This window comes from Micromonospora sp. NPDC049301, assembly GCF_040678715.1.
Taxonomy (GTDB): domain Bacteria; phylum Actinomycetota; class Actinomycetes; order Mycobacteriales; family Micromonosporaceae; genus Micromonospora.
On sequence record NZ_JBFAQO010000007.1, the window covers coordinates 26,592 to 84,262 of the forward strand.

Annotated in this window: 30 protein-coding genes and 1 pseudogene (1 of these 31 only partly in view); 8 read left to right on the plus strand and 23 right to left on the minus strand. The window is 75.0% G+C overall.

Annotated features, from left to right (window positions below):
• Position 1: 1 nt before the first annotated feature.
• The 12 genes from AB0K07_RS21645 to AB0K07_RS21700 form a co-directional block, all read right to left on the minus strand.
• Positions 2-2,776, minus strand: coding sequence for an amino acid adenylation domain-containing protein (locus tag AB0K07_RS21645; protein ID WP_363757217.1), 2,775 nt, complete (start codon positions 2,774-2,776; stop codon positions 2-4).
• 40 nt (positions 2,777-2,816) lie between these two features.
• Positions 2,817-3,005 carry an MbtH family protein gene (locus tag AB0K07_RS21650; protein WP_363757218.1) on the minus strand — a complete coding sequence of 63 codons (189 nt, stop codon included), beginning with the start codon at positions 3,003-3,005 and terminating at the stop codon, positions 2,817-2,819.
• Positions 3,005-3,958 (minus strand): TauD/TfdA family dioxygenase, encoded by a 954-nt coding sequence (locus tag AB0K07_RS21655; protein ID WP_363757219.1) that lies wholly within the window; start codon positions 3,956-3,958, stop codon positions 3,005-3,007. The genes AB0K07_RS21650 and AB0K07_RS21655 overlap by 1 nt, the downstream gene beginning before the upstream one ends.
• Before the next feature lie 23 nt (positions 3,959-3,981).
• Positions 3,982-9,498: an SDR family NAD(P)-dependent oxidoreductase gene (locus AB0K07_RS21660; RefSeq protein ID WP_363757220.1), complete on the minus strand. Its 5,517-nt coding sequence runs from the start codon at positions 9,496-9,498 to the stop codon at positions 3,982-3,984.
• Between the two features lie 14 nt (positions 9,499-9,512).
• Complete coding sequence (locus AB0K07_RS21665; protein WP_363757221.1) at positions 9,513-13,064, minus strand: amino acid adenylation domain-containing protein; 3,552 nt, start codon at positions 13,062-13,064, stop codon at positions 9,513-9,515.
• Positions 13,061-15,370 carry a lantibiotic dehydratase gene (locus tag AB0K07_RS21670; RefSeq protein WP_363757222.1) on the minus strand — a complete coding sequence of 770 codons (2,310 nt, stop codon included), beginning with the start codon at positions 15,368-15,370 and terminating at the stop codon, positions 13,061-13,063. Before AB0K07_RS21670 ends, AB0K07_RS21665 begins: the two co-directional genes overlap by 4 nt.
• Positions 15,367-18,450, minus strand: coding sequence for a thioesterase domain-containing protein (locus AB0K07_RS21675; protein ID WP_363757223.1), 3,084 nt, complete (start codon positions 18,448-18,450; stop codon positions 15,367-15,369). Before AB0K07_RS21675 ends, AB0K07_RS21670 begins: the two co-directional genes overlap by 4 nt.
• The gene (locus AB0K07_RS21680) at positions 18,447-21,956 is read right to left on the minus strand and encodes an AMP-binding protein (protein WP_363757224.1); all 3,510 of its coding nucleotides are present in this window, start codon (positions 21,954-21,956) and stop codon (positions 18,447-18,449) included. The genes AB0K07_RS21675 and AB0K07_RS21680 overlap by 4 nt, the downstream gene beginning before the upstream one ends.
• Positions 21,957-22,273: 317 nt before the next feature.
• Positions 22,274-22,681, minus strand: coding sequence for a DUF2267 domain-containing protein (locus tag AB0K07_RS21685; protein ID WP_363757225.1), 408 nt, complete (start codon positions 22,679-22,681; stop codon positions 22,274-22,276).
• A gap of 31 nt (positions 22,682-22,712) precedes the next feature.
• Positions 22,713-24,083, minus strand: a complete 1,371-nt coding sequence (locus AB0K07_RS21690; protein ID WP_363757226.1) for a hypothetical protein — start codon at positions 24,081-24,083, stop codon at positions 22,713-22,715.
• A complete protein-coding gene (locus tag AB0K07_RS21695) occupies positions 24,080-24,901 on the minus strand; it encodes a sugar phosphate isomerase/epimerase family protein (protein ID WP_363757227.1) in 822 nt (273 codons plus the stop codon). The genes AB0K07_RS21690 and AB0K07_RS21695 overlap by 4 nt, the downstream gene beginning before the upstream one ends.
• Positions 24,898-25,938, minus strand: coding sequence for a zinc-binding alcohol dehydrogenase (locus AB0K07_RS21700; protein ID WP_363757229.1), 1,041 nt, complete (start codon positions 25,936-25,938; stop codon positions 24,898-24,900). Before AB0K07_RS21700 ends, AB0K07_RS21695 begins: the two co-directional genes overlap by 4 nt.
• Positions 25,939-26,053: 115 nt before the next feature.
• Here AB0K07_RS21700 and AB0K07_RS21705 point away from each other — a divergent pair, with 115 nt between their 5' ends.
• From AB0K07_RS21705 to AB0K07_RS21720, 4 genes are all read left to right on the plus strand, one after another.
• Positions 26,054-27,448 carry an extracellular solute-binding protein gene (locus tag AB0K07_RS21705; protein WP_363757230.1) on the plus strand — a complete coding sequence of 465 codons (1,395 nt, stop codon included), beginning with the start codon at positions 26,054-26,056 and terminating at the stop codon, positions 27,446-27,448.
• The gene (locus AB0K07_RS21710) at positions 27,445-28,398 is read left to right on the plus strand and encodes a sugar ABC transporter permease (protein ID WP_363757231.1); all 954 of its coding nucleotides are present in this window, start codon (positions 27,445-27,447) and stop codon (positions 28,396-28,398) included. The genes AB0K07_RS21705 and AB0K07_RS21710 overlap by 4 nt, the downstream gene beginning before the upstream one ends.
• Entirely contained in the window at positions 28,398-29,264 is an 867-nt protein-coding gene (locus tag AB0K07_RS21715; protein WP_363757232.1) for a carbohydrate ABC transporter permease, read from the plus strand. The genes AB0K07_RS21710 and AB0K07_RS21715 overlap by 1 nt, the downstream gene beginning before the upstream one ends.
• Before the next feature lie 111 nt (positions 29,265-29,375).
• Positions 29,376-29,981 (plus strand): class I SAM-dependent methyltransferase, encoded by a 606-nt coding sequence (locus tag AB0K07_RS21720; protein ID WP_363757233.1) that lies wholly within the window; start codon positions 29,376-29,378, stop codon positions 29,979-29,981.
• Positions 29,982-29,999: 18 nt separating this feature from the next.
• Here the strand turns inward: AB0K07_RS21720 and eccB are convergent, their stop codons facing one another.
• Positions 30,000-31,385, minus strand: a complete 1,386-nt coding sequence (gene eccB / locus AB0K07_RS21725) for a type VII secretion protein EccB (RefSeq protein ID WP_363757234.1) — start codon at positions 31,383-31,385, stop codon at positions 30,000-30,002.
• Positions 31,386-31,513: 128 nt separating this feature from the next.
• Between eccB and AB0K07_RS21730 the strand changes: the two genes are divergently transcribed.
• Positions 31,514-32,233, plus strand: coding sequence for a spermidine synthase (locus tag AB0K07_RS21730; protein WP_363757235.1), 720 nt, complete (start codon positions 31,514-31,516; stop codon positions 32,231-32,233).
• A 10-nt stretch (positions 32,234-32,243) separates the two neighbouring features.
• Here AB0K07_RS21730 and AB0K07_RS21735 read toward each other — a convergent pair whose 3' ends face one another.
• The 7 genes and pseudogenes from AB0K07_RS21735 to AB0K07_RS21765 form a co-directional block, all read right to left on the minus strand.
• Entirely contained in the window at positions 32,244-34,046 is a 1,803-nt protein-coding gene (locus tag AB0K07_RS21735) for an acyl-CoA dehydrogenase (protein ID WP_363757236.1), read from the minus strand.
• A gap of 105 nt (positions 34,047-34,151) precedes the next feature.
• Entirely contained in the window at positions 34,152-45,917 is an 11,766-nt protein-coding gene (locus AB0K07_RS21740) for an amino acid adenylation domain-containing protein (protein ID WP_363757237.1), read from the minus strand.
• On the minus strand, positions 45,910-46,254 hold the full coding sequence (locus tag AB0K07_RS21745; RefSeq protein WP_363757238.1) for a phosphopantetheine-binding protein: 345 nt from the start codon (positions 46,252-46,254) through the stop codon (positions 45,910-45,912). The genes AB0K07_RS21740 and AB0K07_RS21745 overlap by 8 nt, the downstream gene beginning before the upstream one ends.
• A complete protein-coding gene (locus AB0K07_RS21750) occupies positions 46,251-47,090 on the minus strand; it encodes a hypothetical protein (RefSeq protein ID WP_363757239.1) in 840 nt (279 codons plus the stop codon). Before AB0K07_RS21750 ends, AB0K07_RS21745 begins: the two co-directional genes overlap by 4 nt.
• The gene (locus AB0K07_RS21755; protein ID WP_363757240.1) at positions 47,026-50,133 is read right to left on the minus strand and encodes an AMP-binding protein; all 3,108 of its coding nucleotides are present in this window, start codon (positions 50,131-50,133) and stop codon (positions 47,026-47,028) included. Before AB0K07_RS21755 ends, AB0K07_RS21750 begins: the two co-directional genes overlap by 65 nt.
• Entirely contained in the window at positions 50,130-51,899 is a 1,770-nt protein-coding gene (locus AB0K07_RS21760) for a non-ribosomal peptide synthetase (RefSeq protein WP_363757241.1), read from the minus strand. Before AB0K07_RS21760 ends, AB0K07_RS21755 begins: the two co-directional genes overlap by 4 nt.
• A gap of 215 nt (positions 51,900-52,114) precedes the next feature.
• A pseudogene (locus tag AB0K07_RS21765) lies at positions 52,115-52,213 on the minus strand (DUF4383 domain-containing protein); the annotation flags it as partial.
• A 68-nt stretch (positions 52,214-52,281) separates the two neighbouring features.
• Here AB0K07_RS21765 and AB0K07_RS21770 point away from each other — a divergent pair.
• Positions 52,282-52,704 carry an MmcQ/YjbR family DNA-binding protein gene (locus AB0K07_RS21770; protein WP_363757242.1) on the plus strand — a complete coding sequence of 141 codons (423 nt, stop codon included), beginning with the start codon at positions 52,282-52,284 and terminating at the stop codon, positions 52,702-52,704.
• A gap of 219 nt (positions 52,705-52,923) precedes the next feature.
• Positions 52,924-53,619, plus strand: a complete 696-nt coding sequence (locus tag AB0K07_RS21775) for an alpha/beta hydrolase (RefSeq protein WP_363757243.1) — start codon at positions 52,924-52,926, stop codon at positions 53,617-53,619.
• An 82-nt stretch (positions 53,620-53,701) separates the two neighbouring features.
• Here AB0K07_RS21775 and AB0K07_RS21780 read toward each other — a convergent pair whose 3' ends face one another.
• From AB0K07_RS21780 to AB0K07_RS21790, 3 genes are read right to left on the minus strand one after another with little or no spacing between them, the layout of a single operon-like run.
• A complete protein-coding gene (locus tag AB0K07_RS21780; protein WP_363757244.1) occupies positions 53,702-54,958 on the minus strand; it encodes an MFS transporter in 1,257 nt (418 codons plus the stop codon).
• Positions 54,955-55,551 (minus strand): helix-turn-helix domain-containing protein, encoded by a 597-nt coding sequence (locus AB0K07_RS21785; RefSeq protein WP_363757245.1) that lies wholly within the window; start codon positions 55,549-55,551, stop codon positions 54,955-54,957. Before AB0K07_RS21785 ends, AB0K07_RS21780 begins: the two co-directional genes overlap by 4 nt.
• Positions 55,552-55,603: 52 nt before the next feature.
• Positions 55,604-57,181, minus strand: a complete 1,578-nt coding sequence (locus AB0K07_RS21790; RefSeq protein WP_363757246.1) for an LLM class flavin-dependent oxidoreductase — start codon at positions 57,179-57,181, stop codon at positions 55,604-55,606.
• A gap of 116 nt (positions 57,182-57,297) precedes the next feature.
• On the opposite strand from AB0K07_RS21790, the gene AB0K07_RS21795 reads away from it, so the two are divergent.
• Positions 57,298-57,671, plus strand: partial view of a MarR family winged helix-turn-helix transcriptional regulator gene (locus AB0K07_RS21795; RefSeq protein WP_363757247.1) — the 5' portion only. It continues 223 nt past the right edge of the window; 374 of the gene's 597 nt are visible here — the first part of the coding sequence; its start codon is at positions 57,298-57,300; the stop codon falls past the right edge of the window.

The window sequence follows — 57,671 nt, forward strand, 5'->3', positions numbered from 1 at the left end:
TTTAAATCCCCCGCCCCCCACCCACAACTACACTGCTCACCCCACACACTTCCCCAACCCCACCCCCTACCTCTCTCACCCACCCCCCATCGCCGCCCCGGCCGACCAGACCAGCATCGTCGGCCGGGCCGACCAGGTAGCCGACCAGCGTCGGCTCGCCGGTGTCGGTGCGGACCACGACCGCCGCCTCGTCCACGTCCGGGCGGGCGCGCAGCACCGACTCGATCTCGCCCAGCTCGATCCGCATGCCCCGGACCTTGACCTGGTTGTCCCGGCGCCCCAGGTACTCCAGCGTCCCGTCGGCCCGCCAGCGGGCCAGGTCACCGGTGCGGTACATGCGCTCCCCCGCCGGGCCGTACGGGCAGGGCAGGAAGCGCTCGGCGGTGAGCGCCGGCCGGCGCAGGTAGCCCCGGGCGAGTTGCGACCCGGCGACGTACAGCTCGCCTACCACGCCCGGCGGCACCGGGGTCAGCGCGGCGTCGAGCAGGTGGACCCGGGTGGTCCAGGTGGGCTGGCCGATCGGTACCGGCCCGGCGGGCACCGGCTGCCCGGGGGCGATCCGGGCCGCGACGCAGCCGACGGTCGCCTCGGTCGGGCCGTACTCGTTGATCACCGCCACCTCGGGGTGCGCCGCCCGCCAGCCGGCCAACTGCTCGCCGGTGAGCGCCTCGCCGCCGATCACCAGGTCGGTGGTGGGCGACAACGCGTCATCGAGCAGCGGCAGGTGACTGGGGGTGACCTTGAGGAAGGTCGGCGGGCCGCCGGCACGGGCCGCCGGCGTGTCGATGCCGGCCAACCGGACCGTGCCGCCGGCGGTGAGCGGGCCGAACAGCCCGGTCACCGTCAGGTCGAACGAGACCGGCGAGTGCAGCAACGCGGTGCCGGCCAGGCCCGGATAGGTGTCGCGGGCCCAGGCCAGGTAGGCGGTGACCGCGCGGTGCTCGACCAGCACGCCCTTCGGCCGGCCGGTGGAGCCGGAGGTGTACAGCACGTACGCGGGGTGCTCCGGTCGCAGCGGCGCCCGCCGGTCGTCGTCGGTGAGATCGGCGTCGCGCAGGTCCGCGGCGGTCGTCGGGCCGAGCACCAGCGCGCCGGTCGGGGCCAGCGCGGCCGTCTGCGGAGTGGCCAGCACCAGCGCCGGCTCGGCGTCGGTCAGCAGATAGTCGATCCGGTTCGCGGGATAGTCGGTGTCCACCGGCAGGTACGCCGCACCGGTCTTGAGGACCGCGAGGATGGCCACCACCAGATCCACCGAGCGGGGCAGCAGCAGCGCGACCCGGGTCTCCGGACCGGCGCCCCGGTCGACCAGCAGCCGGGCCAGCCGGTTGGCCCGGACGGCCAGCTCGGCGTAGCTCAGCTCCACCCCGTCGCTGACCAGCGCGACCGCCGCCGGGGTGACGGCGGCCTGCCGTTCCATTTCGGCGACGAGGGTGGTCGGTGCCACCTCGCCGCCGGTGCCGGTCCAGGTGAGCAGCACGGCGCGTTCGGCGTCGTCGAGCAGGGGCAGCGCGGACAGCCGCGTCGCCGGGTCGGCGACGGCGGCGGCGAGCAGCCGCAGGTAGCGGGCGACGATCTGCTCGGCGGTGGCCCGGTCGAACAGGTCGGTGCGGTAGACCAGCCGGCTGGTGCCGCCGGTGATGTCGAAGGCCAGGTCGTCCTTGGTGGTGCCCAGCGGCACCGGGTCCAGGCCGGAGTCCGGGATGAAGTTCAGCGCGGTCTGGAACACCGGCTGCACCGACGGGTCCCGGTGCGGGGCGACCGCCTCGACGATCCGTTGGAACGGCGTCTGCCCGTGCTCCATCGCGTCCAGCAGGCCGGTACGGACCCGGCCGAGCAGTTCGGCCCCGCTCGGGTCGCCGGTCAGGTCGCACCGCAGCGCGACCGGGTTGACGAACATGCCGATCAGCGGGGTCAGCTCGGCGGTGTCCCGGCCGGCGGTGGAGACACCGACCACCACCTCGGGGTCGCCGGAGAGCCGGGACAGCAGCGCGGCGAAGGTCGCCAGCAGCACCATGTACGGGGTGGCCGAGGTGCCGGCGGCGAGCTGCCCGACCCGGTCCAGCAGCCCGTCGGGAAGCGCGAAGCGCACCTCGTCGCCGGCGAAGCCGAGCTGGGTGGGGCGCGGCCGGTCCAGCGGCAGGCCGGTCACCGCCGGCGCGCCGGCCAGGTGGTCGCGCCAGAAGGCGAGCTGCCGGGCCAACTCGTCACCGGTGAGCTGGTCGCGCTGCCAGACGGCGAAGTCGGCGTACTGGATGGGCAGCTCGGGAACGTCGGCGGGCGCGCCGGTCAGCGCGGCCCGGGCGAACGCGGCCATCTCGGCGTCGAAGAGCACCGCGGAGTGGCTGTCGAAGACCGCGTGGTGCACCACGAACTGCAACCGCAGCCGGCCGTCGCCGAAGCGGACCAGCCGGGCCCGCCACAGCGGCGGGGCGTCCAGCGGGATCGGGGTCCGGGCCAGCTCGGTGAGCGTCTCCGCGTAGCGGCGCTCCTGCTCCTCGGCCGGCAGACCGGTCAGGTCCAGCTCCGGCAGCTCCAGCGGCTCGGCGGCCCGGACCACCTGCACCAGCGCGCCGTCGACCATCCGCAGGTGCGTACGCAGCGACTCGTGCCGCGCGACCACCTGGGCGAGCACCTCGACGGCCTGCGCGGCCGTGACGCCGGCCGGGAACCGCCAAGGCGCGGAGACGTTGTAGACCGGCGAGCCCGGGTCGAGCTGGTTGGCCGTCCACACCCGCTCCTGGGCGAAGGACGCCGGGAAGGTCCACTCGCTGGTCATCGTTTCCGCCTTCCGTTCGCTACCGCCGGGCTCCGCGCTCTCATCGGGTCGCCTCGCGTACCGAGCGCGGGCGCATGTCGGTCCACACGGTGTCGATGTGCGCCAGGCACTCCTCGCGGGTGCCGGCGAACCCGGCGTCGTGCCACCCCGCCGGGAGGTCGCGCTCGGCCGACCAGATGGAGTACTGCTCCTCGTCGTTGCGCACGACCAGGAATCGGGATTCGGCCATCACTGCTCTCCAACGGTCTCGGGGGTGTGCGGTTCGGCCATCGCGACGGCGATCTTGCGGGGACCGGTGAACGGTTCCCGCCCGTGCGCGGCGGTCATGTTGTCCACCACCAGCACGTCGTCGCGCTGGTAGTCGAAGCGGACGCTGGCGGCCCGGTAGGCGGCGCGCAGGTGGTCCATGACGTCGGCGGGGATCTCGCCGCCGTCGCCGTAGTAGGTGTTCGACGGCAACCCGTCGGCGCCGAACATGGCCAGCAGCCCTTCCTGAAGGTCCTTGGCCAGGCTGCTCACGTGGAAGAAGGTGGCGTGGTTGAACCAGCGGGGGGTGTCCGAGCCGGGGCGGTGGTGCACCGCGTCGCGGACCGCCCGGGTACGGAGGCCGTCGCGGCCCACCCACTCCAGGCTGATCCGGTTGGCCGCCGCGTACGCCTCGACCTCGGCCCGGTCGTCGGTGCCGAAGACGTGCCGCCAGCTCGCGCCGAAGTCCTCGTGGAAGTTGCGCATCAGCATCCAGCGGCGGGCGACGAACTCCTCGCGTACCGCCGGGTCGATCTCCCGGTAGACCTGGCGGATGTCGGCCAGCGGGGTGGCGCCGAGCGTCTGCGGCGCGGTGATGCAGTAGAAGAACAGCGTCAACGGCCAGCGCGCCTGGTACGAGTTCTCGTTGTGCAGGAAGATCTCCTCGTCCGGCGGGTAGTCGGTCGAGGTGTACACCCGGCCCTTGATGGCGTGCCGCGGTGAGGACCGCTCGGTGTAGGTCAGCGGCTCACCGGACAGCGCCCGAACCACCCGGTCGAAGCCGTCCACCCCGCCCACGTCGAAGCCGCGGAACAGCAGGCCACCCTGCTCGGCCAGGGTGGCCCGCAGCTCGGCCCGGCGCTCGGTGATCAGCTCGGTCAGCGCCCGGCCGTCGGATTCGACGACCACGGGCAGCGTGGCGATCGTGTCGCTCATGGCTCTCTACTCCTGATTTCTCGTCACGCGCGGGGCAGTCGCGGGATGGTGGGAATCCGTGCCGGGCTGGCCGGCTCGTCGGTGGTGGCGGCCCGCAGCTCCTCGATCCGGGCGGCCAGCCCGGCCACGGTGGGGGTCTCGAAGAGGCTGCGCATCGGCAGCTTCACCCCGGTCGCCCTGCGCATGGCGGCGATGAGTTGCACCGCGACCAGGGAGTTGCCGCCCAGGGCGAAGAAGTCGTCGTCGACGCCGACCTGGGCCACCCCGAGCGCGTCCTGCCACACCCGGGCGATGGTGATCTCCAGATCGGTGCCCGGTGCGGCGCTGCCGTCCCCGACGACGGGCGGTGCCGCGTCGGCGACCACGTCGTCGCCGGTGAGGTTGTCGGTGGTGACCCGCCCGGCGCGGTGCCGGATGTCGTCCACCGTCCGGGTGGCGATGACCACCTGGGCGCCGAGGCCGGCGGTGAGGCTGCGGCGGAACGCCTCCGCACCGTCCACCGGCCGGATGTCCTCGGTCGAGGTCGGCGCGACCGCACCGGAGTCCGCGTCGGACGGTCCGGTCAGGCCGCCGGTGACGGCCCCCTGGTCGACCCGGCGCAGCACGAAGTCGCTGATCGCGACCAGCTCCCGGCCCTCCGGGTCGCGCAGCGACAGATCGGCCGTGACGACCTCGTCGGTGCCGCCGGTCCGGTGCCGCAGCTCGCTGGTGAACCGGGCCGGCAGTGGCTCCCGCACCACGATCCGGCCGTACGACAGCGGCAGGTACGTGCCGCTGCCCTGGCCCCGGCCGAACGCGGTCGCCACGTCCAGCAGCGCGGGGTGCAGGCCCCACGCGGGCAGGTCGCCGACGGCGGTGGCGGGCGCCTCGACCACCGCGAGTTCGGAGCCGTCGGCCAGGTGGTGCTCGGCCAGCGCGGCCCAGCGCGGCCCGAAGGTGAGCATGCTGGTCCGGCCCCGCCCGAACGAGGCGTCGTCGTCGACCCGGCGGCCGTCCGCGACGGCCGGAGTGGCCGGCGGGGTCGGCTCGTCGGTCCAGCCGGCCGTGCCGCGCACGTGGGTGCGCAGCCGGCCGCCGGCCAGGCTCCGGACCGCGAAGTCGGTGCCGCCGTCGTCGGCCGGCGTCAACTCCACCCGGTACTGGGCGACGGTGCCGTCGGGCACCGCGAACGGCTCCAGGAACACCACGTCGCGCAGCTCCACGGCCGCGCCGGCGTCGGGAGCGGGCAGCGCGGCGGTGACCGCGGCCCGCACCGACTCCAGGTGGGCGGTGCCCGGTACGACCGGCACGCCGCCGATCCGGTGCTCGTCGAGCAGCCAGTGGGTGCTGGCGGAGACCAGGCCGTGCAGCACGATCTCCGTCGGGCCGGTGACCTTCGTGGTGAGCACCGGGTGGTCGACCGCGCTGGTCACGGTGTCGCGGCCGGCCGCCCGGAACCCGGCCGGCGCGGCGGTCTCCACGGCCATGCCCACCTCGGCCCAGCCACCCCAGTTCTGCGACAGCACCGGGGCACGCCAGCCCGCACCGGAGCGGGCGTGCGCGTCCAGGAACGCGTTGGCGGCGCAGTAGTCCACCTGCCCGAAACCGCCGACCACCGCGGTGATGGACGAACAGAGCACCACGAAGTCCAGCGGCAGGTCACCGAAGACCTGGGCGAGGGCGAGGGTGCCGGCGAGCTTCGGGGCGAGCACCCGTTCCGCCTCGGCCCGCTCCTTGACCTCGGCCATCCCACCGCCGGGCAGGCCGGCCGCGTGCACGATGCCGTCGATGCCGCCGTACGCGGCCGTGGCGGCGTCGCGGACCCGGCGCAGATCGGCCGGGTCGGTCACGTCGGCGGCGAGCACCAGCACCTCCGCGCCGGCGGCCTCCATGCGCCGGATCGCCGCGATGGCCCGACCGGCCCGGTCGTCGCCGTGCACGGCGAGGTGGTCGTCCCACCGCTCCCGCTCCGGCAGCCCGGAACGGGCCAGCAGCACCAGCTTCGCGCGGGCCCGGGTGGCGAAGTCCTCGGCCAGGGTGATGCCGATGCCGCCGAGCCCACCGGTGATCACGTACCGGCCGCCGTCGCGCAGCGCGCCCGGCTCCCCCTCGGCGTCGATCGTCACCTGCTCGACGTCGGCCACCCAGCGGCGGCCGCCGCGCAGGGCCACCTCGGGCTCCCGGGGCCGGCGCAGCTCGGCGACCAGCGCGCCGGTGTCGTCGTCGGCCGGGTCCGCGTCGACGAGCCGGACGGCCAGCCCGGGCAGCTCGGCGGGGAGCACCCGGGCCAGACCGGCGAGCGTGGCGTGCTCCGGGCGGCGCAGGTCGTCGCCGCGCACGTCGCCCGTGCCGGCGGTGACCAGGTCCAGGGCGAGGTTGTGCTCCTCGCCGGTCAGGCCGGCGCCGGCGAGCGCCTGCACCAGGTGCAGGGCGCTGAAGAAGCCCCGCTCCTGAGCGGCCCAGGCAGCCGCGATGTCGGTGCCGGCGGGCGCCCCGTCCAGGGTGAACGCGTGCACCAGCCGACCCGGGAACGCACCGTCGGCGGTGAGCGCGGCGACCAGCGCGTCGTGGTCGGCGCGTACGCCGGGGCGCAGCCGGTAGCCACCGTCGGCGGCGGCGAAGGCGTCGCCGGGGCGTACCGGCACCGGGTCGGCACCGGCGGCCCGCAGGCCGGCGACCAGCGCGTCACCGCGCGGACCCGCGGTGAGGACCAGGCAGCGGCCCAGCGACCCGGCCGGCGGCAACGGCGCGGCCTGCCGCCAGACCGGCACCGCGAACCACTCGGCCAGCGGTCGCGGCCCGGTCTCCACCGGCGCGACCGCCGCGGGCTGCTCCGGGTCCGGCTCGATCCAGTAGCGGCGGCGCTCGAACGGGTACGTGGGCAGCGGCACCCGGCGGGCCGCCGGGTCGGCGTCGACGCGCACCGGCAGCCCGGCGCACCAGAGCGCGCCAGCGGTGGCGAGCAGGGCCGCCAGGTCACCGGTGCTCTCCCCGGCGCCGGGCAGGCTGCCCAGCGGGGTGAGCGCGCGCTGCGCCGGCGCGGCCTTCGCGACCTGCATCCGGGCCAGGTTGGCCAACTGCCGGCCGGGGCCACACTCGACCAGCTGCCAGGTGCCGGCCGCCAGCAGGGTGGCCACGCAGTCGCCGAAGCGGACCGGCTGGCGCAGGTGCGCCGCCCAGTACGCCGGGTCGGTGGCCTGCTCGGCGGTGATCCAGGTGCCGGTGACGTTGGACAGGAACGGCACCGTCGGCGGGCGCAGCGACACCGTGCCCATCAACGCGGTGAACTCGGCGAGGATCGGCTCCATCATCGGCGAGTGGAACGCGTGCGACGTGCGCAGCATCTTGGACTTGCCCTTCAGCGTCGCGGCGAACGCCTCGACGGCGGCGGACTCGCCGGCCACCACGCAGGTGCCCGGCCCGTTGACCGTGGCCACGGAGAGTCCGTCGGGCAGCAGGTCGGCGACGACCGACTCGTCCAGCGCGACGGCGAGCATCGACCCGGCCGGCAGCGACTGCATCAGCCGGCCCCGGGCGGCGACCACCCGCAGCGCGTCCGGCAGGCTCAGCACCCCGGCCACGGTGGCCGCGACGTACTCGCCGATGGAGTGACCGATCATCGCGGCGGGCCGCACCCCGGCGGTCTCCCAGAGCGAGGCCAGGGCGTACTCGACGGTGAACAGCGCCGGCTGGGTGTAGCGGGTCTCGGTGAGCTTCTCCCCCGCCGCCGGGTCGCGGCCGAGGATCAGGTCACGCAGGTCCAGGCCCAGGTCGGCGCGGAGCAGGTCGGCGCACTCGTCGACGACCGCCGCGAAGCGCGGCTGCTCGGCGTAGAGCTGCGCGCCCATCCCGGCGTACTGGGAGCCCTGACCGGAGAACAGGAAGCTTACTGTCGGGGCTGGACTGGTGGTCAATGGTTGCGGTTCGCGGGGGCCTTGCGGTCCTTGCGGTGCGCGCGGTCCGCGCCTCGGGGCGCGCAGGGCGGTCACGGCGCTGGGGAGGTCGGTGGCGACCACGGCGCGGCGGTACGGGTGCGGGCGGCGGCCGACGAGCAGGGTGTTTGCGACGTCGGCGAGGTACGCCGGGCCGGCGTCGGCGGCGCCGTCCAGGTGCGCGGCGAGGCGCTGCACCGCCGTGTCCAGGGCGCTCGCGGTGGCCGCGCTGACCTGGAGCAGGTGCGCCGGACGCACCCGGCGGTCCGTGCGGTACGCCGCCGGCGCCTCCTCCAGGACCACGTGCGCGTTGGTGCCGCCGATGCCGAACGAGCTGACCCCGGCCCGGCGGGGCCCGCCGTCGGTGTCCCACTTGGTGAGGGTGTTGGCCACGTAGAACGGGGTGTCGGCGAACTCGACGGCCGGGTTCGGCGTCTCGAAGTTGATCGTCGGTGGGATCAGCCCGTGCTCCATGGCGAGCACCGTCTTGATCACGCTGACGATGCCGGAGGGCTGGCTGAGGTGGCCGATGTTCGACTTCACCGAGCCGATGCCGCACCAGCCCCGCTCGTCGGTGTCGCGGGCGTAGACGGCGGAGAGGGCGGCCACCTCGATCGGGTCGCCCATCGCGGTGCCGGTGCCGTGCGCCTCGACGTAGGTGATGGTGCGCGGGTCGATGTCGGCCATCGCCACGGCCTGCGCGATGGCCGTCGCCTGCCCGTCGACGCTGGGCGCGGTGAAGCCGACCTTGCCGGCGCCGTCGTTGTTGATCGCGTTGCCGAGCACGACCGCGCGGATGGCGTCGCCGTCGGCGATCGCGTCGGAGAGCCGCTTGAGCAGGGTCACCCCGACGCCGCTGCCCCACACCGTGCCGTTGGCGGCGGCGTCGAACGGGCGGCACCGGCCGTCGGGCGAGGTGAAGCCCTCCATGCCGAGGTAGCCGACGTGCGGCAGCTCGATGTTCACACCACCGGCGAGGGCCATGTCGCACTCGCCGTTGCGCAGCGCCTCGCAGGCCAGGTGGAACGCGACCAGCGACGTGGAACAGGCGGTGTGCACGGTCAGGCTCGGCCCGCGCAGGTCCAGCCGGTACGACACGTTGGTGGCCACGTAGTTGGGCGAGTTGCCGGTGGCGATGGAGACCGCGCCGTGCGGGTTGCCGCCGACCCGCCGGTTGCGCAGCACGTTGCGGTGCAGGTACGTGTTGCCGCCGGTGCCGGCGTACACGCCGATCGCGCCGTCGTAGCGGTCCGGGTCGTAGCCGGCGTCCTCCAGCGCGCTGTGGCAGGACTCCAGGAACAGGCGGTGCTGCGGGTCGGTCAGCTCCGCCTCCCGGGCCGTCATCCCGAACAGCGTGGCGTCGAACTCGTCGTAGCCGTCGACCAGCGGGGCGCGGCTGACCCAGCCCGGGTCGTCGACCTCCTCGATCCGCGCGCCCCGGGCCAGCTGTTCCTCCCGGGTCAGCTCGGTGACCGACTCCACCCCGTCGACCAGGTTGCGCCAGAACTCGTGCACGTCGGCGGCGCCGGGCAGGCGCGCGGCCAGGCCGACGATCGCGATCGGTTCGATGCCCTCCTCGGGCAGGTCGGTGGCGTCGTCGGGCAGGTCGGCTGCGGTCGGGTTGCTCATCAGGCTGTCCTTCGTCACGCGGTGCCGCCGGGGCGGCGGGGAGGGATACGGCGGGTACGGCTGCGGCGGGCGGCGGCGCGCAGGGCGGCCCGCGCCAACTCCGGGCGGTCGGCGGCGCCGTCGAGGCTGGCGGCGAGCGCCCGGACGGTGGGATGGCGGAACAGGTCGAGCATCTTGATGGACCGGCCGGTGGCGGCGGTCAGCCGGGCGTGCACGGCGGCGAGCGCGAGGGAGTGCCCGCCGATGTCGAAGAAGTTGTCGGTCACCCCGACCCGGTCGCGCTCCAGCACCTCCCGCCAGATCCCGGCGATCAGCTCCTCGGTCTCGGTGAGCCCGTCCGGACCGGCGGGCACCAGGGCCGGCGGGAGGCCGGTCGGCTCGCTGCCGGCGACCGTCATCGCACCGAGCTGCGGCACCCGCACGGTGGGCCGGGGCAGCGCGGCGGCCACCTCGCGGGCCGGCGTGTCCGGTGCGCCGGCCAGCGCGCCCACCAGCTGGGCCAGGTCGGCGAGCAGGTCGTCGATGCGCCCGGCGTCGAAGAGGTCCGGGTTGTAGACCACCTCGACCCCGGCGCGGCCGTCGGACTGGACCACGTAGACGGTGATGTCGAAGGGTGAGCCCGGCTTGGGCACCGGCACCGGCTCGGCGGTCAACCCGGTCAGCGTCAGCCGGGGCGGCGCGAAGTTGAGCACGTTGAACAGCACCTGCACCAGCGGCGCGCGGGCGGTGTCCCGGCCGACGCCGAGCGCCTCGACGATGCGCTCCAGCGGCGCCCCGGGGTGGGCGGTGGCCTCGTGCAGCTCACCGGCGCACCGGTCGACCAGCTCGGCGAAGCTCGCCCCGCCGGCGCGGACCCGCACCGGCACCGTGTCGATGAAGAAACCGATCACGTCGTCGAAGGCGGCGAGTCGCCGGTCGGCGACGATCGCGCCGAGCACGTGGTCGTCGCCGCCGGTGAGCCGCGCGATCAGCTCACCGAACGCGGCCAGCAGCACCGCGGCCACCGTCGTGCCGCGCCGCTCGGCCAGCTCACGGACCGCGCGGTCGGTGTCGGCGGACAGCCGGACGGCCGCTTCCGCCCCGGCGTAGGTCTGCACCGCCGGCCGGGGTCGGTCCCGGGGCAGGTCCAGCACCGTCGGCACGCCGTCCAGGTGCGCCGTCCACCAGGCCAGGTCGGCGGCGCCGCGCAGCCGGTCCCGTTCGGCCCGCCAGACGGCGTAATCGGCGTAGCGGGCCGGCAGCTCCGGCAGGGTTGGCGGCTCACCGGCCAGCGCACGGGCGTACCCGGCCGCCAGGTCGTCGTAGCAGACCCGCTCGGACCAACCGTCGAAGACGGCGTGGTGCCAGGTGGCGGCGAGCACGTGCTCGGCCGGGCCGAGCCGGTAGACCGTCACCTGCCAGGGCGGGCCGGTGGCCAGGTCGAAGGGGTGCGCGGCGCCGGCGGCGAGCATCCTGGCCAGCTCCGCCTCCGGCTCGGCGCTGCCGGTCAGGTCGACCACCGGCACGGCCACGTCGGTGGGCTCGGCGCAGACCGCGTACGGCACGCCACCGGTCTGCGGGATCCGCCAGCGCAGCACGTCGTGCCGCTCGGCGACGGCCCGCAGCGCCGCCCCGAGCGCGACCGTGTCCAGCGGGCCGCGCAACCGGTGCGCCACCGCGATGTTGTACGGCGCGCTGGACGGCGCGAGCTGGTCCACGAACCAGAGCCGGCGCTGCGGCGGGGAGAGGGTGGGCGGGTTGCCGGTGCTCAGCCCGTCGCCGCCGGTCGGCGCGGCGGCCACCCGCTCGGCCAGCCGGCCGAAGGTGCGCTGGGTGAACACCTCGCGGGTGTCGAGCTGCCGGCCCAGCTCGGCGCGGAGCGCCGCGACCAGGCGCATCGCGGCGATGGAGTTGCCGCCGGCGGCGAGGAAGTCGGTCGTCGGCCCGGGTGCCGCGCCGAGCAACCGGGTCCAGATCCCGGCCACCCCCGCCGCCACCGACCCGTCTGGTGTGGCGGACCCGTCCGGAGCGACGGTGTCGGAGGGGGCGGCACTGTCGGCGGGGGCGGTGGTCAGCGCGGCGGCGGCCAGCGCGCGCAGCGCCGACCGGTCCAGCTTGCCGCTGACCGGGCTGACCGGCAGCGCGGCGCAGCGCAGCACCCGGGCCGGCAGCATCGCCGTGGTCAGCCGACTGCCGGCGTACGCGCGCAGCATGGCGTCGTCGGGCGCGGCCGCCGGGGTGAGGAACGCGACCAGCTCGACGCCGGCCGGGCCGGGCACCGCCTCGACCGCGACGCCGGTCACCCCGGGCAGGTCGGCGAGCACCGCCTCCACCTCGCCCAGCTCGATGCGCTGCCCGCGGATCTTGACCTGCCGATCGGCGCGGCCGAGGTAGACGATCCGCCCGTCCGGGTCGTGCCGGACCAGGTCGCCGGTGCGGTACAGCCGCTCGCCGGGCAGGCCGGAGAACGGGTCCGGTACGAACCGCTCGGCGGTCAACCCCGGCCGGCCCAGGTAGCCGTCGGCCAGCCCGGGCCCACCGATCAGCAGCTCACCGGTCTCCCCCGGCGGCACCGGCTCCAGCGCGGCGTCCACCACGTGGGCCCGGTGGTTGGGCAGCGGCCGGCCGATCGGCATCGGGTCGGTCTCGGTGGCGCTCAACGGGCCGCTGACCGCCAGCACCGTCGTCTCGGTGGGGCCGTAGCCGTTGAGGAACCGGCGACCGGGCGCCCAGCGGGCGACCAACGCGGCCGGCACCGCCTCACCGCCGCACAGCACGGTGCGCCAGCCGGGCAGCTCGGCCGGGTCCAGCATGGACAGCACGGTGGGCGTGATGAAGCCCCAGTTGACCTCGTGCGCGGCGATGAACCGGGCCAGCCGGGCCGGGTCGGCGCGGTCCTCGGTACCGAGCAGCTGCACCGTGCCGCCGAGCAGCAGCGGCACGAACAGGTCCATGGTGGCCGCGTCGAAGCCGAGCGAGGCGATGCCGAGGCTGCGGACGCCGGCGTCGGCCCCGGTGAGCGTCACCACGCCGGTGACGAACTCGACCACGTTGCGGTGGCTGGTGAGCACCCCCTTGGGTCGGCCGGTGGAGCCCGAGGTGAACAGCACGTACGCCGGGTCGCCGGGGAGCGCCGGGCAGGGCGCGAGGGGGGCCGGGCCGGGCAGGCCGACCGCCTCGACCCCGGGCGCGTCGCCGAACTCCGCCTCGGCGGCGTCACCGACCACGAGGGACAGGCCCGCGTCGGCGGCGATCCCGCGCAGCCGCCGACGCGGGCCGCCCGGCTCCAGCGGCACGTAGCAACCGCCGGCCAGCAACACCCCCAGCACGGTGGCGACCAGCTCCGGCCGGCGGGTGCCACACACCCCCACCCGGGTCTGCCGACCGACGCCCCGGGCGCGCAGCGCGGCGGCCACCCCGGCGGCCCGGGCCACCAGCTCGGCGTAGCTGAGCCGGTCGTTCCACTGGCGTACCGCCACCGCGTCCGGGGTGCGGGCGGCCTGCGCCACCACCAGGTCGGCGATCGTCGCGTCCGGCCAGGGCAGGGGCTCGCCCCGTACGGCGCTGATGGACAGGATGTCGGTCACCCGTTCCCCCCGTGGTAGCTGCTCGGATCGGTGATCTGCAGGCGCAGCTCGCTGACGTAGGCGCGGCCCGACCCGTCGGTCACCCAGCTGTCGTTCGGTGCCGGTAGCAGCTCGCTGACCACGAGCGTCACGTCCGGCCCGCTGCGGGCGGCGGCGTCGACCATCGCGCACAGCGACTGGGCGTAAAGCGGGCCGGTCAGGTCGACGTAGCAGGGCTTGACCTCGGTGCCGACCTTCACGAACGTCCGCTCGGGCAGGCCGAGCCGGCTCCGCCACCGGCGCACCGCGAGGAACCGCTCGGCCTCCCCGGTCACCCCGGCCAGGCCGCTCTCCCCCACCGTGGTCCGCCAGGTCCGTCGGGCCACGACCAGCCGGTCGATGGTGATCCGCGGACTGTGCGGGGCCGGGTCGAGCAGTTTGAAGGCGTCGACCAGCAGCGAGCCGAGCAGGTTGGCGAACACCTCCATCAGCGGCCACCGGCTGCCGTCGGGCAGCACCGCCGTCAACCCGTCGCCGGCCGGCACCACGCGCACGTCGGTCGCCGCGACCAGCCGGTCGGCCTCCGCGCCGCGGGCGGTGTCGATGCCGAGCTGCCGGTCGGCGGGGCCGCTCAGCGCGTACGTGGTGCGGGTGGTGATCCGGGGGAAGCCCTCCGGGTAGAGCACCCGGACGCGGGCCGGCCCGAGGTCGGCGTCCAGGCCGGCGCGCAGCGCGGCCGGGTCGGGGTGGAACGGTACGAAGACCGCGCTGTCGAAGGTGGCGTTGGCCGGATGCAGCTCGCCGAGCACCAGCAGGAACTCGCCCCGGTTCAGCGCGGCCAGATCGGTGGCGCTGACCTGCACGTCCGGGCTGTGGATCCGGGCCGACGGCCAGCCGGGCGTCTCCGCCGGGAAGATCCGGCGCACCCGGTCGGCCAGCTCCGCGCTGTGCAACCGCAGCTCGGGCTGACCGGGCGGCAGTGCGGCCAGGTCGAACAGCTCCGCCCACCTGGCGGTGAAGCCCGCGGCGGCGGTGGCCAGCGGCCCGTCCGAGGCCATCAGCAGCCCCTGGGCCAGGGACCAGACGTCGGCCAGCCGCACCGGCCCGTCGGCGCGCAGTTCCTCGTACAGCTCGGCGAGGATCCGCTCGCACGCGGCGCCGATGTCGGCGGTCAGCCAGCGGGCCGCCTGGAGCACCACGGCCAGAGGCTCGGCGAGCGCGTCGAGCACGTTGGCGCCCACGGCGACGGTGAGGTCCCGCGCGGTCTCCTCGTAGGCGATCGTGCGGCCGACGTACATCTGACCGGCCTGCCGGGTGGCGGGCCGGCCGGTGACGGCGGTGAACTCCGTGTTCAGCGCGGCCAGCGCGGCGCCGAGCCGGTCCGGATCTCCCGCGCTCGCGGCCACCTCGTCGCAGGCCAGGCAGAGCCGTTCGAAGCCGGCGGTCACGTCGGCGCGCAGCGTCGGGTCGCCGATCGCGGCCAGCCGCTCGCGCAGCACCTGCTCCGCACGGGGGCTGATCGGCAGGCCGGCGTCCCAGGTCAGCAGGCCACGCTCGACCAGCCGGTCGAGCAGCAGGAAGCCGTCCGCGTCGGTACGCAGCCCGGCGTCGCCGTCGGCGCGGACACGCTCGACCACGGCACCGGCCGGGGTACGCCCGTCACAGGAGGCCAGCAACCGCGCGTCGAGCACGGACAGCTCCACCGGCGGGTGCAGCGGCCGGTGCAGCCATCGCCCCGTCACGCTCAGGTGCGGTGGCAGCGCCGGTGCCCACCAGCGGCGTACGGCCAGGTCATCGGCGAGCCGGTCGGCGTACGCGATGAGCGCCCAGGCCTCGAAGTGGACCTCGCGACGGGACACCAGCTCCGGGCCCGGCCACAGTCGGGTTGCCGGATCGGTGGGATCGAGGGTGCCCCAGCAGACCGGGCCGAAGAAGCCGATGGTCTCGGCCTTCGCGCAGTAGCGCTGCCAGTAGCGCAGCAGGCTCAGCTCGCGCTTGCGCCGCCGGACGTTGCGCACGGTGGGGTCGGTGCGCAGCAGACCGTCCAGGGCGATCAGCATCTCCGGGTTCTGCCAGGTGACCGCCTCACGCAGCAGCGGGTCGGCGGCGATCCGCCCGGCGGCCGCCGAGGAGTCGGTCAGCGCCACGGCGAACGCCTTGTCGAACATCTCGGCGGGGGCCTCGCCGGCCAACAGCGCGTCGGCGGCGTCGGCGGCGTCCGGCGCGGCGAAGGCGTCCAGCCCGGCGGCCGGGAAGCCGGCCGTGCGCAGCACCACGTGGCGCCACACCGACCAGCCCGTGTCACCCAGCGGCAGCAGATGGTTCATCGGGCCGGCTCCGGCTCGTCGGTGTCCACGATGTGCAGCCGCAGTTCGCTGAAGTAGCGCCGGCCGGCCGCGTCGGGCACCCAGGCGTCGTTCGCGGTCGGCAGCATCTCGCTGACCACCAGCGTCGTGTCGTCGCCGCCGTACCGGCGTGCCGCCCGCACCATGGCGCAGAACATGTTGGCGAAGGCGGGGCTGCTCAGGTCGACGAAGCACGGCTTCGTCTCGGTGCCGAGCTTGACGTACACCTGCTCCGGCAGGCCCAGCCGACGTCGCCAGTCGCGCACAGCCAGGAATCGCGCCCGCTCCCCCGTCACCGTGCCGAGGCCGCTCGCGCCGACGGTCGTCCGCCACGTCTGCCGGGCCACCACCAGCCGGTCCAGCGTGATCCGGGGGGTGTACGGCGCCGCGGCGACCAGCTTGAACCCGTCGACGGCGTGCGTGCTGAGCAGGTTCGCGAAGACCTCGGTCAGCGGCCAGCGCCGCCCGTCGGCGGCGGCGACCACCAGCCGGCCGTCCTCGTCGTGCACGCTCAGCGCCACGGTGGGCAGCACCCGCTGCGGCTCGGCGTTGGGCGCGGGCGCGAAGGCCAACTGCCGGTCGGTCGGGCCGATCAGCGCCTCGGCGACCCGGCTGGTGCGCCGGGGCCAGTCGGTGGGGAAGAGCAGCCGGATCCGGTCCGGGCCGAGGTCGGCCGCGAGCGCGGCGCGCAGCCGCTCGACGTCCGGATGCGAGGGGGTGAACACCTGGCAGTCGAACGACGACCAGGCGGCGTGCAGCTCGCCGAGCACGACGGTGTAGTCGCCGCGGGCCAGCGCGTCCGCGTCGGCGGCGCAGATCTGCAGGTCGGGGCTGTGCAGCCGGGCGTTGGACCAGCGCGGCCGGACGGCCGGGAACACCTGCTCGACCCGGGTGGCCAGGTCCGCCACGTCGAGGCGCACCTCGGTGCTGCCCGCCGGCAGGTCGGTCAGCCCGAACAGCCCGGCCCAGCGGGCGGCGAACTCGGTGGCCACGGCGTCGACCGGGCGCGGCCCGCTGCCCCAGAAGAGTCCCTGCGCCAGGAACCACAGGTCGGACAGGGCCACCGGGGCGTCACCGGCCTCGGCGCGCAGCTCGTCGTACAGCTCCCGGAACGCCTCCCCGTACGCCTCCTCCAGCGCGCCGGTCAGCCAGCGGGCGGCCCGCAGCAGCACGGCCAGCGGCGCGGCGACGCCGTCCAGCAGCGGGGCGCCGAAGGCCACGTCCAGGTCTCGGCTGGTGTCCTCGTAGCAGAGCGTCCGGCCGGCGTACATCTCGCCGGCCCGGCGCTGCGCCGGCTGCCCCGTGAGGTCGGTGAACGTCTCGTCGAGGGCGTCCAGCGCGACGCGCAACCGGTCCGGGTCGCCGGCCGCGGCGGCGACGGCGTCCCGGGCGGCGCACAACCGGTCGAAGCCGGCCTGCGCGGCGGCCCGGGCGGGGGCATCGCCGATCTGGGTGATCCGCTGCCGCAGCACCTCCTCGGCGGCGGGGCTCACCGGCAGCGCGGCGTCCCAGGTGGCCAGCTCCCGCTCCACCAGCCGGTCGAGCAGCGCGTACCCGTCCTCCGGGCGGCGCAGCCCGATGCCCGGGTCGCTGACCAGGTCGCGGGCCGGGCGGCCGTCGGCGGCGGCGAGCAGCGCCGCCTCCACCGGGGACAGTGGCACCGGCGGTCGGCCCGGTCGGCGCACCTCCCGGCCGACCAGGCTCAGCTGCGGTGCGAGCCGGGGCGCCCACCACCGGCGCACCGCCACGTCCGCACCGATCCGCTGGGCGTACGCGGCCAGCGCCCACGACTCGAACCACACCCACCGGCGGCGGGTCAGCGCCGCGCCCGGGCGCGCCTCGGCGGCGACCGGCAGCTCCGGGTCGAGGGTGACCCAGCAGCTCGGGCCGAAGAAGCCGACGGTCTCGTTCTTGCCGCAGTAGCGCTGCCAGTACTTGAGCACCGCGCGTTCCCGGTCGCGCCGCCGAACGTTGCGGGCAGCGTCCGGGCCGCCGCGCACCAGCCCGTCGAGGGCGACCAGCGCGCCCCGGTTCTGCCAGGTGACCGCCTCGCGCAGCAGCGGGTCGGCGGCCAGCTCGACGAGCCGCCGACCGGCGACGGACACCGCCTCGGCGAACTCCTTGTCGAACAGCTCGGCCCCGGTGCCGGTGGCGAGCAGGTCGTCGGCCGCCGCGGCGGCCTGCGGGGCGGACAGCAGGGTCAGCCCGTCGGCCGGAAAACCGGTGCTGCGCAGGATCGCGTCCCGCCACACCGACCAGCCGGTGTCGCCCAGCGGCACCCGGTGCGCGTCGGCCGCGACGGCGCCCGGACCGGCCGGGCCCGCATCGGCGCGGATCGCGGCGGCCAGGTCGGCGCGGATCGCGGCGGCCAGGTCGGGAAGCGCGTCGTGCAGGAAGAAGTGCCCGCCGTCCAGGTCGTGCAGGGTGAAGCCGGCGCTGGTGTGCTCCCGCCAGGCGGCGCTCTGCTCGCGGGTCACCGCCCCGTCGTCACGGCCACTGAACACCACGATCGGCACCGGCAACGGCTCCTCGGGCCGGTACCGGTAGCCGTCCACCCGCTCGAAGTCGGCGCGCAGCAGCGGCAGCAGCAGCTCGACCAGCTCCGGGTGCTCCAGCACTCCGGCGGGCAGCCCGCCGCCGGTCCGCAGCCGGCGCAGCAGCTCCTCGTCGTCCACCCGGGACAGCCCGTCGAAGACGCTGGGCGCGCTGACGTGCGGCGCGCGGGCACCCCCGACGTAGAGCCGCAGCGGCAGCGGACGACCCGCGCGGCGCAGCTCGCGGACCACCTCGAAGCCGAGCCGCCCGCCCATGGAATGGCCGTAGATGGCGTACGGGCGGTCGGCCCGCTCCGCGATGGCGGTGGCCACGTCGGCCACCCGGAACCGGGGGTCCTCGCTGATCCGGTTCTCCCGGCCGGGTAGCTGCACGGGCAGCACCTCGACGTCCGGGCCGAACCGGGCCGGGAAGTGGCGGAACGCGCTCGCGCCGGCGCCGGCGTAGGGCAGGCAGAACAACTGCACCGGTGCCGGATCGCGGCTGCCGGCGGAGAGGAACCAGTTCACCGCACGCCTTTCTGAGGGGGGTCGATCCAGTACCGCTGCCGCTGGAAGGGGTAGGTGGGCAGCGAGGTGCGTCGGACGCCGCCGGCCGGGTGCAGAGCCGTCCAGTCCAGGGGCTGACCGGCCACCCAGCCGGCGGCCAGCTCGCGCAGCGCGCCGGGCGGGCCGGCCACCCGGGCGTCGGTGGCCAGCAGCTCGTCCAGCGCGGCGACCGCGCCGGCCGCGTCGGTGGCGACGACGGCGGCCCGGCAGGCGAACTCGCGCCGGCCCAGGGCCAGCGTCGCGGCGACCTCGGCGAGCGCGGGGGCGCTGCCGGCCAGGTGCCGGCGCAGCCGGGTCAGCGCTGCCCGCAGCGCCACCGGGGTACGCGCCGAGACCGGCAGCACCTGCGCGCCGCCCGGCCCGGTGTCGGCCGGCTCGGCGGACGGCGGCTGCTCCACCACGACGTGCGCGTTGGTGCCCCCCAGCCCGAACGAGCTGACCCCGGCGACCCGGCGCGGCGCGTCCGGCCAGTCCCGCACCTTGGTCGGTACGTAGAACGGGCCGGACGCCAGGTCGATCTCCGGGTGCGGGCGGGTGAAGTGCAGGTTCGGCGGGATGACGCCGTGCTGCACGGCGAGCACCGCCTTGATCAGCCCGGCGATGCCGGCCGCGGCGTCGAGGTGACCGATGGTGGTCTTCACCGAGCCGAGGGCGCAGGTCTCGGCGGGAGCGGTGCCCTGGTAGACCTCGTGCAGCGCGGCCACCTCGATCGCGTCGCCGAGCGGGGTGCCGCTGCCGTGCGCCTCGATGAAGCGGACCTCGCCGGGAGCGACCTCGGCGGCGGCGAGCGCGCCGGCCACCGCGGCGGCCTGCCCGGCCGGGCCGGGGACGGCGTAGCCGGCGCGCTCCGCGCCGTCGTTGGTGACCGCCCAGCCGGGCAGGATCGCGAGGACCCGGTCACCGTCGGCCTGCGCGTCGGCGAGCCGGCGCAGCGCCACCACCCCGACGCCGGAGCCGAACCCGGCGCCCTGGGCGGCCTCGTCGAAAGCGCGGCAGCGGCCGTCCGGGGAGGCCAGGCCGCCGGGGGTGTGCCGGTGCCGGGGCCAGGTGACGCTCACCCCACCGGCCAGGGCGATGTCGCACTGGTAGTCGGCCAGGCTCTGCGCGGCGAGGCAGACCGCGACCAGCGAGCTGGAGCAGGCGCTCTGCACCGCCAGCGCCGGCCCGGTCAGCCCCAGCCGGTACGCGACCTGGCCGGGCAGGTGGTCGGTGAGCTGCCGGCCGACCAGCCGGGCCTCCCAGTCGTCCGGGTCGACGTCGCCCACCACGGCCGGGTTGTCCATGAGGTGGAACAGGAAGTAGCGGTTGACGGACGTCGCGCCGTACACGCCGACCAGGCCGGGGAACCGGGTCGGGTCGTGGCCGGCGTCCTCCAGCGCCTCCCACGCGGTCTCCAGGAACAACCGGTGCTGCGGATCGGTGCGGGCGGCCTCCCGGTCGCCGAAGGCGAAGAACTCCGCGTCGAAGTCGGCGACCCCGTCGAGCCGGCCGGTGGCCTTGACGTGCCGGGGGTCGGCGCGCAGCCCCGGGCCGACGCCGAGTGCGGCCAACTCCTCGTCGGTGTGGTCGTGGATGGCGTCCACGCCGGCGCACAGGTTCCACCAGAAGGTGGCCACGTCCGGCGCGCCGGGGAACCGGCCGGCGAGCCCGACCACGGCGATCTCGTCGCCGGTGTACTCGCGCGGACCGTCCGCCGCGGCGGACGGGCTGGCTGCCGTCGACGGCACGGCGGACAGGGGCGGCGCCGTGCCAACCGCCGCCGGGGTGATCGGCGCCGGCGGGTCGACCAACCGGGCCTGGGCCGCGACGGTCGGATGGTCGAAGAGCCGCAGCAGCGGCACCGCCACACCGAACCGTTCGGCCAGCCGCTGCTGCACCTGACCGAGCAGCAGGGACTGGCCGCCGACGTCGAAGAAGCTGTCGGTGCGGCCGACCGCCTCCCGGCCGAGCACGGCGCACCAGATGTCGTGCACGATCCGCTCGGTCGGGGTGGCGGGCCCGTCCCCGGGCGGCACCGCCCGCGCCGGGTCGGGCAGCGCCCGCTCGTCGACCTTCCCGCTGACGGTCAGCGGGAACTCGGCGACCGGCACGACCGCGCGGGGCAACGCGTACTCGGGCAGTTGCCGGGCCAGCGCGGCCCGCAGCGCCGCCGGGTCCACCGGCGGCCCGGCCGGCCGGACGTACGCCAGCAGCTCACCGTCGCGGGCGATGGCGCGCACCTCGGCGATGCCCGGCTCGGCCGCGAGCACCGCCTCGATCTCGGTCAGCTCGACCCGGAAGCCGCGCACCTTGACCTGCCGGTCGAGCCGGCCGAGGCAGCGCAACTCGCCGGTGGGCAGCAGCTCCCCCAGGTCGCCGGTGCGGTACGCGGGCACGCCGTCGGGGTCGTGGCCGAACCGGTCGCTGGCCTGGTCGAGGTAGCCCGGGGCGAGGTGCCGGCTGCGCACGACGATCTCGCCGTCCGGCGCCAGCCGCAGCGCGTACCCGGGAAGGGCGGCGCCGATCGGCAGCGGACCGGTGGCCGCGGGGTCGACGTCGGCCAGCGGCAGCGCGTACCGGGCGGCGAAGGTCATCTCGGTGGCCCCGTAGCCGTTGACCAGGACGCAGCCGGGAGCGAAACGGCCCCGGGCGCGGGCGGCGTCGGCGTAGCTGGCCTGTTCGCCGCCGAGCAGCACCACCCGGACCCGGTCCAGCCGCTCGACGCCGGGGGTGTCCAACAGGTACCGGTAGACGGTCGGGGTGGAGTGGTAGACCGTGACGCCGTGGCGGGCCAACTGCTCGACGGCGTACGCCAGCCCGTGCCGCCGCAGGTCGACCGGAACGACGGCGGCGCCGGTGAGCAGGGCCGGGTACAGGTCGGGGATGGCCGCGTCGAAGCTGAACGAGGCGAGCAGGCTCAGCCGGTCGTCCGGCCGCAGGTCGAGGGTGGCGATCTGGTTGTCCACCACGTGCGTCAGGTTGCGGTGGCTCTGCCCGACCGCCTTGGGCCGACCGGTGGAGCCGGAGGTGAACAGCACGTACGCGAGCGCGTCCGGGTCCACCGGCACCGGCCGCAGCGGTGCGGGCCACACGTCGACGGCGGGGACGACCCGCAGGCCGGGCCGGTCGGCGGCGAGCCGCCGGGCCAGCTCGGTGTGCTCGCCACCGCAGAGCAGGACGGTGACGTCGGCCCCGTCGAGCAGGTGACGCAACCGCTGCTCCGGGAAGCCGGGGTCGAGCGGCACGTAGGCGGCGCCCGCGGCGAGCGCGCCGAGGATCGCGGCGATGGTGCCGGTGCCGTGCGCGGTCAGCAGGCCGACCCGGTCACCGGGCCGGACGCCCGCCGCGCCCAGCAGGTCGGCGTGCCCGCCGGCCAGGCCGGCGAGGGCGGCGTAGTCGAGCGGGTCGGTGTCGCCGAGCACGGCGGGATGATCGGGACGGGTGGCAGCGACATCGCCGAAGCGATGGATCAGCGTCGAGGTCCCCATGTCAGGACGCGCACACCGCTCCACAACAGACCGACGCGCAGCAACTGACAGCCATAATCATTATCCCCCCCAGGACGTCACAATGGAGAGAGCATATGGCTCGATGTCTGCCGCGATAGATCATCGACTAGAGTCGAGCCGAAGGGTCTACCGAGACTCCGACGAGGGACGACGAACATCGTCCGATCATCCCCCTGGCGCGACGCGTGATTTTCGCCTAGAGCGCTTTCCAACAGGTTATTTTTCGGTCACGTACCATTTGTGCAGTGGAATTTCCCCACATATAGCAGCTGGTCCGAATGGCGACATCGAAGCGTTCAGTCCCCGACAGACGGCGGCGGAACGGGTGCCACACCGCCGTCCGAATCGCGCGGCAACTGCGCCACCATGTCCTGGAACTCCCGCACCGTGACCGCCTCGCGCAGCGTCGCGAAGACCGCGCCGGTGCCAACCCGGGCGGTGGCCTCGTCGACTCCGGCGCGCGCGCCCACCCGGCGCAGGAACTCCGCCGGCCCGGCGGCAGCCGGCGGGCCGCCCGCCGCCCCGTCCGTTCCACCCAGGTAACCGTCCAGCTCGTCCGGGAGCTGCCCGGCGAGGTCGTCCGCCGGACGGCCGGTCACCCGTTCGGCCATCGTCTGGAGCACGGCGCGAGCCACCACGGCGGCCTGCTCGGTCGAGAGCCCGGAGCGCCGGGACACTGCGTCGATGAAGCGGGGGAACCGCACGCCGCCCTCCTGTCCACCACGGGACCCGCGCTTACCCGGAGGCGGTCGCGGCAAACGGCGCCGGTTCCTCCGCCAGCAGGTCCAGCAGCAGCGCGGCGGTCCACCCGAACGCCGGCGAGCCCAACCCGGCGCCGGTGTCCGGGTGGAAGTACTCGTGGCAGCCGGCACCGGCGACCAGCCCGACCATGGACCGGCGCAGCCCGGCCGCCAGGTCCGGATGCCCGTGCGTGAGCAGCCCGCGGCGCACCAGCCAGCCGACGTTCAGCCAGCTCGGCCCGCGCCAGTAGCGCAACGGCTCGAAGTCCGGCGCGGTCCGGTCGTGGCTGGGCAGCGGCCGGTCCATCCGCCGGGCCACCCCGAAGCGCGCCGACCGGGCCTCGACGACCAGCGCGTCGGCCTGCCGGGTGGGCAGGTCGGGCAGGATCAGCGGCGCCAGCCCGAGCACGGTGCGTGCCGGGACCAGCCGGTCGGTGCGCAGGTCGCGGGGCGCGAACGTGCCGGTCGCCGGGTCGTACAGCCGGCGCACCAGCGCCTCGGTGATCCGGGCCGCGCGGGCCCGGTGCGGCCCCGGGTCGCCGCCGACCAGCACGGCGATCTCGGCCAGCGCGTGTTCGGCCGCCCCGAACGCCGCGTTGAACAGCGGACACTCCACCAGGAACGGGTGACCGTCGGCCAGGCCCCGGTCGGAGTAGCCGGCGTCCCGGTAGGCGGCGACGATCGCCAGGTAGCGCGCGTAGTCCAGGTCCGTGGGGCGGTGCGCGGCGTGGGCGTGCGCGGTGTCGTGTCGCCGGTACGCGCGCATCACGGCCGCCTCGGCGGCAACCGCGGCCATCGGCTCGTCCCACGCCGGGCTGTTGTCCAGACCGGACTCCCACGGGTGCACGATGCAGGCCAGCCCGCCGCCGGTCAGATCCCGCCGATCGGCCAGGTAGCGCTGCTGGGCGACCAGCGCCGGATAGAGCCGACGCAGCGCGGCCAGGCCGGCCGGGCCCGGCGCCCGCCGGTACGCCAGCAGCGCGGCGAGCGCGTGCACCGGCGGCTGGACCAGGCCGGACGTGTCGACGGCCGGCGCGCCCTCGGCGCCCGCCGAGCGCCACAGCTCCGGCCCCGGAAAGTACGCGCCGACCCGCAGCGCCGGATTGAACACGATGTGTGGCACCCGGCCGTCGGCCCACTGCGCCCGGAACAGGCTCGTGAACTCCCGCCAGGCCCGCTCGGGGCGGACCTGGGCCAGCCCCACGGCGATGAACGCGGAGTCCCAACTCCACTGGTGCGGGTAGAGCGTGCGCGACGGCACCGTGTGGTCGTGCTCCCAGTTGGCGTCGAGGGTGGCGACCGCGAGTCGGCGCAACCCGGCGAGGTCAACCGGCCCGCCGGTGCGGGCCGGGGCGCCGGCGGTCATGCCGCGGCCCGCCGGGGCAGCGCGTGCCGCAGCACCGTGGCGGCCTGCTGGAGGGCGCGGACGGGGTCGCCGCGCAGCCGGCACTCGAGGGCCAGCCAGCCCCGGTAGTCCAGCTCCAGGAGGGTCCGCACGAACGCCGGCCAGTCCAGGTGCCCGGCGCCCGGCTGGTACCGGTTGGAGTCGCTGACCTGCACGTGCCCGAGGTACGGCGCGGCGGCGCGCAGCGCCCGGTGCACGTCGTCCTCCTCGATGTTCATGTGGAAGGTGTCGGCGACCACCCGCACCGACGGCAGCCCCACCGCCGCGCAGAGCACCACCGCCTCGTCGAGCCGGTTGACCATGTGGTCCTCGTACCGGTTGAGGGGTTCCAGGAAGAGGCTGACGCCCTCGGCCCGGGCGTGCTCACCCAGCTCGCCGAGGGCGTCGAGGAGCACCTGCCGGTCCCCGGCCGGCGGGCGCGGCGGCTCGAACGGCGGCAGCCGCCGGGAGAACATCCCCCACGCCGCCGGGGTCATCGCCCCGACACCGCCCAGCTCGGCGATCACCGACAGCTGGGAGCGCAGGTTGCGCACCGCGTCGGCGGACCGGGCGGGGTCGAAGTCGCCGATGAAGTGGTCCATCTCGACGCAGACGGTGGGCATCACCACCCCGGCGGCGCGGGCCCGGCGCAGCTCGGGCAGCCGGCGGGCGAACGCGAGATCGCCGCGACCACGCAGCTCGATGCCCTGGTAGCCGAGGGCGGTGGCGAGGGCGTACTTCTGGATCAGGTCGGTGCCCGGCAGGAGCTGTTCCTGGCAGGCCAGCGCGATGGTGGTCATCTGAACCTCAACACCACTTGGAGGACGTCACCGGCGCCGCGGTCGAGCAGCGCGAGGGCGTCGGCGACCGCGCTGGCGTCGACGATGTGGCTGACCAGCGGCAGCGGATCGACGCTGCGCTCAGCCACCAGCTCCATGAAGGTCTGTGCCACCCGGTCGCCGGTCCACCGGCCCGCCATGCTCGGCGCGGGGGTGGGGCCGGAAACCTGGGCGGCCACCAACTGGATGCGGTTGTGGTGGAACTCCTCGCCGAGGCCGAGCCCGTCGGCCTGGCCCTGGTAGAAGCCGGCGGCCACGACCCGGCCGGCGTGTGCGGTGGACCGGATCGCCTCGTGCAGCGCCGGATACGCCCCGGACAGCTCCAGGCAGACGTCCGCGCCCCGGCCGCCGGTGGCCCGGCGCAGCACGGCGGCGGCGGACTCGGCGGCGGCGTCCACCGCCCACCGGGCGCCGTAGCGGGCGGCGTGCTCCAGCCGGTCGGGCACCTGGTCGACGGCCACCACCCGGGCGCCGGAGAGCACCGCGAGCCGGGTGGCGAGCAACCCGATGACGCCCTGCCCGAAGACACCGACCCAGTCGCCGAGGTGCAGGTCGCCAGCGAGCACCGCGGTCAGCGCGATGGCGCCCGGCCGGGCGAAGACGGCGGCGAGCGGGTCCAGACCGGCGGGCAACGGGCGGACCGTCTCGGCGGGCAGCACGGCCTCGGCGCGGTGCCCCCAGATGCCCCAGACCAGTTGCCCCGGGTGCCGGTCGGCGACGTCCGGGGCCACCTCGACGACCTCGCCGACCTCCTCGTAGCCGAAGCCGACCAGCGGGTAGGGCACCGGGGTCTGCCGGGGCACGAACATCCGGGCCGCGTCGTCCCAGTCCTTGCTGAGTCGTGGATTGCTGCCCCGGTAGAGGGTGAGCTCCGTGCCGGCCGAGATGCCCGAGTAGTGGGTGCGGACCCGGACCTGGCCGGGGCCGAGCGGGTCTGGTGGGCAGGGCTCGAGGCTGATCCGTCGGGGCCCGGCGAGAGAGACAACCCAGTTGACCATGAGTCACATCCCGGTAGAACTGGGCTCCAGGATAGCAAAAAATCGCTATATGTCTTGTCATTGATCAATCGAGGGTGTTCAATCCGGCTTGTACCCTTCGAGAGGAGTGCCACCGATGTCAGCACCTCCGAGGCGGATACTCGCCACCACCCTGATCATGGCACTTACCGCGTCCACCCTGCTGGCCTGCGGCGACGACGAACCGGACAGCGACAGCAAGAAGATCACCGTGTGGAGCCTGGAGGACGTGGCCGACCGGGTCACCGCCACCAAGGCGATCATCGCCGACTTCACCGCGAAGACCGGCATCCAGGTCGACCTCGTGACCGTCAACGAGGACCAGTTCCCCTCCCTCATCGCCGCCAACGCCGCCGCCGGCGACCTGCCCGACGTGGTCGGCTCGGTCTCACTCGCCGGCATCCGTACGCTCGCCGGCAACGAGCTGCTGCACGCCTCGGCCAACACCGAGATCGTCGACACACTCGGCAAGCAGACCTTCTCCCCGCGCGCGCTGGAGCTCACCTCCGACGACGGCAAGCAGCTCTCCGTGCCCAGCGACGGGTGGGGGCAGCTGCTCGTCTACCGCAAGGACCTCTTCGACGCCGCCGGCCTGCCCGCGCCCGACACGTACGAGCGGATCACCGCCGCCGCCGCGAAGCTGAACACCGGCGGCGTCGCCGGAATCACCGCGGCGACCGCACCCAGCGACGTGTTCACCCAGCAGACCTTCGAGCACCTGGCGCTGGCCAACGGCTGCCAGCTCACCGACGACGCCGGCGCGGTCACCCTGGACTCGCCCCAGTGCGTGGAGGCGTTCCGCTTCTACGGCGACCTGATCCGGAACAGCTCGGTGAAGGGCGCGCAGGACGTGGACACCACCCGGGCCACCTACTTCGCCGGAAAGGCCGCCATGGTGGTCTGGTCGCCGTTCATCCTCGACGAGCTGGCCGGGCTGCGCAACGACGCCAAACCGACCTGCCCGCAGTGCCAGGCCGACCCGGCGTTCCTCGCGAAGAACAGCGGGTTCGTCACCGCGATCAAGGGCCCGAACGGCGCCGAACCGGCCCAGTACGGCGAGATCAGCTCGTGGGCGGTGCTCGACGGCGCGGCGACCCGCTCGGCGAAGTCCTTCGTGGAGTACATGCTCGGCGACGGCTACCCACGCTGGTTCGGCATGTCACCCGAGGGCCGCTTCCCGGTACGCAAGGGCACCCCGGCCGAGCCCGAGGCGTACCTCACCGCCTGGAACACCAGCCAGGCCGGCGTGGACGCGAAGAAGCCCCTCGCCGACGTGTACGGCGACGAGGTGCTGGCCACGCTGCGCCGCAGCCCGGACACCTTCCAACGCTGGGGCCTCAGTCAGGGGCAGGGCAAGCTGGTCGGCGCCATGCTCGGCGAGCTGCCGGTGCCCAAGGCGCTGAACGACCTCGTCTCCGGCAAGTCCGACGCGGCGGCCACCGCCGGGCGAGCCAAGAAGGACGTCGAAGCCATCAAGGCGGGCGTCAATTGACCACCACCGCGCCGGGCCCGGGCCGCTCCCCCACCCGGGAGCGGCCCGCACCGACCCGCCGACCGCTGACCCTGCGGCGTCGCGAATCCCGGGCCGGGCTCGCGCTGGTCGCACCCACCCTGCTCGTCACCATCGCGGTCATCGGCATCCCGATCGTCTGGACCGTCGTGCTCGCCTTCCAGCGGGTCCGGCTCGCCACACTGCGCAGGACCGGGCTGTTCGGCGAGTTCACCATGGACAACGTCGACCGGGTGCTGCACACCCCCGGCTTCGCCAGCACCCTGTGGACCACCCTGGTCTACAGCCTCGGCGGCACCGTCGGGTCGATCCTGCTGGGCCTGGTCGCCGCTCTGGTGGTCCGCCGGCCGTTCCGCGGTCGCACGCTGGTCCGGGCGTCCATGCTGCTGCCGTACGTGGCGCCGGTGGTCGCGGTGACCTTCGTCTGGCAGGTGATGCTCGACCCGCAGCTCGGCATCGTCAACGACTGGGGTCGCCGGCTGCTCGGCTGGGACGCCCCGGTGCCGTTCCTCTCCCAGGAGTCGACGGCACTGGCCACGGTGATCGTGTTCGAGGCGTGGCGGTACTTCCCGTTCGCGTTCCTGTTCCTGCTGGCCCGGCTCCAGGCGGTGCCCGGCGAGCTGGAGGAGGCCGCCCGGGTCGACGGCGCGACCCCCACCCAGCGGTTCCGGTACATCCTGCTGCCGCAACTGCTGCCGGTGATCGCCCTGCTGGGCGTACTGCGCTTCATCATGACGTTCAACAAGTTCGACGACGTCTACCTGCTCACCGGCGGGGCCGCCGGCACCGAGGTGGTCAGCGTGCGGGTGTACGAGTTCCTCACCGCGCGGACCGACATCGGCGCCGCCGCCGCACAGGCGGTCGTACTGGCCGTGGTGCTGATCGTGTTCGTGCTGATCTACCTGCGCTTCTTCGGACGGAGGGCCGGCTGATGGACCGCGACGTCGTCGAGACGGTGAGCCTGCGCTGGCTGCGCCGCCTGGTGATCGCCGCGTTCCTGGTGGTCACCGTCTTCCCCTTCTACTACATGCTGATGCTGTCGGTGCGCCCCATCGAGCGGCTGCTGCTCGACCCCGGCTCGCTGGTGGTCGGCTTCGGCGAGTTGACCGTCGCCACGTACGCCGAGGTGCTCAAGGCCACCGACGACGGCGGCCAGGGGTTCCTCACCTTCATCCGCAACAGTGGCCTGGTCGCCGTCGCGGCGACCCTGCTCACCCTGGCGGTGGCGATCCCCGGGGCGTACGCGGTGGCCCGGCTGCGGTTCTTCGGCCGGCGGCAGGTCGACTTCCTGTTCCTGGCGGTCTACCTGTTCCCGTCGATCGTCATCGCGATCCCGCTGTTCGTGGTGTTCACCCGGGCCGGGCTGCGCGGCTCACTGTTCGGCCTGGTGCTCGTCTACATCTCGCAGACGCTGCCGGTCTCGGTCTACATGCTGAAGAACTACTTCGAGACCATCCCGGTCAGCCTGGAGGAGTCCGCCGCCATCGACGGCGCGGGTCGGCTCGGCATCATCCGCCGGGTCAGCCTGCCCCTGGCCATGCCGTCGATCATGGCGGTCGCGCTCTACGACTTCATGATCGCCTGGAACGAGTTCCTCTTCGCGCTGCTGTTCCTGGTCGACAAGCCCGACCGGTGGACGGTGTCGCTCGGGCTGTCCCTGCTCGCCGACGGGGTGGAGGTGCCCAAGACGGTGCTGATGGCCGGGTCGGTCGTCCTCACCCTGCCCATCGTGATCCTCTTCTTCGCCAGCGAACGGCTGCTCACCGAGGGGCTGACCAGCGGCGCGGAGAAGGGCTGAGCCAGCGGCGTCATCGGCCGGCGTTCCCGCCGGCCGATGACGCCGGTGACCTGGGCCCCTGCTCCCCCGGGTCGCCCGTCACGCCGCCGGCGGCCCGGTTACCGTGGCCCCATGGCCAACCCGACCCGCTGGGCGACCGACACAGGCCCCGAGCACTCGCAGTGGTACATCGACCGGTTCCGGAAGCTCGCGGCCGAGGGAGCGGACCTGGCCGGCGAGGCCCGGCTGGTGGACGCCCTGGTCCCGCCCCGCTCCCGGATCCTCGACGCCGGCAGCGGCACCGGCCGGGTGGGCGCGGCGCTGGCCGAGCGCGGGCACACCGTGGTCGGGGTGGACGCCGACCCCGCACTGGTGGCCGCCGCCGACGCCGACCATCCCGGCCCGCGCTGGCTGGTCGCCGACCTGGCCGAACTGGACCTGGCGGCGCTCGGTGAGGCCGAGCCGTTCGACGCCGCCGTGCTGGCCGGCAACGTGCTCGCCTTCGTCGCCGCCGGCACCGAGCCGGAGGTGCTGCGCCGGCTCGCCGGGCACCTGCGCCCGGACGGCGTGCTGGCGGTGGGCTTCGGCACCGAGCGCGGCTATCCGCTGACCGCGTTCGACGCCGACGCGGTCGCCGCCGGGCTGCGCCTGGAGCACCGCTTCGCGACCTGGGACCTGCGCCCGTGGCGCGACGACGCGCCCTTCGCGGTCAGCATCCTGCGCCGTCCGGCCGCCTGACCCCGCACCCGCGGGCGGTCAGGCGGGGGCGGCGACGGCCCGCGCGGCGGCCGGGTCCAGTGTCGCGCCGGCCGGCACGAGACTGACCAGACCCGCCGGCAGCCGCAGGGGCCGCACGTCGCGGTAGCCGAGCATCGGGAGCACGTCCCGGTCGGCCAGCACGTACCGCCGGCCCAGGTCGGTGACCACGGAGACCGCACCGCCGGACGCGCCGGGCGCCGCCGCGGCCTCGACCACCGCGCCGCGCCCCGGCTCCACCACCACGTGGTCGGCCAGCACGGCGCCGCCGGCCGGCGCGGTCCGCGGCACGGCCGCCAGGTCCGGCAGCGGTACGCCCCACCGCACCTCCCCGGCGCCCCCCTCGTCGCCGACCCGGGTGCAGAGCGCCCCGCCGTCGCCGGCCGCGAGCCGGGGCGGGACCGGCGGCGGGGCGGTCGGACCCCTCGGGGCGAGATCGGGCAGCGTGGGCAGCGCGGCGAACCGGCCCAACGTCATCGGCTCCGGCTCGCCCTGCCCGGTGCGGGCCAGCAACAGCCCGGCCTGCAACTCGGTGATCCCGGCCAGCCCGGCGGCCAGCGCCACCGCGTACTGCCGGCCGCCACCGGAGTTGCGCACCAGGTACACCTGGCCGATCGCCGCACCCGGCACCCCGGTGGCCCGCCGGCCCAGGTCGGGCAGGGCGAGCGGAGCCAGGTCGGCGCCGGCGGGCAGCGAGTTGAGCAGGGCGGGCGCCACCGGCACCGCCCGGGCGCGCGTGGTGGCCAGCGCCGCCAGCACCCGGCTGGGGTCGCGGATCAGGTGGCGCCGCTGGTGCCAGACCAGGTGCAGCCCGCCGTCCGGGTGGCGCAGCAGCAGCGCGTCCTCGCCGAGTGGCCGGCCACCGCCGGCTTCGGTGCCGATCAGCAGCGCGGAGCGGGGTGACTCGCCGCCCGCGCCGCCCGGGATCATCGAGCAGACCGTCCACGCCGCGCTGGCCAACCGCCCCGGGGCGGGCAGCGAGTCCGGCGCGTCGGCGATGCCCAGCGGCAATCCGCGCGGCACGCCGTCGATGGACCGTCGGGAGACCAGCACCGTCTTCGACCGGTCCGCGCCAACGATCAGCAGCGCCGAGGCGTAGTTGAGCACCGGGTGCAGCTTCTGCTCGCGGTAGACGAACCGGGCGCCGGACTCCTTCTCGACGATCACCGCGCCCGGGTCGCGCCAGCCGCTGCCGCCACCGGCGAACAGGCCGTAGAGCGCCGAGGCACCCAGCCCGATCGCCGCGACCAGAACGCTGGCCAGCGCGGCGCCGGCCAACCGCCGGAACGGCGACTGGGCCGGATCGGTCTCGCGCATCACCAGGGCGGCGACCGCCCGCTGGACGCTGAACTGGTAGGAGTGCAGCTGGTCCTGCCGCGACGGCATGAGGTCCCTTCCCACTGGATCGGCCGGGCACAGGATATGCGCTGCGTCGATGTCCCGTGGACCCTGCGTGGCCGGTGCCGGTCCGGCCGGTACCATCCGGGGACGAATCCGGCGGCGAGAGGGCACCCGTGGGCACGCGTTTCGAGGAGCTGGCCTGGCGGGAAACCCCGATCGGCGTGATCAGCCTGCGCCGGCGCCGGGACCCGGCGCTCCAGGTCGAGGTGTACGAGGTCAAGCTCGACGACGAGTACCTGATGTCCAGCCTCTTCCCGGTCGCGGAGATCGAGCTGGCCCGGCTGGGCCTGGCCGAGCTGGCCGGCGACACGCTCGACGTGGTGGTCGGCGGCCTCGGGCTGGGCTACACGGCCTGCACCGCGCTGGACGACCCTCGGGTGCGGTCGCTGCTGGTGGTCGAGGCGATCGAGGACGTGATCGACTGGCACCGGCGGGGGCTGCTGCCGTTCGCGGCGGGGCTCGCCGAGGATCCCCGGACCCGGTTCGCGCAGGCCGACTTCTTCGCGGCGGTGGCCGGCGACACCGGATTCGACGCCGAGGCGCCGGGGCGGGTGTTCGACGCCGTGCTGCTCGACGTCGACCACTCCCCGCGCAACGTCCTGCACCCCAGTCACGCGGCCTTCTACGCGCCGGCCGGCCTGCGCCGCCTGGCCGCCCTGCTGCGCCCGGAGGGGGTCTTCGCCCTCTGGTCGGACGACCCGCCGGACGCCGAGTTCACGGCGGCGCTCACCGAGGTGTTCGCGACCGCGCGGGCGCACGTCGTGCCGTTCGCCAACCCGCTGACCGGCGGCGAGTCCGCCAACACCGTCTACGTCGCCCGCACGGCCGGCTGAGCCGGCCCGGTCAGAACCAGTCGGCGCGCATGTCCAGCGAGGTCCGGTCCCGGCTGTCCAGCAGGTCGAACTGCGGGCCGGTGCGGGGCAACTCGACGGTGAGGAAGTAGCGGGCGGCCTGCCGCTTGCCGGCGTGGAAGGCGTCGCCAGCCCCCTCCGGCGGCAGGGCCAGCACCTGCTCCAGCCACATCCACGCGATGACGACGTGCCCGACCGCCTCCAGGTAGACGCTCGCGTTGGCCAGCGCGAGCAGCGGGTCGCCGTCGGCCCAGAGCCGGTGGGTGACCGCGACGATCCGGTCCACCGAGGCCGCCAGCCGGTCGGCCAGCTCGCCGGCCTCACCCCCGGCCTTCCCGGCCCGGTCGACGGTCTCGCGGATCGTCGAGGTGAGCAGCGTCAGGCCAGCGCCGCCCTGCATCGTCATCTTGCGTCCCAGCAGGTCCAGCGCCTGGATGCCGTGGGTGCCCTCGTGGATCGGGTTGAGCCGGTTGTCCCGGTAGTGCTGCTCGACGTCGTGGTCACGGGTGTAGCCGGCGCCGCCGAGCACCTGGATGGCCAGGTCGTTGGCGGCGAGGCACCACTGGGAGGGCCAGCTCTTGGTGATCGGGGTGAGCACGTCCAACAGCAGGTGCGCCCGCTCGCGGTCGGCGTCGGCGGGGGCGGTCTTCTCCTCGTCGAGCAGCCGCGCGCAGTAGAGCACCAACGCCAGCGCTCCCTCCACGTAGCTCTTCTGCGCCAGCAGCATCCGCCGGACGTCGGGGTGGTCGATGATCGGCACCTGCGGCGTGTCCGGGTCCTTGGCGCCGACCGGCCGGCCCTGCGGCCGTTCCCGGGCGTACGCCAGACTCTTGAGGTAGCCGGTGTAGCCGAGCGCGGTTGCGCCGGCGCCGACCCCGATGCGGGCCTCGTTCATCATGTGGAACATCTGGGCCAGCCCCTGGTGCGGCGGCCCGACCAGATGACCGACCGCGCCGGGGCGGCCGCCCGGCTCGTGCCCGCCGTCGCCGAAGCTGAGCAGGGTGTTGGTGGTGCCCCGGAAGCCCATCTTGTGGTTGAGCCCGACCAGCACCACGTCGTTGCGGTCACCGAGCGAGCCGTCCGCCTCGACCAGCACCTTCGGCACGATGAACAGCGAGATCCCCTTCACGCCGGGCGGGCCGCCGGGGATCCGTGCCAGCACCAGGTGGACGATGTTGTCGGCCAGCTCGTGATCGCCGCCGGAGATCCACATCTTGGTGCCGAAGAGCCGGTACGTGCCGTCCGGCTGCGGCTCGGCTCGGGTGGTGATGTCGGCCAGTGAGCTGCCGGCGTGCGGCTCGGACAGGCACATGGTGCCGAAGAACCGGCCCTCCAGCATGGGTCGTACGTAGGTGTCGACCTGCTCCGCGCTGCCGTGTGCCAGTAGCAGGTTGGCGTTGCCCAGGGTGAGCAACGGGTACGCCGAGGTGGCGACGTTGGCGGCCTGGAACCAGGTGAAACAGGCGGCGGCGACGGCGTGCGGCAGTTGCAGGCCGCCGACCGAGGCGTCCAGGCCGGCGGTCAGCAGGCCGGTCTCGGCGAAACTGTCCAGCGCCGCGCGGACCTGCGGGATCAGCCGTACCCGCTGCCCGTCGAAGGTCGGCTCGGCGAGGTCGGCGGCCCGGTTGTGCGGTGCGAACTGCTCGGTGGCCACCCGCTCGGCGAGGTCCAGGGCGTCGTCGAACGTCTCGCGGGAGTGCTCGGCGTAGCGGGGGCGCTCGACCAGCTCGGACACCCGCAGCCAGTCGTGCAGCAGGAAGTCCAGGTCGCGGCGGGAGAGCAGGGTGGACGGCACGGCACTCCTCAGCGGGCACGGGGGTTGCTCGGTGCGGGGCGCCAGCCCGGCGACGCCCCGGCCCATCCTGGCGGATCGACCGGGGCGCGCACCACCGGCGGCGGGTCAACGGCGCCCGGCCAGCTCGGCCAGCTGGCGGTCGGCCAGCTCCTGGATCCGGTCCTTGTCGCTGAGCACGACGGTGCCCGGGTCGGCGTCCGGCAGTTCGTCCTCCAGGCGCCGGATCGGCCGGTACGCCCACCCGAGGACTGCGAGGGCGAGGGTGCACAGGCCGGCCGCGACGGCGGTCAGGGCGATGCCCCGACCCGGCCCGTGGCCGATCAGGACACCCAGCACCTGACCGGTGGCGCCGCCGGTGGACGCCAGCGGGGTGAACACCCGCTCGGCCAGCGGGGCGGCGCAGAGGAACCCGGCGGGCACCATCAGCCAGGAGAGCATCAGCGTGGTGGCCAGGACCCGGCCCTGCAACTCCAGCCCCACCTTGGCCTGCACGATCGCCAACCAGTGGCTGTTCACCAGCGCCGAGGTCAACCCCAGACCGAACAGGCCGAGCGCCGGGAAGATCGGTTCCGGCCGCAGGCCGACGGTGACCATGGCGACCGCGAGCACCAGCACGCTGGACAGGATGCCGGTCATCCGCCGGGCCGTGCCGCCCCAGACGCCCATCGCGATGCTGCCGAGCAGCAGCCCGGCGCCGCTGGAGGCGAGCACCACGCCGAGCACCGACGGGTCACCGAAGGACAGGGTGAGCGGGGTGGCCAGCACCTCGACCATGGCGAAGAAGAAGTTGAGCGCGGCGGTGAGCATGATCATTGCGAGCAGCCCGTGCCGGCGGGCGATGAACCGCCAGCCGCCCAGCACCTCCTGGCCGAACGACTCCTCGCGCCGCTTGAACAGCCGGTCGGGGAAGCGCACGGCCAGGGTGATGCCGACCGCCACGGCGAAGGTGGCCAGGTCGAGCAGGACGATGCCGCGCAGCCCGATCGCGACCACCAGCGCGCCACCGGCGAGCGGGGCGAGCACCGTGCTGGTCGCCGCGCCCAGCGAGATGATGCCGTTGGCCCGGCCGTAGTAGCGCTTGGGCACCAACTGCGTCACCGCGGCCAGGTACGCGGGTTGTTGGAAAGCGGTGGCGATCGCGCTGACGGTGAGCGCGGCGAAGACGTGCCAGAGCTGCGCCCGGCCGAACCAGAGCAGCACCGCCAGGGTGACCGTGCCGCAGGCGGCGAAGGTGTCCGCGGCGATCATGACGAGTCGCCGGTCCCACCGGTCGGCCACCGCCCCGGCGATCGGGGACAGCACCACGGCGGGCAGCAGGGCCAGCACCGACGCGACCGCGAACCAGGAGATGGAGCCGGTGCGCTGGTAGACCCAGAGCGCCAGCGCGAAACCGGTCAGCCCGGTGCCGATCAGTGACACGAGCTGTCCGAACGCGACGGCGAAGAACACCCCGAGCCCGGCGTCGGTCCGGCCGGTGCGCCGGGCGCCCGGTTCGGGAACACCCGCCGGCACACGACCGGTCGGCTCGGCGGGCTCGGCAAGCTCAGGGGGCTCGGTCGGCTCAGCGGGCTCGGCCAGGATGATGTCGGCGAGTTCAGGTGCCTGGTGCTTCTGGAAGTAGTGGCCCGCACCCTCGATCGTGCGCAGGGACACCGTGTCGGCGAAGTACGTCCACTCCAGGTAGCGTTCCTCGTACAGCTCGGTGGCCCGGTCCCTGGTGCCGATCACACAGACCAGCGGCGTGGCGAGCCGGCTCTCCGGCCCGGTGGCGTACACGCCGGTGTAGTACTCCTCCCCCATCCGGCTGTCGGCGAGGAAGACCGTCATCAGGAAGTCCTTCTCCCGATCGTCGAGCACGTCGGTGAAGAACCCCATGGCGCGCAGGAAGTCCAGCGCGTGCCGCTTCGAGGTCCACCGCTCCAGCGGGAAGATCCGCCGGAACCAGCCGGCGAGCCGGCCCGGCAGTCGGGGTGCCGGGAAGTGCCCGCCGATCACCACCCGGCGCAGGTCGACGCCGGCCAGTTCCAGCCGTCGGCCCAGCTCGACCGCCGTGGCGCCACCCATGCAGTGCCCGTAGATGATCAGCGGACCGCTGACGCCCGCGGTCACCTCCGCCACACAGGCGTCGACCAGCTCGTCCAGCTCCAGCGCCGGCTCGTCCGCCCGGTTCAGGTCGTGCCCCGGTCGTTGCAGCGCGAGCAGGGCCACCTGGTCCGGCATGGCCGCGGCCAGCGGTTGGAAGATGACCGCGCCGGCGCCGGCGAACGGTACGCAGAGCACGGTCACCGCCGGCGCGGCGTTCCGCGACGGGGTCAGCTCGTGCCACAGCCGCGCCGGAGCGCCGGCGTTTCCGTCGAGGTGGGCGGTGAGCCCCCGGATGGTGGGGTGCCGGAACAGGTCCAGCACGCTGATCGGGGGCTCGCTGCCGGCCAGCGCCCGGATCGCGGTGAACGAGTCCCCACCCAGGTCGAAGAAGTCGTCGTCGATGCCCACCCGGTCGTAGCCGAGCACCTGCGCCCAGCGTTCGGCGAGCGCCTCCTGCACCGGCGTGGCCGGCGCGGCCAGCTCGACCCCGCTCCGGGCGCCGCCGCGCTCCGGTGCCGGCAGCGCGGCCCGGTCGAGCTTGCCGTTCGCGGTCAGCGGCAGCGCGTCGAGCCGCACGAACACCGCCGGCACCATGTGGTCGGGCAGCCAGTCGCGCAGGAACGCCCGCCAGCCGCCGGCGCCCGGGTCGTCGGCACCGGAGTGCAGCGCCAGGTAGCCGACCAGGGCGGGTTCACCGTCCAGGTCGCGGACCACGACGGCGCTCTCCCGCACCGCGGGGTGCCGGTGCAGGGCCGCCTCGATCTCACCCAGCTCGATCCGGAAGCCGCGCACCTTGACCTGCGAGTCGTTGCGGCCCAGGCACTCCAGCCGGCCGTCCGCGCGGTATCGGGCCAGGTCGCCGGTGCGGTAGAGCCGGGCACCGGGTCGGTCACCGAACGGGTCGGGCAGGAACCGGTCCGCGGTGAGCGCCGCCTGGTCGCAGTAGTCCCGGGCCACCCCGGCGCCGCCCAGGTACAGCTCGCCGACCACCCCCACCGGCACCGGCCGGAGGGCCGCGTCGAGGACGTACGCCCGGGTGTTGGCGATGGGACGGCCGATGGTGACCTCGGCGTCGGCGTCGATCCGGGCCACCGTGGACCAGATGGTCGCCTCGGTCGGGCCGTACATGTTCCACAGCTCACCGACCCGGGGTGCCAGGTCGCGGGCCAGTGGCGCGGGCAGCGCCTCCCCGCCGCAGAGCGCCCGCAGGCTCGGCTGCCCGGGCCAGCCGGCGGCCAGCAGCAGCCGCCACGTCGCCGGGGTGGCCTGGAGCACGGTGGCCCCCTCGGCATGCAGCAGTTCGGCCAGCGCGCCCGCGTCGTAGCCGACGTCCCGGCCGGCGACGACCACCCGGGCGCCCACCGTCAGCGGCCCGAACAGCTCCAGCACCGAGATGTCGAAGGCGAACGTGGTCAGCGCGACCAGGGTGTCGTCGGCGTTCAGCCCGGGGGTGTCGGCCATCGCGGTCAGCAGGTTCACCACCGAGGCGTGGCTGACCCGGACGCCCTTCGGCCGCCCGGTCGACCCCGAGGTGTAGAGCACGTACGCCAGGTCGTCCGGTGTGGTGACCGGCTCCAGGTCGTGGCAGGACTCGACGGCGTCGCCGGGGGCGTCGACCCGCAGCACCGGGCCGGGGAAGTCGGCGAAGGACTCCGCCGGCCCGGCCTCGGTGACCAGCGCGACGGCCTGGCTGTGGGTGAGCACCCAGCGCTGCCGGTCCAGCGGGTACGACGGGTCCAGCGGCACGTACGCACCGCCGGCCTTGAGCACGGCGAGCAGCGCGACCAGCAGGTCGGCGGAGCGTTCCAGCGACACCGCCACGGTGGTGTCCCGCCCCACCCCGACCCGGCGCAGCCGCCGGGCGAGCCGGTTGGCACGCACGTTGAGCTGGGCGTACGTCAGGGTCGTCGACCCGGAGGTGACCGCCGGCCGGTCCGGGGTGCGGGCCACCTGCTCCTGCACCAGCGCGGTCAGCGTCACCGGTGGCACCGGCCGGTCGGTGTCGTTCCAGCCGACGAGCTGCCGCTCCCGCTCGGCCGGGGTGAGGATCTCCACCTCGGTCAGGGGCCGGCCCGGCTCGGCGACCACACCGCGCAACAGTTGCTCCAGGTGTGCCAGCATCCGCTGGGCGGTGGCCTCGTCGTAGAGCGCGGTCGTGTACTCCAGGCAGCAGAGCAGCCCCTCCGGCCGGTCGTACGCGTACAGGGTGAGGTCGACCTGGGCGGTGCCGTTCTCCACGCTGAGCGGCTCGGCGCGCAGCCCGCCCATCGTCAACGGCTCGTCCGGCAGGTTGAGCAGGTTCACCATCACCTGGAACAGCGCGTTGCGGCTCAGGTCGCGGGGCACGTCGAGGGCGTCCACCACCCGCTCGAAGGGCACCTCCTGATGGTCGTACGCGGCCAGCGCGGTGCGGCGGACGTCCTCGAGCAGCCGGCCGAAGCCCCACCCGTCCTCCAGCGTGGTCCGCAGCACGAGGCTGTTGAGGAAGAAGCCGACCAGCGGCTCCAGCTCGGCGCGGACCCGGCCGGCCACCGGCGAACCGACGCAGACGTCACGTTGGCCGGTGTAGCGGTACAGCAGCGTCTGCACGGCCGCGAGCACCGTCATGTAGAGCGTGGCGCCGTGCCGCCGCCCCAGCTCACGGACCTGCTCGACCAGCTCCGCCGGGAGGGTACGCCGGGCCACCGCGCCGTCGAAGGACTGCACCGGCGGGCGGGGCCGGTCGGTGGGCAGCTCCACGGCGGTGGGCGCGCCGGCCAGTTGCCGCGTCCAGTAGGCGAGGCCGTCGTCGGCGTCGGCGCGGGTCCGCTGCCAGCGGGCGTAGTCGGCGTAGCGCACCGGCAGCTCGGGCAACGGCGACGGCGCGCCGGCCAGGTACGCGTCGTAGAGGGCGCCGAGTTCGGCCCGGATCACCCCGAGCGACCAGCCGTCGGAGACGATGTGGTGCATGGCGAGCGCCAGCACGTGCCGGTCGGGGGCGCTGCGGAACAGCACCGGGCGGAACAGCGGCCCGGTGGCCAGGTCGTACGGCTCGCGGGCCACCGCGACCAGTGCGAGACGTTCCCGCTCGGCGAGGTCGCCGTCCGCCCTGGGCGGGGCGGCGGGCAGGTCCCGCACGGTCAGCGGCACCGGTTCGGCGGGGCGGACCACCTGCACCGGGTCGCCGCCGTCCGGCCCCGGCTCGAACACCGTCCGCAGCACGTCGTGGCGGCGGATCAGCTCGGTGAGCGCGGCGCCCAGCACGTCCACCCGCAGGTCGCCGTGCAGGCGCAGGGCGCTGAACGCCACGTACGCCAGCTGGTCGTGGACCTGCTCGAGGAACCAGAGCCGGCGCTGGCCGGAGGAGACCGGCGCGGGGCCGGCCGGGCCACGCGGGATGCGCTCCGGCGGCTCGGGCCGGGGTTCGGCGGCCACGACAAGCGCTGCTCCGTCGACCGCCGGCTCGACGGTCGTGGGCAGCGCGGCGGCGATGCCGGCGACGGTCGGCGTCGCGAAGACCGTCTCGATCGGCAGCGCCACCCCGAGCCGGGCGTGCACCCGTACGACGAGCTGGGTGGCGAGCAGCGAGTGCCCGCCCAACGCGAAGAAGTCGTCGTGGGCACCGACCGGTGCGATGCCCAGCAGCTCCGTCCAGATCGCCGCCACCGCCCGCTCGGCCGGGCCGCGGGGTGCCACGAAGGTGGTCGGCAGCGCCGGCCGGTTGCCCGTCGCCAGGTCGGTCGGCTCCGGCTCGACCGGGGCGGCGGGCGGGGCGGCGACGCCGCTGGCGAGCCGCGTCCGCGCGCCGCGCTCGACCCAGTGCCGTTGCCGCTCGAACGGGTAGGTGGGCAGCTCCACCCGGCGCCACGGTCCGCCGTGGAAGGCCGACCAGTCCACCGGCACCCCGGCCAGCCACAGCCGACCCACCGCCGCCAGCGCCATCCGCTGGTCGTCGGCGTCGGCGCGGGGGTGGCGCATCACCGGCACCACCCGGTCAGGGGCGACGCCGGCCTGGCGGACCAGCCCGCCCAGGGTGTGCCCGGGGCCGACCTCGGCGACCACCAGCTCGGCGCGGGCCAGCAGCGCGGCGCAGTCGGCGAAGCGGACCGTGCCGCGCAGGTGCCGCACCCAGTACTCCGGGTCGGTGACCTGCTCGGCGGTGGCCGCCGCTCCGGTCACATTGGACAGGAACGCCAGTCGGGGCGCCCGGTAGGTGACCTGGCGGGCCTCGGCCCGGAACTCGTCGAGCACCGGGTCGAGCAGCGCGGAGTGGAAACCCCGGTCGGCCGGCAGCGGCTGGCACTCGACCTGCTCGGCGCGCAGCCGGGCGGCCACCGCGTCCAGTGCCGCCGGTCGGCCGGACAGCACGCACAACCCGGGAGCGTTGACCGCGGCGAGTGAGACCTCCGGATCGAGCAGCGGGGCGATGGCCGCCTCGGGCAGCGCGACGGCGAGCATCGCGCCCGGCTCGGTGGACTGGGCCAACCGGCTGCGGGCGCAGACCAGTCGCAGCGCGTCGGCGAGATCGAAGACACCGGCGAGGCAGGCGGCCACGTACTCGCCGAGGCTGTGCCCGACCAGCAGGTCCGGCCGCAGCCCCCGGTCGAGCAGCAGCCGGGCGAGCGCGTACTCGGTGACGAAGAGCGCGGGCTGGATGATCCGGGGTTCGGTGAGCAGCCGCCGCGCCACCTCGTCGTCGGCAGCGTCAGGGGCGAGCACCCGGCGCAGGTCCAGCCCGAGGGGTTCGCGCAGCAGGTCCGCGCACTCGTCCACCACGGCCCGGTAGCGGGGCTCGGCGCGGTACAGCCCCGCCCCCATCCCGGGATGCTGCGCGCCGTGGCCCGGGAAGACGAACGCCAGCCCGGCGTCGGTCCGGTCCGGCGCGGCGCTGAGCAGCCGCTCCGGCGTGGCCAGCGCGTCGACCGCGTCGGCGCGGTCACCGCAGACCACGGCCCGCCGGTACGCCATCGACTGCCGCCGGCCCAGCGCCGCCGCCACCTCCGGCAGACCCAGCCCGGGGTACGCGTCGAGGTGTCCCCGCAGCGCCTCGGTGGCCCGGTCCAGCGCGGCGGGTGTCCGCGCGGAGAGCACCAGCAGCTCCGGCCCGGCCGGTGTCGGCGGGATGGGCGGGGTGGCTGGTTCGGGCGCCTCCTCCAGCACCACGTGCGCGTTGGTGCCGCCCATTCCGAGTGAGCTGACGGCCGCCCGGCGGGGCTGACCGTCGGCCGGCCAGGGCCGCGCCTGCGCCGGTAGATGGAAGGGGCTGGCCGGCAGGTTGATCGCCGGGTTGGGCCGCCGGACGTTCACCGCCGGCGGCAGCGTGCGGTGTCGCAACGCCAGCACCGCCTTGATCAGCCCGGCGACCCCGGCGGCGGCGTCGGTGTGCCCGATGCTGGCCTTGACCGAACCGAGCGCGCAGAACTGCCGGTCGGCGGTGCCGCGCCGGAACGCCTCGGTGAGCGCGCTGACCTCGATGGGGTCGCCGAACAGGGTGCCGGTGCCGTGCGCCTCCAGGAAGCCGATGTCGCGCGGGCTCACGCCGGCGGTGGCGAGCGCCCGGCTGACCACCTCGACCTGGCCGGGGACACCGGGGGCCGAGTAGCCGGCTCGCCGGGCGCCGTCGTTGTTCACCGCCGAGCCGCGGATCACGGCGTGGATCAGGTCGCCGTCGGCGATCGCGTCGGTGAGTCGGCGCAGGACGACGAGCCCGATGCCGCTGGCCGCGATGGCGCCCCGGGCGTCGGCGTCGAACGGCCGGCAGTGCCCGTCCGGGGAGAACAGGCCGCCGTCGTGGTGCAGGTAGCCCTGCCGCTGCGCCGGGATGACGCTGACACCGCCGGCGACCGCCAGGTCGGACTCGCCGGTCAGCAGGCTCTGCCGGGCCAGGTGCACGGCGACCAGCGAGCTGGAGCAGGCGGTGCTGACGCTGACGCTCGGGCCGGTGAGGTTCAGCTTGTACGACGCCCGGCTGGCCAGGAAGTCCTTGTCGTTGCTCAGCGCGAGCTGGTAGCCGCCCACCGCGTCCATCAGGTCCGGGTCGGTGAGCAGGTGTTCCAGCAGGTAGGTGCTGCGTCCGGAGCCGGCGAACAGACCGATCTGCCCCGGGTACGCCTCCGGGTCGTGCCCGGCGCGTTCCAACGCCTCCCAGGCGCACTCCAGCAGCAACCGGTGCTGCGGGTCGAGCAGTTGCGCCTCGCGCGGCGTGAAGCCGAAGAAGGCCGCGTCGAAGCGGTCGATGTCGGCCAGTTCGCTGCCCCGGCGCACGTACGCCGGGTCGTCGACGAGTGCGGGGTCGGCGCCGTCGGCGAGCAGTTCGGCGGTGCTGAACTCGCGGACCGTCTCGACGCCGTCGCGGATGATCCGCCAGAACTCCTCGGGTGTCCGGGCTCCGGGGAAGCGGCAGGCCATCCCGACCACGGCGATCGCGTCGGCCGGGGCTGCGGTCCGGGTGGGCCCGGGCACCGTCCGATCCGCCACCCGGGCACGTTCCGCGGCTGGGCGCGCCACGACGGTTGGCGCGGCGGCGGCCAGCACGTCGGCCAGCGCCTCGACGGTGGTGTGCCGGAACAGGTCGGTGACCGTGACCACCGGCCCGAGCCGGTCGACCAGCAGCCGGTGGACGGCCAGCAGCCGCAGCGAGTGTCCACCGAGGTCGAAGAAGTTTTCCCGCTCGCCGACCCGGGGCACGCCGAGCACCTCGCGCCACACCTCGGCCACCAACCTGCGGGCCTCCGCCCGGTCGCCGGCCGACGCCACCGCGCCCGCCGCCGGCTGATCGGCGTCCACGTCGGTCGGGTCGCTGGTCGGCGCGCGCCCGGTGTCGGTGCCGTCCCTCGCCGGTGCGGGCAGGGCGGACGCGTCGAGCTTGCCGTTGCCGGTCAGCGGCAGGGCGGGCACGCCCACGAACGCGGCCGGCACCAGGTGCTCCGGCAGGTCCGCGCGCAGACCGGCGCGCAGGGCGGCCGGATCCGGGTCGCCGGTGAGGTAGGCGACCAGCCGGGCGTCGTCCGGGCCGTCGTGCCGCAGCACGACGGCGACCTCCCCGTCCGGGTGCAGCCGGCGTAGCGCCGCCTCCACCTCGCCGGGCTCGATCCGGTGGCCGCGCAGCTTGATCTGCCGGTCGGCGCGGCCCAGGAACTCCAGCGTGCCGTCCGGGCGGTACCGGGCCAGGTCGCCGGTGCGGTAGAGCCGCCGCCCGCCGCCCGCGAACGGGTCCGGCACGAACCGGTCGGCGGTCAGGCCGGGCCGGTTGAGGTAACCGCGGGCGACGCCGGCACCGCCGACGTACAACTCGCCGGGCAGGCCGACCGGGACCGGGTCGAGCCGGTCGTCCAGCACGTACAGCGCGGTGTTGGCGATCGGCCGGCCGATCGGCACCGAGCCGTGCTGCGGGGTGTCCGGGCCGACCTCGTGCACGGCGCAGCCGACCACCGTCTCGGTCGGGCCGTACTCGTTGACCAGCCGGGTGCCGGGGGCGTGCGCCCGCCAGTGCGCGATCTGGTCGGCGCGCAGGTTCTCCCCGCCGATCACGAACAGCCGGGTCCGGCCGGGCGCCCCGGCCTCGGTGACCTGCCGGTTGACGATCTCCAACTGGGCCGGGGTGAGCTTGACCAGGCCGTACGGGCTGCTCCGGTCGAGCAGCGCCGCGCCCAGGGCGGCCGGGCCGGCGTCGTCGTCGAGCAGGTGCACGGTGCCGCCGGCGGCCAGCGGCACCAGCAGGCTGGTCACCGTGAGGTCGAAGCCGACCGAGGAGTGCACCGGCACCTCGTCGCCCGGTCCGATCCGGTACGCCGCAGCGGCCCAGCGCAGGTAGTTGACCACGCCCCGGTGGGTGACCAGCACGCCCTTGGGGTGCCCGGTGGACCCGGAGGTGTGGATGACGTACGCCAGGTCGTCGGGGCCGACCGGTGCCGGCGGCACGGTGTCGGGCCCGGCCGGCGCGCTCAAATCCACCTCGACCGGCTCGGCCGGGCCGGCCGGCAGCCGGGAGCGCAGCGCGGCCGAGGTGAGCACCACCCGCGCGGCGGTGTCGTCGAGCACCCAGCGCAGCCGGGCGGGCGGGTGCGCCGGGTCCAGCGGCACGTACCCGGCGCCGGCCTTGAGCACCGCGAGGATCGCGACCGGCAGCGCGGCGCTCCGGTCGAGCAGGACGCCCACCAGGTCGCCGACGCCGACGCCGCGCTCACGCAGGGTCGCGGCGAGGGCCTCGGCGCGGGCGTCCACCTCCCGGTAGGTCAGCGTCCGTGCCCGGTCGGTGACCGCCACAACGTCGGGGTGGCGGCGGGCCTGCCGCTCGATCAGGGCGTGCACCGAGCCGACCTCGGGTGCGTCGGTGGCGGTGTCGTTCCAGGTGCGCAGGATCAGCTCGAAGTCGGCGTCGGTGAGCAGCCGGGCGGCCCGCACCGGGGCGTCCGGGTCGGCGAGCAGGTCGGCGAGCAGGGTACGGAAGGCCGCGGCGAACCGGTCCACCGTGGCGGCGTCGAACACATCGGTGCGGTACTCCAGTGCCGCCTCCAGCCCGCCGGGGCCGGGCCGTACCGCCACGGTCAGGTCGAACTTGGCGGTGGCCGTCGGGACCTCGATCGGGCTGACCTCGATGCCGGGCAGCGGCAGCGGCGCGGTGGCGTCCGCGTACAGGAACATCACCTGGAACAGCGGGTCGCGCCCGGCGCGGCGGGCCGGCCGGGCGACGGCCACCAGCTCCTCGAACGGCAGCTCCTGGTGCTCCTGCGCGGCGAGCACGGCGGCGCGGACCCGAGCGGTCAGCTCCGCGAAGCTGGGGTCGCCGGTCAGGTCGGCGCGGATCACCAGGGTGTTGACGAGCAGGCCGATCAGCGGCTCGGTGTCCGGGTCGCGGCGGTTGCCGACCGGGGTGCCGACCGGCACGTCGTCACTGCCGGTCCAGCGGGCCAGCAGCACCTGGAACGCGGCGAACAGCAGCAGGTACGGGGTCACGGTGAGCCGGCGGCAGGCCGCCCGCAGCGTCTCCGCCGGCACGTCCAGCGGCGCGATACGGGTGCCGCCCGCGTTGGTCGGCGCGGCCGTCCGGGCGAGGCCGCCGGGCAGCTCGGGCACCGGGGGCGCGCCGGACAGTCGTTCCCGCCACCAGTCCCGCTGCGCCGCGGCCTGCGGACCGGCCAACCAGCGCCGCTGGCGGGCGGCCCAGTCCGGATAGGAGCATGGCAGGTCCGGCAGCGCGGGCACCCGTCCGGCCCGCTGGGCCGCGTACCGCTCGGCCAGCTCGGCGGCGGCGATCCGCAACGACCACTCGTCGACCGCGACGTGGTGGACGGTCAGCGCGAGCGCGTGCTCGGTGTCGGTGAGCCGGAACAGCGTGGCCCGCAGCACCGGGCCGTCGGTCAGGTCGAGCGGGGTGGCGGCCTCGGCGGCCAGCCGGGCGTTCAGCTCGGTCTCCCGGGCCGCGCCGGGCAGACCGGTCAGGTCGGCGAGCCGCAGCAGCCCGGTGCCGGGCGGCCGGAGCACCGGCACCACGTCGTCGCCGTCGAGGCGCAGCGTGGTGCGCAGCGGTTCGTGCCGGGCGACCAGGGCGTCCACCGCCGCGGCGAGCGCCGGCACGTCCAACGCCCCCCGCAGCCGGTACGCCACCGGCGCCAGGTACGCCGGGTCACCCGGGTTGGCCTGCTCGAGATACCACATCTGCCGCTGACCGGCGGAGACCACCCGGGGATCCGCCGACCCGGGCGCGGGGCCGTCCGGGGTGGAGGACGGCGGGGCGGGCACGATCGCCTGGCGGGCGCGCAGGGCCGCCAGCAGCGCCGCCTTGCGCGGCGAGAGCAGGTCAGTCATCGAGGCGTCCGAGCAGCGCCTCGGCGTCCGCCTCCGAGCAGGCGAGCACACTCAGGTACAGCGCGGCGGCCTCGTCCACCGCCGACCCGTGCTCGGCGCGCAGCGCCGTGGTGAACCCGCCCAGGGTGGGGTGCTCGAAGACCGCGTTGAGCGGCACCCGCACGTCCAGCGCGGTACGCAGCTGCGCGGCCATCCGGGCGGCGGCGAGCGAGTCGCCGCCGCGCTCGAAGAAGTGGTCCCGCTCGGTGAGCCCGTCCACGCCCAACGCCGCCCCCCAGGCGTCCGCGACGACCCGTCCGAGTGCGTCGGCCCGTACCGGTTGTCCGTTCATCGTCATGCTGTCCCCCCGTCGTCCGCGCCGGCCCCCACGCCGGCGCCGCTGTGGTCTGGCGATGTCGTACGGCCCGTCGCCGGGCGAGAGGCCGCGACGGCCGGCCGGTATGCCAGCCGGTCGAGAGCCTGCGCGTCGTCGGCCAGCACGGTGACCGGGCAGGGCACCCGCGCCTCGCCGGCCCGGGCGGCGTCCAGCAGGAACCAGAGCCAGGCCAGGTAGCGGCCGGCGATCTCCTGCGCGGCGGTCTCCGCCTCGCCCGGAGGGAAGCCCTGCGCGGCGACGAACGTGCGGGCGTGCCCGGTCAGCTCGGCCCGCCAGCGCGCCACGACCGCGTGCGGCTCGGCCGGAACGGGCGGCGGCGCGGCCTCGCCGGTCAGTTTGTGGTGCAGCGTGGCGTACTCCCGCCAGGCGGTCCGCTCGTCCGGCACGGTGGCCGCCACGAGGACCAGCGCGTCCGGTGGCGACCCCGCCACGACCAGGGCTCGGGTCAGGTGCCCGGCGAAGACCGCCGCGCTGCAGTATCCGACCACGGTGAGCGGCCCCGGGCCGATCGGTCGGCGGCGCAGGAACTCGGCCGCGGCGGCGTCGGCCAGGGTGGCGTGATCGGGCAGCCCGCTGTCCAGCTCCACACTGGTCACCGGGTCCAGTCGCCAGACCTGGTGCCGGTCGGCGGCGACCGGGTCCGTGCCGGCTGGCCGGGGACCACGCGGGGCGTCGGCCTCGGCCGTGGCGAGCGCTGCGGCCAGGCCGGCCCCGGTGGAGTCACCGGAGAACTCAATCGTCAGCAGGCACCCGGCCCGTCCGTCGGCGACCTGCTGCAACGCGATCGTCCGTGCCATCGGGATCTCCTTGTGCGTACGCCTCGAGCTGATCGGTGACGGCGGTGGCGAGCGCCGTGACGGCGGGCCGGTCGAGCACCCCGCCGTCGGCTTCGACGAGGATCGACAGCGCGCCGGACGCCGAGTGGCGCAGGGTGAGGCAGAGCGGGAAGCGGTTGGCGGCGCGGTGCAGCTCCCGCCGCTGCCAGCGGACCGCGCCGGTGACCAGCTCCGGTTCCTCCACCGAGTCCAGGTAGCACGTTGGGTAGGTCCCCGGCGGCGCTCCGGTGCCGCGCCGTAGCTCCCGCGCCACGGCGGCGAACGGGGCCTGCTCGGCCGCGACCCGCCGCAGCTGCCCGCCGACCCGGTCGACCAGTTCGGCCCACTCGCCGGCCCGCACGTCGTCGCAGCGCAGCAGGACGGTGTTCACCGCGTACCCGGCGATGTCGAACTCGTCCGCGGCCCGGCGGGTGTCGCTCGCGCAGCCGATCAGCACGGTGTCCCGGTCCAGCAGCCCGCCCAGCGCGCGGGCGTACGCGGCGGCGACCAGTTCGGTGGCGGTGCCGCCGCCGGGGTGGGACAGCGCGGCGGCCGACGCCCGCACCGGCCGGGTCAGCACGGTCCGCTCGGTGTGGGCGCCCGGCACCGGCTCCGGTACGCCGCGGACCCGGGCCACGGCGGCGGCGACGGCTGCCTGCCCCGTCTCCCCCGCCGCCCACGCCGACCGGCGCAGCCCCAGGTCGCACACGGTGGTGGCGGACACCGGACGGGACCAGGCCGGGTCGGCGTGGCAGCGGGTGACGTCGGCCAGGAACAGCCGCAGCGACCAGGCGTCCACCACCAGGTGGTGCCAGACCAGCAGCAGCTCGGTACGCCGTCCGGCGGTCAGCACGAGGCAGCGCACCAGCGGGTCGGCGGTGGTGTCGAAGGGCCGCTCGGCGTGGGCCCGCACGGCGGCGTCGAGCGCGGCGCGGTCGGCGAGCCGGCACACCTGCACCTCGGGGCGGTGCCGGTCGAGCACCAGCTCGGGCAGCCCGTCGACGAGCCGCAGCCCGGCGCCGAACGCGGGATGCCCGGCCAGCGCCCGGCGCAACGCGTCGAGCAGGCGGGGCACGTCCACCGGCGCGTCCGTGCCGAAGCGGACCGGCTCGCAGTAGAGGGTGCTGCCCGGGTGCAACTCGTCGTGCAGCCAGACACCGAGCTGCTCGGGGGTCAGCGGCGCGTGCCGCGCCCCGACGGAACCGGACCCGTCGACGGAGGCCGGGCGGCGCGGGCCAGCGGGGATCGGGCGGGGTTCAGGCGCGCCGGCGGCGGTGAGCCGTTGGGCGAGCGCGGCGGCGTCGTCCGCCCGCAGCACGTCGGCGGCGCTCACCGTGACGCCGGTGCGCTCGCTGAGCCAGGCCGCCACGCGGGCGGCGGCCAGTGAGGTGCCGCCCAGCGCCACGAAGGTGTCCCCGGCGCGGACGTCCCGGACCGGCAGCACCCGCCGCCAGGTGGCCAGCACCAACCCGAGCGGGCCCGGCGCCGACCCGGCCGTGAGCGGGTCACCGTCGACGGGCACGTCGGGGCCGGGTCGGGCAGCGCGCAGTGGCTGGGCGGCGAGCCGGTCGTGGTCGTACTTGCCGTGCGGGGTGAGCGGCAGCCGGGGCAGCAGCAGCACCGCCGCCGGCACGGCGTACGCCGGCAGCCGCTCGGCCGCGTACCCACGGGCGGCACGCTCGGTGAGCCCGGTGCCCGGATCCGCCGCCACGTACGCCACCAGCACGTCACCGGCGCCGGGGAGCCGCCGGGCGGCGACCACCACGTCCCGTACCCCGGGCAGGCCGCGCAGCACCGCCTCCACCTCTGCCGGTTCGATCCGGAATCCACGGATCTTCACCTGCCGGTCGGCCCGGCCGAGGAAGAGCAGGTTGCCGTCGGGCAGGGTGCGGACGAGGTCGCCAGTGCGGTAGGCGCGACGGTCGGTGTGCGTCGGGTCCCGGATGAACGCCGACGCTCCAGCGGGCGCGCGCAGGTAACCTCGGGCAACCGCCGCGCCCGCCACGACCAGCTCCCCGGTGCCGGTGCGGTGGTACGACCCGTCGGCGTGGCGCAGCAGCAGGGTGGTGCCCCGGACCGGCGTGCCGATCGGGGTGCGCTCGCCGGGCGTCGCGCCCTGGCGGGGCAGCACGTACAGGGTGCAGCAGACGGTGGTCTCGGCCGGGCCGTATCCGTTGACCACGGTCAGGTTGGGCCGGCTGCGGGCGATCCCCTCCAGCAGCGAGCGGGGAATCGGCTCCACCCCGACCAGCAGCCGGCGCAGACCGGACAGCGCGCCCGGCTCGGCGCGCAGCAGCGCGTGCAGCTCCGGCAGGAACGCCGGCGGCACGTAGGCGCTCTGCGCCCCGCACACGTCCAGGAACGCGGCGAGCGCGGCGCCGTCGTGGCGGGCCGCGGCGGGGACGACCCGCACGCTGCCGCCGCGGCTCAGCGGCGCGAAGCACTCCCAGACCGCCACGTCGAACGACGGCCGGGTCCACCAGGTGCCGGTGTGCCCGGCCGGCACCGGCGCCCGCTCGTCCAGGTCGACGAGCAGGTTGGCCAGGTTGGCGTGCTCGACCTGCACGGCCTTCGGGGTGCCGGTGGAGCCGGAGGTGTGCACGACGTACGCCACGTCGGAGGGTGCGCCGGTGTCCGCGAGCGGTATGCCCGGTCGGCCGGCGACGGCGGCCGGGCGGAGCAGCGACCGGCCCGGCACGGCGGCCTCGGCCACCACCAGCAGCGGGTCGGCCACGTCGAGCAGCGTGCCGATCCGGGACGGCGGCTGGGCCGGGTCCAGCGGCACGTACGCGGCCCGCACCGCGAACGCGCCCAGCGCGGCGGCCACCGCGTGTGGTCCCGGTTCGAGCAGCACTCCGACGCGGTGGCCGGGGCCGACGCCGTACGCCCGGTAGCCGGCGGCGTACCTGCCGGCCAGGTCGAGCAGCCGCCCCCAGCTGACGCGGCCGTCGTCGGCGTGCACGGCGGTCGCCTCGGGGCGCCGTCGGCCGGCGGCGAGCAGGCGGGTGAGCAGTGTGCCGGTCACCGCGCCGCACCGGCCTCGTCCGCGGCGAGCGCCCGCACGGCGGCGAGGTAGTCGGTGTAGCGGCGGTGCTGGTAGAGCAGCGCCGCGCGGACCTCGATCCGCAGTCCCTGCCGGAGCTGGGCGGTGAGCCGCACCGCGAGCAGCGAGTCCCCGCCGGTCAGGAAGAAGTCGTCCTCCGGACGCGGCGGCGCGCCGAGAACCGTCCGCCACGCCTCGGCCACCGCGGCCCCGGCCGGATCGGTCGCCGTCGTCGGGGGCGAGGGCGAGGCGGCGACGGCCTCGGCCGACCAGCGCCGCTCGGTGTCGGCGCGCAACGCGGCCCGGTCCAGCTTGCCGTTCGAGGTCAGTGGCAGGGCGTCGCGGACGTCCACCGTGTGCGGCACCATCGCCGTGGGCAGCCGGTCGCGCAGCCCATCGCGCACCGCTTCGGGCGTGACCGGGCCGCTCACCCAGGCCACCAGCAGGGGCGCCCCGGCGCGGTCCACGGCGCCGGCGACCGCCTGATCGACCCCGGGCAGGTCGAGCAGGGCGCTCTCCACCTCGCGCAGCTCGATGCGCTGACCACGGATCTTGACCTGGCCGTCGACGCGGCCGACGAAGTGCAGCTCACCGGTGGCGTCGCGGCGGCAGATGTCGCCGGTGCGGTAGTGCCGCGAGACCCCGTCGGCGCCGGTCCCGAACGCCGTGGCGGTCTCGGTGCCCGCCGCCCGGTACCCCCGGGCCAGCACCGGCCCGCCGATCACCAGCTCCCCCTCGCCGTCGCCGTCGCCGTCGAGGGTCACCACGGCGCCCGCGACCGCGCGGCCGATCGGCGGCGGTCCGCTCCGATCGGTATGGCGGCGCAGGTCGCCGGTGGCGGTGACCAGGATCGTCGCCTCGGTGGGGCCGTACAGGTTGTGCACCGCCGCGCTGAAGCCGGCGGGTGGCCAGAGCCGCAGCCGATCGCCGCCGGTGGCCAGGGTACGCAGCCGGCCGGTGTCCACCCCGGAGCGCAGCAGCTGCTCGGCCAGCGGGGTGCTGAGAAAGCTGTGGTCCACCCCGCGCAGGGTCTCGGCGATGCGCTCCGGGTCCCGTGCCACCTCCTCGTCGGCGAGCACCACCGTCGCGCCGCGGATCAGCGGCGCCCAGATGTCCAGCAGGGCGGCGTCGAAGGCAAGGCCGGCGAAGGCCGCGGTGCGCACCCCCGGGGCGAGCCGGAAGAACTGCGCGTACCAGCTCAGCACCCTCCACAGGCTCCGGTGGGTGACCTCGACCTGCTTCGGCCGGCCGGTCGAGCCCGAGGTGGAGATGAGGTACGCCAGGTCGTCCGGCTCGGGCAGCCGCAGATGCTCCTCGCGGCCGGCGCGGACGACGGTGACCTCGGCGGGCAGCCGCTCGACGAGCTCTTCGGCGGCGACCGCGACCCGGCACCGCGCGTCGGCCAGAATCTGGGCGATCCGGGCCGTGGGCAGCGCCGGGTCCAGCGGCAGGAAGGCGGCGCCGCAGAACATGGCGGCCAGCGGACCGACCACCGCGGCGGCGGTGCGCGGTTGGAGCACCGCCACGACCGCGTCCGGATGCCCGGCTGCTGCACGGGCGGCCGGCGCGGGCAGCTCACGGGCCAGGGCACCGGCGAGGACGGTCGCGCCGGTCACCAGGTCGCGGTAACGCAGGATGCCGTGCCGGTCGACGACCGCGGGTCGTTCGGGGTACGCGGCGGCTCGGCGCAGCACCTCGGCGGGAACACTGGTGGGACGGCCCGGGCCGGCGTTCGGAACGGCGGTCACAGTTGTCCGCTGGGTCGGATCACGACATCGGCTCCCGGTCGACGCGACAACGACGGCGCGTAACGGCGTGGCAGGACTTGTTACCAGGTGCAATCCTGGCATCGCTGTCGGTGTCACGGCCATCAGCCGACACCGATGACCGGGGAAGCGATCGCTCTCAATTTCATGCACGTAGGTCTATTGACGTCTGCCCTGCTGACTCGGTACACACCCCCCAGGTTGTGCAGGATGGACACCTCGAACAGGCGGAGCAGCTTCGCCTCGGACTCGTGCCCGGCGAACATCATCGTGTCGTAGTTGCTGGTGATTGCCGGGGATGAAACCAAGCACGCGGCAAGGAAGCCGGGGAACCTGTCGTACCGGCCGGCTAGGGTCGCTGACCGTGACCGAACGCGGAGACGTCCCTCCCCAGGTCCTCGACCGGCTCCGGCCGATCTGCCTCGGGCTCCCGGAGACCTACGAGGAGTCGGCGTGGGTGGGCACCCGCTGGCGCATCCGCAAGCGGACCTTCGCCCACGTGCTCACCGTCGATCCCGACCACCAGGCCGCCCACGCGCGCGCCGCGGACGTGGACCGGCCGACCTGCCTGCTGATCTTCCGGTCACCACCGGACGAGATCGCCGGGCTGGTGGCCAGCGGGCGCCCCTTCTACAAGCCCGAGTGGGGCCCGACCGTGCTCGGCATGGTCGTGGACGACGACACCGGCTGGGACGAGGTGGCCGAGTTGCTCACCGAGAGCTACCTCCTGCTCGCCCCGAAGCGGCTCGCCGCCCTGGTCGACCAACCCGGCCCACCAGTCGGCTGAGCGTCACCGCCGCCCGGCCGGACCGGTTGCTGACCGGAGGACGGGCGATGGCTGGAGTGCCGCGTCCTGCGGGTGCCCGGCGGCCATCTGGTCTGCGTCCTGCCGGTGGCGAGCCCGCCAGAGGTCTTCGCCGCCCAGGCCCGGACGTGGCCGTGACCCGGCGCGCCACTCCGGTCGGAGGCGGCGGCGATGTCGGAGGGCACCGCTAGGGTCACGGCCATGGCAGAGTTCGTACTGGTGGCGGGAGCATGGCTGGGCTCGTGGGTGTGGGACGACGTGCTGCCGCCGCTGCGCGCGGCGGGCCACGGCACCCACCCGCTGACCCTCTCCGGCGTCGCCGAGAAGCAGGGCGTCCCCGCTGGGCAGCAGACCCACGTGCAGGACATCGTCGGTGAGATCGAGCAGCGCGACCTGCGCGACGTGGTGCTGGTCGGGCACAGCTACTCGGGCATCCCGGTGGGTCAGGCCGCCGAGCGGATCGGCGACCGACTCACCCGGGTCGTCTTCGTCGACTCGGAGGTGCCGGTTGACGGCGGGTCGTTCGCGTCCGGCTGGTGGCAGGGCCCGGCGGCGCTGGAGTCGTTGATCGCCGACAACGGCGGCTACTGGCCGCCGGCGAGCCCGGCCGATCTCGACGGCCAGGGGCTCACCGACGAGCAGGTCGCCCGGCTGACCAAGGGCTTCACCCCGCATCCCGGCGCCACGCTGACCGAGCCGGCCGTGCTGACCCGCCCGCTCGGTGACCTGCCGGCCACGTACGTCAAGTGCCTGCTCGACGGGCCCGAGCCGAACGACACGGTGGCCGGGTTGCTGGCCAGCGAGCACTGGCGACTGGTCACGATGTCCACCGGCCACTGGCCGATGGTCTCCCAGCCCGCCGAGCTGGCCCGGCTGCTGCTGGAGGCAGCGGGCTGACTCGCCCGGGTCGGGCCGGGCTCTGCGCGTCGGGCGTCCACGGTGGGGCGCCCGACGCAGGATGAGTCGACTGCCGAGCCGGTCAGGGCTCCGGGGTGTCGAGGGTGGCGATGTGGCGCACCGGCGACGCGAGCAACCACAGCACGGCGAGCACGCCGCCCAGCCCTGCCACGACCAGCGTCGGTCGCAGCCCGATGGTGGTGCCCAGCGCGCCGCCGACCAGCGCGCCGAGCGGCCGGATGCCGTAGTTGACGGCGCTGTACGCACCGGCTCGACGGCCCCGCGCGTCGTCGGGCGTGACCGCGGTGATGAGGGCGTTCAGGTTGACGTCCATCAGCATCACCCCGACGCTCGAGACCACCTCGATGCCCGCCAGCATGGCCACCTTCGCCCCGGTCGGGCCGGTCACCAGCGCGGTCAGCGCCAGCGGCGCGGAGAAGAGCACCACACCGATCATCGCGGTACGCCCCAACCCGATGGCGCGGGAGACCCGGGGCGCCAGCGCCGCGCCCGCGAGCCCGCCGAGCGCGCCGGCGCCGAACGCGATGCCGATGGCGCCGGCGGACAGGTCGAGCTCGCGGCTGGCGTACAGCACCAGCAACGCGGTGGCGATGAAGCTGAAGAAGTTGACGGTGGTGGTGCAGCCGAGCGCGGCGCGCAGCACCGGGTGCCGCAGCACCAGCACGAGCCCGTCGCGCACCAGGCTGAGGGTGGACGACCGCTGCGGCGGCGGTGGTGCCTCGGCCACCGGGATGCGGCCGATCAGCAGCGCGGAGGCCAGGAAGGACACCGCGTCGACGACGACCGCGATCGGCGCGGTCAGTGTTTGGACCAGTCCCCCGCCGACGGCCGGGCCGGCCACGAACGAGACCGCACGGCTCATGCTCAGCTTGCTGGTCGCGTCCAGGTAGGCCGACGGCGGCACCAGGGCGACGAAGAACGCCTGGTGCGCCATGGCGAACAGCACCGCCCCGACGCCGGTGAGCAGCGCCACCAGGTAGAGCTGGGTGAGGGTGACCGCGTCGAGCAGGTACGCCACCGGCAGGCTGAGCAGCACCACGGCGCGGACCAGGTCGGCGATGATCAGGAGGCGGCGTTTGCGGGTGCGCTGGTCGACCCACGCGCCCAGGAACAGGCCCAGCAGGTTGGGCAACCAGATCAGCGCGGTGAGGACACTGACCTGCGCGGGCGTCGCGGCGAGCAGGGAGACGGCGATCAGCGGGAGGGCCAGCTCGCTGACCCGGTCGCCGAACTGGGAGATCGTCTCGCCGATCCAGAAGGTGCGGAACCGCCGGTCGCGGTGCAGTGCCGGCGGGGGTGCGGTGCCGACGGCGGTCACGGCGTCACCGGGTCGTCGCCGGGCTCGGGCAGCAGGTAGCGCAGCATCCGGACGACGTGCGCGCCGGCCGGTGGCGTCTGCTCGTCCTTGCGCAGTACGTACGGGGCGAGCAGTTGCTCGATCGCCTCCTCCAGCTGGCGCAGCTCGTCGGCGGTGGCCACGAACCGGGTGTCGGCCACCCCGGCCAGCCCACGCCACTCGGCGTCCAACCGGGGCTCGTCGTGCAGCAGCCACTGCTGCGGCGCGTCCGCGGCCCGGGCGAACATCTCGCCGCGCAGTTGACGGGCGGCCGCCTGCCCCTCGGCGTCGTCGGGCAATGTGAAGCGGAAGCCCCGGGACGCCGCCTGCCACCAGCGTTCCCTCTTGCTGGTGGCACCGTCCCAGTCGGTGACGAGACCGAAGGTCGCGAGATGCCGCAGGTGCCAGCTGACCACCGACGGTGTGGCGCCCACGTGCGGCGAGAGCCCGGTGGCGGTGGCCGGGCCGTGCCGCTGGAGGCGGTCGAGGATCGCCAGCCGGACCGGGTGGGCCAACGCCCGCAGCGCCTGCGGCTCGGTGATCTCGAAATCCCCGTACGGATTCTTGAGAGACATGTCTCGAAAGTAGTCTCTCAGATCTGTCGGGGCAACCCCGCCGGTTCGCCTGTCAGCTCACCCCGAGCCGGGCCAGCGGTTCGACCAGTTCGCGCTCCTCGTAGCTGAGGTGGGACAGCAGGGTGTCGGTCAACAGGTCCACGGCGGCGCGCAGCTCGGCCAGCCCGTCGGGCGCCCCGACGTACGCGACCAGGGCCCGGTCGACGCCTTCCAGGACGTCGTGGATGACGTGGTGTTCCTGCTCCAGCCGGTCGATGACCGGGCGGAGCCGGGGGTCGGCCTGCCGCAGGCGCGGAAAGAGCGCCTGGTCCTCGATGGTGTGGTGGGTGGTGACGATGCGGCAGTAGGACTCGCAGTAGACCCCGAGCGTCCACCGGTTCTGCCGCATCGTCATCGTGTTGATGTGCGACCGGGCCTCGCCGGCGTCGATCTCACCGGCCGCGACCTGCTCGATCAGGTCGTGGATCTGGGCCAGTTCGCCGCGCAGGCCGTCGTGCACCTGCACCAGGTGCTGGCCGTTGGCCTGCTCCTGCGGGGTGTACGTGCGCGTCGGGTCGGGCGCCGGTCCACTCGGGCGGGCCGACTCGTCCCAGACCCGCCGGTCGCTGCGCCGCCGGCCGTCGTCGGGGGTCGCCACCACGGCGAAGGCACCACCGGTCACGCTCGGGCGAGCCGGCGGCGCCGGGGGCGCGACGACCACCGACGGCTCGGCGGCCGGCGTACGCTCCGCCGCCGTGCCACGATCGCGCTCGGCGGCGACCAGTTCGCGGACGGCGGGCGCCACCTCGCCAGCGAACCGGCGCAGGTCGTCGGGGTCGTCGCTGCCGAGGATGAACGCGCTGACGCCGTCGCCCAGCGCCAACTCGACCAGCTCCTGCACCCACTGCTCGGCGGGCCCGTGCAGCGGAGCGCGCCCGCCGCTCGCGAACTGACCGGAGATGTTGAGCAGTCGACGGACGTCCCGGGGCGAGCGGCCGGCCTCCCGCGCGGCGTCGTCGATGATCTCGTTGCCCCTGGCCAGGTCACCGGGCTGGAGGTAGCCCAGGGTGGGCAGCCAGCCGTCGGCCCGCCGACCGGTGAGCGCGAGCATCCGCGGCTTGTACGCGCCCAGCCAGATCGGCACCGCGTGGGCGGGGGCCGGGCCACGCTTGGCACCGACCACCCGGTGGAACTCGCCGTCGACCCGCACGCCACCCCGTGCCTCGGCGTCCCAGACCTGGCGGACGATCTCGATGGCCTCCTCCAGCGCACGCACCCCCTGCCCGGGCGTCAGGCGCCGGCCGCCCATCGCCTCGATGGCCTCCCAGAACGCGCCCGCGCCGAGGCCGAGCTCGACCCGGCCGCCGCTGAGCAGGTCGAGGCTGGCCACGCTGCGGGCGAGCACGGCCGGCGGGCGTAGCGGCAGGTTCGTGACGTTCGCCGACAGGTGCACCCGGGTGGTCCGCGCGGCGACGTAGCTCAGCAGCGTCCAGGTGTCGAGGAACCTCGGCTGGTACGGGTGGTCCTGGAAGGTGACCAGGTCCAGCCCGACCTGCTCGGCCAGGACGGCGAGGCCGACGGTGCGGTCCGGATCGTCGCTGCCAGGGGTGGTGAACGATCCGAAGACCAGGTCGTGGCCGTAGTCGCCCATCTGCGGAGCCTCCCGTTTCGCGCGACGCCTCGGTACGACGCGTCATGACCTCAACCTTATGTCATACAGAACATCTGCTGCCAACAAGGTCTGCCGAGCTGCGCTACTGTCGGGGTATGACGGCTGCCACTGACACGCGGGACCGGCCCGATCCGCTCGACGAGGACCTGGGCTGGATGCTGGGGATCGTCTTCCGTGGCTATGTCCGGGCAGCCGAGCACGCGCTCACCGACTTCCCCGGGGGTCCGCGCGGCTACCAGGTGCTCACCGCCGCGATCAACGCGCCGGCCCGGAACCAGGGCGCGATCGCCGAGGAGCTCGGCATCGACCGGACCGTGCTCACCTACCTGATCGACGACCTGGAACGCCCCGGGTTCGTGGCCCGTCGGGCGGACCCGGCCGACCGGCGCAGCCGGCTGGTGGACGTCACCGACGTCGGCCGCACAGCGTGGGAGGAGCGTCGGCGGGCGCTGCGGCGGGTCGAGTCGCA

What these genes read in the sequence shown, in the direction of transcription:
- AB0K07_RS21680 (WP_363757224.1), bottom strand. Translation starts at nt 21,956, where the DNA reads ATGGGGACCTCGACGCTGATCCATCGCTTCGGCGATGTCGCTGCCACC.
- AB0K07_RS21705 (WP_363757230.1), top strand. Translation starts at nt 26,054, where the DNA reads ATGTCAGCACCTCCGAGGCGGATACTCGCCACCACCCTGATCATGGCA.
- AB0K07_RS21670 (WP_363757222.1), bottom strand. Translation starts at nt 15,370, where the DNA reads ATGAACCATCTGCTGCCGCTGGGTGACACGGGCTGGTCGGTGTGGCGC.
- AB0K07_RS21690 (WP_363757226.1), bottom strand. Translation starts at nt 24,083, where the DNA reads ATGACCGCCGGCGCCCCGGCCCGCACCGGCGGGCCGGTTGACCTCGCC.
- AB0K07_RS21785 (WP_363757245.1), bottom strand. Translation starts at nt 55,551, where the DNA reads ATGTCTCTCAAGAATCCGTACGGGGATTTCGAGATCACCGAGCCGCAG.
- AB0K07_RS21645 (WP_363757217.1), bottom strand. Translation starts at nt 2,776, where the DNA reads ATGACCAGCGAGTGGACCTTCCCGGCGTCCTTCGCCCAGGAGCGGGTG.
- AB0K07_RS21650 (WP_363757218.1), bottom strand. Translation starts at nt 3,005, where the DNA reads ATGGCCGAATCCCGATTCCTGGTCGTGCGCAACGACGAGGAGCAGTAC.
- AB0K07_RS21750 (WP_363757239.1), bottom strand. Translation starts at nt 47,090, where the DNA reads ATGGCACGGACGATCGCGTTGCAGCAGGTCGCCGACGGACGGGCCGGG.
- AB0K07_RS21790 (WP_363757246.1), bottom strand. Translation starts at nt 57,181, where the DNA reads ATGGGCGACTACGGCCACGACCTGGTCTTCGGATCGTTCACCACCCCT.
- AB0K07_RS21660 (WP_363757220.1), bottom strand. Translation starts at nt 9,498, where the DNA reads ATGAGCAACCCGACCGCAGCCGACCTGCCCGACGACGCCACCGACCTG.
- AB0K07_RS21745 (WP_363757238.1), bottom strand. Translation starts at nt 46,254, where the DNA reads ATGACGATGAACGGACAACCGGTACGGGCCGACGCACTCGGACGGGTC.
- AB0K07_RS21695 (WP_363757227.1), bottom strand. Translation starts at nt 24,901, where the DNA reads ATGACCACCATCGCGCTGGCCTGCCAGGAACAGCTCCTGCCGGGCACC.
- AB0K07_RS21740 (WP_363757237.1), bottom strand. Translation starts at nt 45,917, where the DNA reads ATGACTGACCTGCTCTCGCCGCGCAAGGCGGCGCTGCTGGCGGCCCTG.
- AB0K07_RS21700 (WP_363757229.1), bottom strand. Translation starts at nt 25,938, where the DNA reads ATGGTCAACTGGGTTGTCTCTCTCGCCGGGCCCCGACGGATCAGCCTC.
- AB0K07_RS21775 (WP_363757243.1), top strand. Translation starts at nt 52,924, where the DNA reads ATGGCAGAGTTCGTACTGGTGGCGGGAGCATGGCTGGGCTCGTGGGTG.
- AB0K07_RS21715 (WP_363757232.1), top strand. Translation starts at nt 28,398, where the DNA reads ATGGACCGCGACGTCGTCGAGACGGTGAGCCTGCGCTGGCTGCGCCGC.
- AB0K07_RS21720 (WP_363757233.1), top strand. Translation starts at nt 29,376, where the DNA reads ATGGCCAACCCGACCCGCTGGGCGACCGACACAGGCCCCGAGCACTCG.
- eccB (WP_363757234.1), bottom strand. Translation starts at nt 31,385, where the DNA reads ATGCCGTCGCGGCAGGACCAGCTGCACTCCTACCAGTTCAGCGTCCAG.
- AB0K07_RS21655 (WP_363757219.1), bottom strand. Translation starts at nt 3,958, where the DNA reads ATGAGCGACACGATCGCCACGCTGCCCGTGGTCGTCGAATCCGACGGC.